We start from the raw sequence: 57466 nt of genomic DNA, 5'->3' as shown, positions 1-57466 counted from the left end.
GGCGGCGGCAGGAACGCGTCCGGGGCGTTCTGGTAGGCGATCGGGCGGAGCCAGCGGGTGATGGCGCGAGTGCCGACGCTGGTGTGCAGCGGGGAGGTGGTGGCGGGCCAGGGGCCGCCGTGGTGCATGGCGGCGGTGACGGCCACCCCGGTGGGCCAGCCGTTCCAGACCAGGCGGCCCGTGCGCAGGGCGGCGGTCAGGGCGTGGAAGAGTTCCTCGTCCTCACTTTCCTCGCCCTGGACGGTGGCGGTGAGACCGCCCGGGAGGGCGCGCAGGGTCTCCAGCAGGTCCTCGCGGGTGGGGTAGGTGACGACCAGGGCGGCCGGGCCGAAGCACTCCTCCAGGAGCGCAGGGGAGGTGCGTAGCGCGTCGGCTGTGGTGGCGAGCAGGGCTGGGGCGGCGTGGCGGGGGTCGGCAGGGTGGGGCGGGTGGTGCAGGGGCCGCACCGCGGGGTGGGCGGCGAGGGCGGTGAGCGTGCTGCGGTAGGCGTCCGCGATCCACTCGCCCAGCAGGGGGCCGGGGCCCTCGAGGCGAACTCCTCGCGCAGGGCGTCCTCCAGGCCGTTGCCGTCCGGCAGGAACAGCAGGCCCGGCTTGGTGCAGAACTGGCCCTGGCCCAGCGTCGCCGACGCCGCGAACTCGCGTGCGAGGTCGGCGCCGCGGGCCGCGTGGGCCGCCGGGGTCACCACCACCGGGTTGAGGGAGCCGAGTTCGCCGTAGAACGGGATCGGGTCCGGGCGGGCCGCCGCCAGGTCGAACAGGGCACGGCCGCCCGCCGTGGAGCCGGTGAAGCCGACCGCGCGGATCTCCGGGTCGGTGACCAGCGCGCGGCCCGCCTCCCGGCCGTGGACCACGCTCAGGACGCCTGCCGGTAGGACGTCCGCGGCGAGGCGGGCGGTCAGGTCGGAGAGGTGGGGGTGGCCCTCGTGGGCCTTGACCACCACCGGGCAGCCCGCCGCCAGTGCGCTCGCGGTGTCGCCGCCCAGCACCGAGAAGGCGAAGGGGAAGTTCGACGCCGAGAACACCGCGACCGGCCCCAGCGGCACCAGCATGCGGCGCAGGTCGGGGCGGGGCGCGGGCCGGGCCGCCGGGTCGGCGTGGTCGATCACCGCGTCCAGGAAGCCGCCGTCCTCGACCACGTCGGCGAACATCTCCAACTGCACCCGGGTGCGGTCGATCTCGCCCTTGAGGCGCTGCGTGCCGAGCCGGGTCTCCTCGTCGGCCACGGACGCCAGGTGGACGGCGTGGTCACCGAGTGCCTGCGAGAGGCCGTGCAGCAGCGCGGCCCGCCGGGGGAGGGGGAGCGTGGCGAGGGCCGGTGCGGCGGCGAGGGCCGCCTCCGCCGCCGACGCGGCGGAGGAGGAAGGGAGGGGGACATGTCGTACCTCTTCTGCGGGAGGGAGCGGGTCAGTGGGGGCGTCCTGCGACGCCCGGGCGAGGAGTTCCGCGATGTGCACGGCCTTGACGCGCGAGCGGGAGCGGCGCAGGCCGGTCCGGAGCTGGCGCAGGCAGCCCGGGTTGACCGCGACGACGTAGTCCACGCCGGCCGCCTCGATCTCGCGGACCTTGGCGTCGAGGATGCGGCGGGACTCGCGCGGCCTGAGCAGGGAGTAGGTGCCCGCCGCGCCGCAGCAGCCCGCGGCGGAGGGCAGTTCGACGTAGTCGGCGACCCGGTCGAGCAGGGCGCGGGGCTCCTTCCAGACGCCGAGGCCGTTGCGCAGGTGGCAGGAGTCCTGGAGGGTGACGCGGGCCTGGCGGCCGTCCACCCGGAGTTCGCCCAACTCCTTTGAAGGGAGAGGGAGTCGGTTCCCCGGCGGGTCCTCCGCCGCGCCCCCGTCGGCGAGCAGCTCGGAGATCTCCTTCACCCGGTCCCGGCCGAGGACCGAGGCGAGGTGGGCCGCGCAGCCGCCGGACGTGGTGACGATGGTGCCGGGCAGGTCCGCGCCGAGGCGGTGGGCGAGGCGCTCGCCGGCCGCCGTGTCGCCGTTGTGGGCGTGCAGGGCGCCGCAGCAGCCCTGGCCGGTGGGCACGGCGAGATTCGGCACCAGTTGCCGCGCGGCCCGGCTGACCTCGGGGAACAGCACCTGTTCGAAGCAGCCGAGCATCAGGGACGCCTCCGGCGCGCCGGCCCCGGCCGCCACACCGGGGCTCGGCCGCCGCACCTTCCGCAGCACGGCCCCCGGCAGCCGCCGCACCGCCCCCGCGAGGCGGAACGCCTCCCGCAGTCGCGTCACCAGCATCAGGGAGCGCGCGAGGAGGGGTTGGCGGCGGCCCTTCCACTGGTGGTCGCGCCACTGCTCCAGGAGCTGCCCGTACTCGACCCCGGCGGGGCAGACCGGTTCGCAGGCGCGGCAGCCCAGGCACTGGGAGGCCTGTTCGGTGAGGGTGGGGTCGTAGGGGTCGAGGTCGCCGTCCTGGAGGGCGCGCATCAGGTTGATCCGGCCGCGCGGGGAGGACGCCTCGTCGCCGGTCGCCGCGTACGTCGGGCAGGCGGGCAGGCAGAAGCCGCACGAGATGCAGCGGGAGAGCAGGTCGGGGTCGAAGACGGGCCCGGTCGGGTCCGCCGCCTTCCGGGAGGTGCCGTTCATGAACCCAGCTTTCCGGGGTTGAGGATTCCGGCCGGGTCGAAGGCGCCCTTGACCCGGCGCAGCAGGGACATCTGGTCGGGGCCGAGCTGCGCCGACAGGTGGGGGAACTTGGCCGCGCCGACGCCGTGTTCGCCGGTGATGGTGCCGCCGAGTTCCAGGGCGGCGGAGAAGATCTCCCCGAAGGCGTGCTCGGCGCGGGCGACGGCCCCGGTGTTCTCGCGGGACCCGATGACGCAGGTCGGGTGGAGGTTGCCGTCGCCCGCGTGGCCGAAGGTGGCGATGGTGAGGTCGTGGCGTTCGGCGATCCGGTCGATCCGCTCCACCATCTCGGCGATCCGCGGGCGGGGCACGGTCGCGTCCTCCAGGATGGTGAGCGCCCCCAGCCGGGACAGCGCGGGCAGCGTGCAGCGGCGGGCGGCGAGCAGCGCCTCGGCCTCGGCGATCCGGGCGGCGGTGGTGACCTCCAGGGCGCCCCGGGCGGAGCAGGAGTCGCTCATCCGGGCCATGGTCCGGGCCACGGAGTCGGGTTCGCCGTCGTCGCCGAAGAGCAGCAGCGCCCCGGCGTCGGTGCGCAGGTCCAGCCCGGCGAACTCCTCCACGGCGCGGATGCAGGACCGGTCCAGGAACTCCAGGGTGGCGGGCAGCACGCCGTCGGAGATGATCGCGTCGACGGCCCGGCCCGCCGTGGCCAGGTCGGCGAAGTAGGCGACGCCGGTGCCGGAGGTGCGGGGCGCGGGGCGCAGCGCGAGGGTGGCCTCGGTGATGACGGCGAGGGTGCCCTCGGAACCGGTCAGCAGCCGGGTCAGGTCGTACCCGGCGACGTCCTTGTGGAGTCGGCCGCCGGTGCGGATGACCTCCCCGGTGGGCAGGACGGCCTCCAGTCCGAGGACGTAGTCGCGGGTGACGCCGTACTTCAGGCCGCGCAGTCCGCCCGCGTTGGTGGCGATGGTGCCGCCGATGGTGGCGACGGTGCGGCTGCCCGGATCGGGCGCCCACAGCAGGTCCTCGCGGGCGGCGGCGTCGGCGAGCGCCGCGCTGGTGACGCCCGGCTGCACGCGGGCGAGGAGCTCGGACGGGGCGATCTCCAGGACGCGGTTCAGGCGGGTGAGCGCGAGGACGATGCCGCCGTGCAGCGCGACGGTCGCGGCGCACAGGTTGGAGCCGGCGCCGCGCGGGACGACCGGGACGGCGTGCCGGGTGGCGAGTTCCAGGACGGCCGCCACCTCGCGGGTGTCGGCGGGGAAGACCACGGCGTCGGGCCGGGCGGAGAACAGCGGGGTCGCGTCCCGGCTGAAGGGGACCAGGTCACCGTCGGTGTCCCGGTAGTGGGCGTCGCCGACGATCGACTTCAGCGCGGCTCGGACAGGGGCTTGCACGGTTGCCTCCCGGCCGGTCCCGTCCCGCCCAGGGGGCGCGGGACGGGACCGGCGCTGGTACTAGAACTTGACGGTGGAGCGGTCCGCGATCAGGACGGGCGAGTCGTACACCGGGACGCCCCGGAAGGTGTACGTGCCGTTCTGCGCCGACCAGCCGGCGTCCGGGACGTCGTAGATGGCGCCCGTGCGCAGGTCGACGTAGACCGGGTCAGCGAAGTCGCCGCCGGTGAAGGTGAGGTCCGTCGCGGTGCTGGTGGTGCTCTCGGTGGGCTTGCCGGTGGCGGCCCACACGGCGACGACCTGGCGGCCGCTGGTGCGGTTGGCGAACGCCTGCACGGTCAGTGCGGTGGCGGGCGCGGCGCTCCAGTGGTAGCCGGGCAGCGGCGCCAGGGTGCTGTCGAAGACCGACGCCAGGGCCTGCACGGCGTAGAACGACGGCTTCGCGTAGCGCACCGACTTGTCGGTGCCGGTCCGGAGCAGGCCCTTGGTGTTGACCTTCCCCGGGTAGTTCAGGTCAGAGATGCTGAAGACGGAGGTGCTGATGCCCCGGCCCAGGTCGTTGAGGACCCGGCGCAGGAGCCACTTGGACTGGCTCAGCTCCGTCCAGTCCGTGTCGCCCAGCGCGCCGAAGCTGCCGGCGGTGCTGGGCGCGCCGTTCTCGCCCTGCCGGACCACCGCGCCCGGCGCGTACTGGTCGACCAGCGCCCTCAGCTTCGCGACCTGCTGGTACGTCCAGGCGTCGTCGGGGTCGGCGTTGTACGGGTGGTAGCTGACGCCGCCCAGCAGGTCGGACTTGCCCTGCTGGGAGAGCAGCGTCAGGAAGTTCTGGGCGTAGGTGACGTCGATCCCGGCCTCCTGTCCGAAGACCACTGCGCCGGGCTCGGCCGCTCGCACCAGGGTGGCCGTGCGGACGTAGAAGTCGGTGTAGTCGGCGACCGGGATGCCGGCGAGGTTGGGCTCGTTCCAGACCTCCCACTCGGTGACCCGGTCCTTGTACCGGTTCACCATCGCCCGCACCCAGGCGTCCCAGGCCGCCAGCGCCTCGGCGGAGGACGGCAGTTGGCCGCCGAGCCCGCTGTCGCCGCCCCCGGTGTAGATCCCGTTGCCGTACGACAGCTGGATCCACGGCTTGAGGCCCTGGGCGCGGGCGTCGTCGACGATCTTGTCCAGCCAGGTCCAGTCATAGACGCCCTTGGTCTTCTCGGTCTTGGCCCAGCCGCCCTGCAGGCGCACCCCGGTTGCGCCGAGCTTGCCGAGGTACGGCGAGAACGCCGGGTAGCTGGTGTAGTCCCGGTCGAGGGTCTCGGCGCCGACGAGCAGCTGGGAGGTGCCGATCTGGAGGGCGGGCGCGGCCCGACCTGCCCGAGGTACGGCCAGCCCTGCGGCCCGGACTCGGTGCCGGTGCGCACGTCGTCCAGCCAGGCGGTGCCGGTGGAGGACGCGGAGACGTCGGCCTGGAGCGCGCCCAGGGACGCGGTGGCGGTGCGGAACGCCAGGCGCCGGGCCCGGCGGGAGCCGTCGACGTAGACGTCGGCGGTGTCGGTGGACGGGTCGGCGACGACGCGGATGTCGTACCAGCGGTCGGCCGTGTAGGCGCCGAGGTCGACGCGGGTGGCACCGTCGTAGGTGTAGAGCTGCCCGTCGGCGCCCAGGGCGACGGTGACGCTGTGGCCGGCCGTGCCGTCGAGGTGCACGCCGACCGTCGCGGAGGTCTGCGCGGCGCGCAGCCGGAAGCCCGCGACGACCGTCGCGGCCGTGCTGCCGAAGGAGGCGCGCGCGGTGACGGACGAGGTGCTGGAGGTGTCGCGCAGTTGCAGACCGCGGTCGACGGTGCCCGGCACGTCCTGCACGGTGACGTCGCCGCTCGCGCCGGTCACGGACCAGCCGGAGGGCACCGTGCCGACGGCGGTCGAGTCGAAGTCGCCGGCCAGGTCTGCCGCCGAGGCCGGGGGCGCCGTTGCGGCGGACATCAGCCCGCCGACCAGGGCGGTCACCAGCAGGGCCGCGGAGGGGCGTCGGGTGGGGGCGCGTCGGGCGGTGGGGCGTCCGGCGCGGGAGGGTGTGTCGGAGGAGGAGTTGATCATGGGGGATTCCTGCCTTCTTCCGTGGTGGCCGGTGTCCTGCGGCGGGCCCGCCCCGCCGCAGGACACCGGGAGAGGGACCGGGGGTCAGTCCCGGGACTACGGGGCGGTGCTCGCGAGGCGGCTCTCCCGGTACGCGCGCAGCGTGTCCTCGTCCGCCGGGTAGGTGCCGCGCAGCGGGGCGCCGGCCAGGACGCGCTCGGTGATGAACGCCTCCAGGTCCTCCTGCTCGCGCGCCTGACGGGCGATCACCGGCACCAGGTGGCGCGGCACGCAGACCACGCCGTCCCGGTCGCCGACCAGGACGTCGCCCGGGTACACGGCGACACCCGCGCAGCCGACCGGGACCTGCGTGTCGACCGCGTGGTGCAGGGCCAGGTTGGTCATCGCGGCGGCGCCGGCCGAGTACACCGGCAGCGGCAGCGCGCCGATCTCCTCGACGTCTCGCAGCGTGCCGTCCGTGACCAGGCCGGCCGCGCCGCGCACCGACAGCCGGGACAGCAGGATGTTGCCCGCCGAGGCGGCCCGGCCCTGGCCGCGGCAGTCCATGACCAGGACCTGGCCGGGGCCGACCTGCTCGATCGCGGCGCGCTGCGGGTGGTCGTAGTCGTTGAAGACGTCGAGGGTGTCGATGTCCTCGCGCGCCGGGATGTAGCGCAGCGTGAACGCCTCGCCGACCATGCGCGGCCGGTCACCGGTCACCCGGCCGAGCCCGGCGAGGAAGGTGTTGCGCAGGCCCAGCTTGAACAACTGGGTGGTGAGGGTGGCGGTGCTGCTCTCGCGGAGCGCGGCCAGGTCGTCGGGGTTCAGCGGGGCCTGGGGCGTCTCGGTCATGATGCGGTTCCTCGCGGTCGGTCGGCGCCGTTCGGCGTCGGGGAGGTGGTGTCGGTTCCGGCTTCGGCGGCGGTCCCGAGGGCGGGGGAGAGGGAGGGGTCGGTGCCCGGCGGCCGGATCTGGGCGGTCAGACCGCCGTCCACGGTGAGCACCTGGCCGGTGACGAAGGAGGCGTCGGCTGAGGCCAGGAAGGCGACCGCCGCCGCGACGTCGGCGCCGTCGCCCATCCGGCCGAGCGGCACCGGCCGGATGCGGGCGCTGCGCTGCGCCGCGTCCAGCAGCTCGTACCGGTCGTTGATGACCGGGCCGGGCGCCACGGCGTTGACGCGGATGCCGAGCGGGGCGAGTTCCAGGGCGGTCGCCCTGGTGGTGGCCTCCACCGCGCCCTTGGAGGCGTCGTAGGCGACGGCCGCGCGGTGGGCGCGGGTCGCGCCGACGGAGGAGATGTTGACGACGGCGCCCCCGCCCGCATCACCCGGGCGGCGGCGACCGTGCACAGGAAGGTGCCGCGCGCGTTCACCGCGAAGCTGCGGTCCCAGTCCGCCGGGTCCAGGTCGAGGAGGCTGCCGCGGCCGAGCATCGCGGCGGCGGCGTTGTTGACCAGCACGTCCAGGCCGCCGAGTTCCGCCACGGCGCGGGCGACGAACGCCTGGACCTGCGCCGGGTCCGACACGTCGCCGGGGCAGGCGACGGCGCGCGCCCCGCCGTCCCGCAGCGCGGCCGCCGCCGCCTCCGCCTCCTGCGGGTCGGGGCCGTTGACGGCGATCGCGGCGCCCTCCTCGGCCAGCCGGACGGCGATGGCGAGCCCGATGTTGCGGGCGCCGCCGGTGACGAGCGCCACCCGGCTGGCGAACCGGCCGCCCGGGGCGGCGGGGGCCGCACCGCCCGCCGCGCCCGTCATCGGGCCACCTGCTGCCGGTCCACCACGGCCGCCGCGCTGGTCGACGCCCAGGTCAGCGGGCCCGCCGACGCCTCGACCAGCTCCGGGTCGAGGGTCATGCCGAGGCCGGGGCCGGACGGCACGTGCAGCCGGCCGCCGATGTAGCGCACCGGGTCGGTGACCACGTCGCGGGTGTAGAGCAGCGGGCCCACCGGGTCGCTGGGCTCGGTGACCGGCACCATCGCCATGGCGACGTGGGCGGCGGCGGCCGTGCCGATGGACAGTTCCTGGGTGGTGCCGACCAGGCAGGACTTTCCGGCGGCCTCCGCGATGGCGAAGATCCGGCGGGCCGGGGTGATCCCGCCGATCGCGATGACGCTCACGTTGAACACGTCGACCGCGTCGGCGGCGACCAGGTCCAGCGCCCAGCGGAAGCCGTAGACGTGCTCGCTGATCGGCACGGGGAGCCGGCCGCGGGCGTACACCAGGCCGCGCACGTCGTGGTTGGGGGCCGGGGCCTCCACCAGGTCGAAGCCCACGTCGGCCACCCGCTCGGCGAAGTTGCAGGCCGACTTGGCGTCCAGCAGGTTCGAGAAGTCCAGGGACTTGATGCGTATCCGGTCGCCGAACCGCTCGCGGGCGGTGCGCAGGAACCGCTCGTCCAGGTCGAGGCGGCGGCCCACGTACACCCGGAAGAACTCGAAGCCCTCGCCGAGGCGGCGCTCCACCATGGCGAGGTTGCGCTCGACGTCCTCCTCGCTCTGCTGCCGGAAGATCGGGTAGGCGATCGGCACGGACTCGCGGACCGCGCCGCCCAGCAGGTCGCAGACGCGCACGCCGAGCTGCTTGGCCGCCAGGTCCCAGAAGGCGATGTCGACCCGCACTTGACGGCGCGGCTCTTGTCGTAGATGTAGCCGGCCTGCGGGAAGTTGGCCTCCAGGCGGCGTTCCACCTCGGTCAGTTGGAGGGCGTCCAGGCCGACGAGGATCTCGTTGAGGGTGGCCTCCAGTTCGGGGACGTCGAAGTGGAAGCGCGGCAGGTGCTGCAGGTCGGACATCTCGCCGACGCCCACCAGGGAGCCGTCGTCGGTGTGCAGTTCGACGAGGATGTGGCCGCAGGTGATGCTGTTGTGCCGGGGGTGTTGATCGGGGTCAGGACGACCCTGGTCACCTTTGCCACTGGGGGCTCCGTTCCTGGTGCGGGGAGTGCGGGGAGTCGGCCGTCGTACGGGCGTGCCGGCCGGGGGCGCTGGCCAGCAGTTCGCGGGTGTAGTCGTGGGCGGGGGCGGCGTAGATCTCCTCCGCCGGGCCCTCCTCGACGATCCGGCCGTGGCGCATCACCGCGATGCGGTGGGCGACCGAGCGGACCACGGCCAGGTCGTGGGTGATGAACAGGTAGGCCATGCCGTGCGCGGCCTGCAGGTCGGCGAGCAGGTTGAGGACCTGGGCCTGGATCGACACGTCCAGGGCGCTGACCGCCTCGTCGCAGACGATGATCCGGGGGCGCAGGGCGAGGGCGCGGGCGATGGCGACGCGCTGCCGCTGGCCGCCGGAGAACGCGGACGGGAAGCGGTCCAGGGCGAAGGAGTCCAGGCCCACGTCCCGCAGCAGCCCGGTGAGGACGTCCTCGCCGGACTCCAGACCGTGCACCCGCAGCGGCTCCTGGAGGATCTGCCGGATCGTCATCCGGGGGTCCAGGCTGGCGTACGGGTTCTGGAAGACGACCTGCACCTCCCGCTGGAGGCGGCGCAGCTCGGCGGGGCCCGGCCGGGTCACGTCGATGCCGTCGTAGCGGACGGTGCCGCCGGAGGGCTGCTCCAGCCGCAGCAGCAGCTTGGTCAGGCTGGTCTTGCCCGAACCGGACTCGCCGACCAGCGCCAGCGTCCGGCCCGCCTCCACCCGCAGGCTGACGTCCTGGACGGCGTGCAGCTGCCCGGTGACCCGGCGCAGCGCCCCGCCCCGGACGGGGTAGCGCAGGTCGACGCCGTCGAACTCGACGAGCGGCGCGGCCCCGTCGGGCACTGCCGCGGCGGGCTCGGGCCCGCGCACCGGCGCGGTCCGCCTGGCGGGCAGTTCCACCGGGGCGTCGGCGAAGAGGCAGGCGGCCGCGTGGTCGGAGCCGTAGACCTTCAGCTCCGGCACGGTCGTCCGGCAGTCGTCCACGGCGACCGGACAGCGCGGGGCGAAGGAGCAGCCGGTGGCGCGCTCCCGCAGCCGGGGCGGCTGCCCCTCCACGGAGAACAGCCGGGTGCGGGCGGCCGCGTCGATGCGGGGCGTGGCTGCGAGCAGCGCCTGCGTGTACGGCATGCGCGGGTCCTCCAGGACGCGGGCGGCGGGGCCGCTCTCCACGACCCGGCCCGCGTACATCACCGCGACCCGGTCGGCCTGTTCGGCGACCACCCCGAGGTCGTGGGTGATCAGGATCAGGCCCATGCCGAGGTCGGCGCAGAGTGAGCGCAGCATTGCCATGATCTCCGCCTGCACGGCGACGTCCAGGGCGGTGGTCGGCTCGTCCGCGATGAGCAGTTCGGGCTTGGACGCGATCGCCAGGGCGATGGCGGCGCGCTGGCGCATGCCGCCGGACAGCTCGTGCGGGTACTGCCGCAACCTGCTCTCCGGGTCCGGCATTTGGGCCTGTTCCAGTGCCTGGACGGCCCGGCCGCGGGCCTCCGCCCGGCTCATCCGCTCGTGGGCGCGCACCGCGTCGGTGATCTGGGTGCCGATGGTGAGCAGCGGGTTCAGCGCGGAGGAGGGGTCCTGGAAGACCATCGCCACCCGCCGCCCGCGGACCGACCGCCACCCCTTGGCGTCCAGGGCGCGCAGCTCCTCGCCGTTGAGCCGGATGGAGCCGGTGGTGGCGCAGACCGGCTCGGGCGGGTTCAGCCCGAGCAGGCTGAGCGCCGTGACCGTCTTGCCGGACCCGGACTCGCCGACGACGGCCAGCGTCTCGCCCGCCTCCAGGCTGAGGTTCACGCTGTCCACCGCGCGCACGGGCGGGCTCGCCGGGATGGCGTCGAAGGTGACGCTGAGGTCCTTGATGTCGAGGAGGGGCATGGCGTCAGGCCCCCAGCTCTGCTTCGGCGAGGCGCCACTGGCCGTCTACGTCCAGCTGAATGCCCTTGAGGCTGCTGCTGTGGATGAGCGGCGACTTCGCCTGGTGCAGGAACACCCAGTAGTTGTTGTCGATGATGCGGCGCTGCGCGTCCGCGTATGCCTTCTTCCGTTCGGACCGGTCGGTGGACGCGGCACCGTCGGCGAGGAGCGCGTCGAGGACGCTGTCGTTGAGGCCGGACCAGTTGTTGGAGCCGCTGCTGGTGAAGTAGGGGTTGAAGGAGAGCGACGGGTCCAGGCGCGGGATGTCGACGACCAGCAGGGCGGCGTCGAAGTCCCGCTTCTTCATCCGGTCCAGCTGGGTCTGGAACTCCAGCACCTCCGCTTTCGGCGTGAAGCCCACCGCGGTGAGCTGGCTCTGCAGCAGTTCCGCGATGGTCGGGTCGGGGGCGCGGCGGCGGGCGACGAGAGTGATCGGCACCCCGCTGGGCAGCCCCGCGTCCTTGAGCGCCGCGGCCGCCGCGGCCGGGTCGTACGGCAGGGGGGCGATGGAGCCGTCGTAGAACCAGTCGGAGCTGGTCGCGAAGGACGGGGCGATGTCGTACTCGTCGCCCGCGGCCGCCTTGCCCACCGCGTGGCGGTCGACGGCCCGGGCGAACGCCACGCGCACCTTCGCGTCCTTGAAGGGGCCCGCGGTGGTGTTGAGGGCGACGTAGTAGGAGCGGCGAACCCCGGTGTCCTTGATGACGATGTGCTTGTCGTCGGCGAGCTGCTCGTACTCCTCCGGAGGCAGGGAGCGCACCAACTGGACGCCGCCCGTGGAGAGTTCGGCGCGCAGCACCTTGGGCTCGGTGACGAAGCGCACGACGACCTTGCCGAGCTTGGGCAGGCTGCTGCCGTCGGCGGCCTTCGCCCAGTACGCGCTGTTGCGCTCGGCGGTCAGTTGCACCTTGGAGCGCCACACCGAGAAGGTGAAGGGGCCGGTGCCGACGGGGTGGCGGCCGAAGTCCTTGCCGTGCTTCTCCAGCGCGGCCGGGGAGGCGATCATGCCCGCCTCGTGCGCCAGGTGGGTGAGCAGCAGCGGGTCCGGTGCCTTCAGTCTCAGCTTGACGGTCCTGGCGTCGGGCGCCTCGACGGAGGCGACCTTGGCGAGCGCGGACGCCTTGGTAGAGAGCGTCTTGGGGTCCATCACGCGGCGCAGGTTGTGGACCACGGCCTCGGCGTTGCAGGTGGTGCCGTCGTGGAACTTCACCCCGTCGCGCAGCGTGAAGGTGACCTCCTTTTCGGTCTGCTGCCACTTTGTGGCGAGCGCCGCCTCGAAGGAGCCGTCGGGCCGCTGGCGCAGCAGCGCGTCGAAGAAGAGGTTCAGCACGTTGCGGTCGGAGGAGATGGCGGCGCTCAGCGCCGGGTCGAGGGTGACCGGCTCGTTGTCGAAGCCCGCGGTCAGGGTCCCGGACCCGCCGCTGGAGGAGGAGTCCGAGCTGCCGCACCCGGTGAGCGTGACCAGGGCGGCGCCGGCCGCGGTGGCGACGGCGCCGACCAGGACGGCGCGGCGCGGCAGCTCCGGGGCGGGGCCGGAGGGAGGCGTGGACCGGGAGGAACGGAAGGAGAGCGACATGGTGGAGCACTTCCTTGTGCGGATCGCGGGTGGGGGTGCGGAGTGCCGGGGGAGGGCCGGGTGCGCGCGAGGGAACGCGGTCACCCGGGAGGGCCGTGGCGCGGGGCCGGGCGGACGCGGCGGGGTGGGCGCCCGGCGGGCGACGGGGGCACGGGTCGGGCGGTGCCGGGCGGCGACCGAAAGGGGGACCGGAGGGACCTGCGGCCGGTCAGGGGCGCGCGGACGGGCGGTGTCCGTCGGCCGGGGAGGGGTACGCCGTCACCGGAGCCGTCGTCACCGGGGTTCGTACGGGAGGGGGTGCCGGGCGGTGCCGCCCGGCGATGTCACCGGGGCGCGGTCAGCTGCGGCCGGTGCGCGTCCAGCGCGTCCCGCAGCGCGTCGGCCAGCGTGTTGAACGCGGCCACGGTCAGCAGGATCGCCAGGCCGGGGAACACGCTCAGCGACCAGCTGGCGCTGAGGTGGTCGGTGCCGGAGGCGACCATCGCGCCCCAACTGGGCTGCGGCGGCTGCACGCTCAGACCCAGGAAGCTCAGCGCCGCCTCGGCCATGATCGCGGTGGAGACCTGGAGCGCGGCGAACACCAGCAGCGTGCCCGCCAGGTGCGGCAGCAGGTGGCGGCGCATGATCGCGCCCTGCGGGACGCCCACGATCCGGGCGGCCGACACCCATTCGCGGGTCCGCAGCGACAGCACCTCGCCCCGGGCCACCCGCGCGAAGCGGGGCGTGGTCACCACGGCGATGGCGATGAGCGCGTTGCGCAGACCCGGGCCGAGCGCGGCGACCACGGTGAGGGCGAGCACCAGCAGCGGGAAGGCGAGCAGTCCGTCGGACAGCCGCATGATCACGGAGTCCAGCCAGCCGCCCCGGTAGCCGGCGACCAGGCCGAGGACGGTACCGGCGGCCAGGGCCAGGCCGACGGTGATAGTGGCGACCTCGGTGGTCACCGCCGCGCCGGCGATGATCCGGGCGAGGACGTCCCGGCCGAGTTCGTCGGTGCCGAGCCAATGCGCGGGGCTCGGCCCGGCGAGGAGGTCGCCGGTGTCGGTGGCCCGCATCCGGCCGGTCATGAAGGGCCGGGCCGCGGTCGCCAGGACGAGCAGCAGCAGGACCGGCAGGGCGAGTCGGGCGCGGGGGTCGCGGCGCAGCCGGTCCAGGACCGGGCGGCGCGGGGCCGCAGTGAGGGTTTCGGTGGCCATCGTCGCTCCTGTCAGTACGTGATGCGCGGGTCGAGCCACGCGTAGACCAGGTCCGCCAGCAGGTTCACCAGGAGGACGAACACCACGACCATCAGGACCGCGCCCTGCACGAGGGGCAGGTCCCGGCTGAAGATGCCGTTGACGATCAGCGTGCCCATGCCGGGCACGGTGAAGACGGTCTCGGTGACCACGGTGGCGCTCATCAGCGCGCCGATCTGCAGCGCCACGACCGTCACGACGGGCACGATCGCGTTGCGCAGGGCGTAGACGCCGACGATCCGGCGGCGGGAGAGGCCGCTGGCCTCGGCGGTGCGGATGTAGTCCTCGTTGAACGAGGCCAGCAGGGCGGCCCGGGTCTGCCGCATGGTGACGGCCGCGATGGTGGAGCCGATCGTCACGGCGGGCAGCACCATGTGCCGCAGGTTCTCCACCGGGTCCTCCGTGAACGGCACGTAGCCGGACGGCGGCAGCACCTTCAGCCACAGCGCGAACACCAGGACGAGCAGCGCGGCCAGGTAGAAGTGCGGTGCCGACAGGGCCGCGAGCCCCGCGGAGTTCAGCGCGGTGCCGGTGGGCTTGCGGCGCTTGACGGCGGCCAGCACACCGGCCGGGACGCCGACCAGCAGCGCGAAGGCCAGCGAGATCACCCCGAGTTCGGCGGTCGCGGGGAGCCGGTCGCCGAGCACGGCGCCGATCTTCTCGCCGGTCAGCCAGGAGGTGCCGAGGTTGCCGTGGACGATGCCGCCGATCCAGTCGGTGAACTGCCGCCACAGGGGGGCGTCGAGACCGAGGTCGGTGCGCAGCGCCGCCCGGTCGGCGGCACTGGCCTCGTGGCCCAGGATGTCTAGGGTGGGATCGCCGGGCATCAGCCGCAGCAGGAGGAAGAGCACCAACGACACCACAAGCACGACGGGTATCAGTTGGAGCAGTCGGCGGATCAGGTATCCGGTCATCGAGCCGGCTCCGTTTGTCTGTGGGGTGGGGAGGGGTGGGGGGAGGAGTCCCCGCCCGTCGCGGCCCGCGGTAGACGGCGGAGCCAGTCGAGCCGGGGCGCGGGGGCGAGGTCGTAGGCGTAGAGGACCAGCGCGCTCGCGCCGTGGGCGCGGGCGAGGCGGGCGACGTCGGCCAGTTCCTCCTCGTCGCGCGTCTGCGCGGCGCCGAGGTTCCAGCCGGCGGCGAAGGGGGTGCCGGTGCGGCTCGCGGCGAGCAGGTCCCGCTGCAGGGCGGTGCGGTCCCCGCCCAGGTTGGTCACGGTGAGCCCGCCCGCCGCCGCGGCCAGCGCGGTCAGCGCGCCGGTGGACTTCCCGTCGCACGCGTACGGGTCGGTGGTGGCCCGCACGGACACCCGCAGCCCGCAATGGCCGTCCTCCTGGCGAGCGCGGCGATACCCCTTGGCCTCGTCGGCTCACCGCGGGCCGAGGCGGCGGCCCGGACGTACTACGTCAGCCCCGGCGGGGCCGACGGCAACCCGGGGACCTCACCGGACAAGCCGTTCCGCACGCTCCAGAAGGCCGCCGACAGCACGGCACCCGGCGACACCGTCTCGATCATGAACGGCACCTACACCGAGGCGCCGGGCGGATCGGACGTCCTGATGATCTCCCGCTCCGGCAGGCCCGGGGCGCCCATCACCTACCGCCCCTACCCCGGGCACCACCCCGTGATCAACCCGGTCACCGCGTGGAACGGCATCCGCGTCAGCGGCGCCGCGCACATCGTGATCCGCGACCTGGAGATCAAGGGCAACAGCGCGAACATCTCCCTGGCCGACGCCGAACGGGGCGCCAGCGACAAGAACGGCACGTACAACACCAACTGCCTGTCGATCGACAAGGACCGCAAGACGGGCGACCGGCCGCACCACATCGACGTCATCGGCAACACCGTCCACCACTGCCCCGGCGTGGGGATCGGTGCCGGCTACGCCGACTACGTGTCGATCGACCGCAATCACGTCTACGCCAACGCGTGGTACTCCGTCTTCGCCACCAGCGGCATCTCGATCCTGTCCGCGCAGGACGTCGATCGGGGCGACCCCCGCACGTACAAGATCCGCGTCACCGACAACACCGTCCACGACAACGAGAGCAAGGTGAAGTGGGGACACTGCAACTGCTACTCGGACGGCAACGGCATCATCATCGACACGCTCAAGGACAAGGCGAAGGCCGGAGGGAGCGGCCCCGACTACCAGGGGCGCGTCCTGGTCGCCAACAACGTCACCTACGACAACGGCGGCTCCGGCATCCACTCCTACAAGAGCCAGCACGTCGACATGGTGCACAACACGGCCTACCGTAACGGCCGCAGCACCCGGATGAACAGCTACGGCAACATCTACGCCCAGGAGAGCAACGACGTCCAACTGCTCGACAACGTGTCCTACAGCGGCCCGAACCAGCCGGTGAACCCCAACTACCTGAACACCGACGTCACCTACGACTACAACGTGCTCTTCGGCGGGCGCCCGCCCGAGACGAAGGGGCCGCACGACCTCTTCGCCGACCCGAAGTTCGTCGCCCCCGGCACCGACGGCACCCCCGACTTCCGGCTGGCCCAGGGCTCGCCCGGGGTCGGGTCTGGCAAGCCGCTGCCCGAGGTCACTACCGACATCACCGGCGCCCGCCGCGATGCCGGAGCGGCTGACCGGGGCGCGTACGCCTCCAACGCGGCGAAGGGCACGGTGGCGCCGACGGCCACGGCGAACGGTGGCGGGCCAGCGGGGGACCCCGAGGAGCAGTTCGCGGGACAGGGTACAGGCCCCGCCGCCTCCGGTACGGACAGCTCCTCCGGCACCGCCGGTGCGAGCAACTCGTCCCACGGCGACGGCGACGGCGGCGACAACGGGAAGGTGCCCGGCGCGGGCAAGGGCCTGGCCGCGACCGGCGCGAACGTGGCGCTGCCCCTCGGCCTGGGAATGGTGGCACTTGCGCTCGGCGGCGGCATCTTCCTCGTACTGCGCCGCAAGCGATCCTGAGACCCTGGCGCCACCACAGCCCCGCCGCCCGGGATCCCCCGCCCGGGCGGCGGATCCCGCTCGCCCCTTCGCCGTCCCGCCTGACCCCCGCCTTCGTGGCCGTGTGCCGTAGGTGACGGGCCCCGACCCCGGAAGCCGATCCGCCGGTCAGCGGCGCAGCAGGGTGCAGGAGTCGTGGCTCGCTCAGCCGGTCCGGCAGCGTCTCGTCCCTTCACGGCATCCCGTCGACTGGACGTCGTCAGCCGGAAAATGCGGATGCTCCACCCGAAACAGCAACCCCGGAGCCGGGCCCAGGGCGCGGGCAAGTCGAAACGGCCAGGTTCCCGCCGGCCTCACCCACCCACCTGGCCTGGGTGCGGGCGGGTTGGCCGGCGGTGCGGTGCGGGCCTGCCCCCGATCACTTACCCGGTGCCCGTCCGCGGTTCGCCGTCGCCCCCGCACGTGCCATACCGCGTAACGTCGGCCATGGAGCCAGGAGGCTACCTGCTCCTAACACTGTCCTCGCCACGACCGTGCAGCAGTGGGAGGTGTCCGTCACCAGCGGAGTTCCCCCGTATCAGGGCGCGCCATCGTTTGCGCGACTCTGCTGCCACTGGTCGACAACCTGCTGGAGGGTCTCGCTCATCAGGGTCAGGAAGTCGGCGGAGTCACTGAAGCGGGCGCCGGCCGGGGTGCAGGGTCCGAGGGCTCCGGCGGCGCTGCGCAGTTCGGTCACCAAACCCCTGTGGAGCTGGACTGCCGTCAGGATGGAGCGGAGCCAGATCTCGCCGTCGATGGCGTAGCGCTCGCGGCGCTCGCCGGGAGGTCGTTCCCGCCGGAGCAGGCCCTGCTGCTCGAGGAAGGCGACGGAGTGCGATACGGACGCCGGGCTGACCCGCAGCTGCTGGACCAGGTCGGCGGCAGTGAGGGTGCCGGAGTCGGTGACGAGCAGGCAGACCAGCACCTTACTGGGCGTTTCGTCCCCGGTTTCGAGGCTCAGGTTCCACGCCAGGTCGGGGTGGCCTCGCCGGCGAGTCGGCGGGTCATTAGGTTGATCATCGCGATGTGGACCATGGCTTCTGAGCGTTCGGGGAGGGCTTCGTAGTCGCGGGCGAGGCGGCGGTGGTTCATGAGCCAGCCGAACGTTCGCTCGACGACCCAGCGGCGGGGCTGGACGACGAATCCCCTGGTCGCGGGGTCTCGGCGGACGATCTCGACGTCGATGCCGAGCGTGGCGCCGTGTTCGACGACGGCGGTCTTGTAGCCCATGTCGACCCAGGCCTTGCGGACGGCCGGGTGGTCGGCCGCGACCGCGGTCAACAGCTGTCGGCCGGCAGAGTTGTCCTGAACACTCGCGGCGGTGACCAGCACCACGAGCAGCAGGCCGATCGTGTCGGTGACGATGTTCCGTTTCCTGCCTGCGATCTTCTTCCCGGCGTCGATGCCCTGTGAGGTGGCGGGGACGTTGGTGGAGGTCTTCACGCTCTGCGAGTCGACGATGCAGGCCGTCGGCTCCGGTTCTCGCCCTTCGGCGGCGCGGACCAGGCGTCGGAGAAGTCCGTTGAGCTGCTCGAACACTCCTCCTTCTGCCAGCGGGCGAAGTAGGCGTAAGCGGTTTCCCAGGGCGGGTAGTCGTGTGGGAGGTAGCGCCAGGGGATGCCGGTGCGGTCGACATAGAGGATCGCGTCCAGCAGATCGCGAAGCTCGTGCTCCGGCGGCCGGCCGAACGCGAGGGCACGTTCGGTCCGAGCCCGGCGCCAGGCGGTCAGGGTGGGTTCGACCAGGGCCCAGCGGGCATCGGACAGGTCACTCGGATACGGTCGACGATCCGTCATGATGACGGCATACTGCGGAATCCTTGCTCTGCCCAGGGGGCGAGACCTTCGCCGGACAGATCCGCTTATCCCTGACTTCCAGGGATGAGACAGGAGGAAGCGCACAGTTCCGGCGGACATTCGCGGAACAGTGGCACTCCTGTCACCAGGGCCTCAAGCGCCACCGACCACGAGCAGCCTGGGTACCCTGAAAACCGGGATCAACAGCCCATTCACGAGCTAAACGCCCAGTTACTGGGTGTTTCGCCCATGAAAGCGCTGGTTTATGCTGGTTTTCGAGCTGTCCGGTCGGAGTCTGTAGGACGTCTTCTGAGGTTGGCGCGACCGGTGTGGCGTGTGCACACGAAAGTTCGCCGGAGATGCGTACTCCGTCCTGTCTCATTCCAAGAAGCCGGCCTCGATGGCATCTGTCCCCGCAGTTGCGAGGTCCATGGCCAAGGCGGTGATCCCGCGGTATGCCGTCATCATGACGGTCCGTCGACCGTATCCGAGCGACCTGTCCGACGCCCGCTGGGCCCTGATCGAACCCGCCCTGACCGCCTGGCGCCAGGAACGCACCACACGCGCCCTGGCCTTCGGCCGGCCACCCGAACACGACCTGCGCGACCTCCTCGACGCAATCCTCCACGTCGACCGCACCGGCATCCCCTGGCGCTACCTGCCACACGACTACCCGCCCTGGGAAACCGTCTACGCCTACTTCGCCCGCTGGCAGAAGGAAGGAGTGTTCGAGCAGCTCAACGGCCTGTTACGACGCCTGGTCCGTGCTGCCGAAGGCCGGGCTTTGCGGTTTCCTCGCGCGTCGTATCGGGGCGCTACGACCCGATCACGCACATCGACGTGCGAGGAACGAATTCGACGCGCGAGGAATTGACGCACCACCAGGGGCCTGGCCGTCCGTCCACCGGCCCGGGCCACGGCTGGTGGGTCAGGTGGGTGTGGTGGCGATGACGCCGGCGGCGCGGGTCGCGGTGAGGATGCCCAGGAGGTAGCCGTCGTCGTCGGTGACGGCCACAGCCCTCCGGCATACCGGCCGCGTGGCCGGCACCGGTACGCTCGACGTGCACTCGGCTGCGCCACGCAGCCATGGCCGGCGACAGGAGCCCGCGCATCGCCATCACCGACCCGACCGTCCACGGGAGTGGTCACGACAGCGCAGGCGGGCTCCCGGCCGCGGCAGGGCGCCGCCCGTTGCCACAGCGCCCGGCCGTTTCCACTCCGACGCTCTGGCAGGCAGCCGGCGTCCTGATGGAGCGCTATCGGCTTGCCAACGGTGCCGACACGGTGGACCTGATCGAGGCCGCCGCGCGACTCCATCACCTGCCGCCTCAGGTTGTGGCCGAGGCCGTGATCGCCGCACCGCGCCCCGCCGACCGCCACCGGCTGTGGTTCCCCCGTCAGAACCGGCCGGGCGCGCCCGACTCCTCGTACTGGGAGAGGTCGGGCGCCGACACCACCGACCGGGGAACCGTCCTGCGGGTCGCCCTCGCCCGCACGGTGGACATCAGTGGCTGCGCGCGGGCCGACCTGCAGGTCCTCGACCCACTGCACGACACGCTCGTGATCGAGGAACAGCAGGGCTTCGACCAGCCGTTCCTAGACTTCTTCGCCCGGGTCTCCCCCGCCACCAAGAGCGCCTGCTCCGCGGCCCGGGTCCGCGGCCGACGGGTCACCGTCGCCGACACGGCGACCGACCCCCTGTTCTCGTACGCCCCCACCCGGGAGGCACTGCTCGCAGCGGGCAGCCGCGCCGTGCAGAGCACCCTCTCCTCATCCTCGGCCGCTGCCTCGGGATCGTGTCGACGCACCACACCCGCCCCGGACACACCCCCAGCAGTATCGAGGAGACCGCCCTCGACGTCCTGGCCCGCCACACTGCGGTCTGGCTGAACTGGCACCTGCGTGACACCCTGCTGAACGCGCTGGAGCACCTCCACCGTGCGGCGGGCGAACGCTGATGCGCACCAGCCTGGGCTGACCGGTCGTCCAGGGGCGGGTCCCGGGTCGATCCTTCGGGGACGGGCAAACGGCGACCAGCCGGCCGGTGCGCAGGCGTGTGCCGAGTGCGCGATCGCTGCGGTGCGCGAGGAAGTCGCTCGCCCCCACCGCGCGCACGGCGACGGTCAGCAGCAGGACGGGGTCCAGCAGTCCGGCACGGGTACGCGCCGGCCGTCAGCATCAGGGGGAGGGTAAAGCCGAAGACTCCGACGAGCAGGACCGACTCGGCGAGGTGTGGATGGTCGCGGCCACGATGGGGTAGACGGCGGTGGCGGGCACGTGTCCGCGAACGGCTGTCGGGGGGGCATTGGCCGGCTCCGGCGGTGGCGTCCCGCCGCCCGCGGAAAGCGGGTGCCGGCTTGGTGGCCAGACTCCGGCGGGCGGAAGGTCGGCCACACCCTCCGGTAGCCGTTCCGGTCGCCGGCCATCACCTCGTCCACCTCCCGCTGGCGACGCAGCCGGGCCCGGGAAGCCAGCAAGCTCCGGGCCGTGCCGCGTCCCGTGGTAGGCGCAGTAGCTCAGAACGCCGCCCTCCGTGACGGTCTCGACTCGTCACGACCTGGTGCTCCTCTGCCGCGTGCGAATTGAGGCCGGCATCCGCATCACTCGGCTGGCCGGGACAGACTCGTCAGCCGGTGCGCGTGAGTCGTCCTCGCTCCCGGGCACCGCCCCGGCCTGGCGTGGCGGTTCTTGCATTGCGGATCTTGAGTGCCTGGACTGTGCGGTGTCGGCGCACATTCGTTCAGGTGCACGGTGCCGTTGTCGAGCCGGCTGGGGTGCGGCGCTGGGTTGGGGTGGCCGGGTCGGGCGTGCCCGGCCACCCCAACCACGCCCCGGCGCCAGCCCTACAGGTTCTTCTCGTTACGTCTTGCGCAGGAGCTCGTCATCCGGGCAGAAGGTGCCCGGATCGTCGAAGAGGCACAGGACATAGCCATGGACCCGGTTGACGGTCGCGTCCACGGAGCACACGGCGCCCCCCGGTTGCTCCCCCGGGCGGTGCGCCGGCCGGGGCCGCTGGACGACGGGGAGATGTACGAGCGGGTGGCCGCGATGACCGGCCTCGGCGAGGAGCAGCTGAGCAGAGCGGTTGCCTGGCAGCAGAGCCGACACTCGTAGGAGCGCGTCCCACGCGCGGACGAATCGGGGCCCGTCGGTGCGCTTCGACTGTCCCGTTCGTAGTGGCGTTTCGGGGGCCGCCCGGAGGTGGGTTGGTGGTCCCGCGTGGCGGAAGTCGGACTGTGAGGGCCGGTCGGCTTTGCGTGGTCTGCGGGCGCGGAGCCGTGCGCCGGGGGCGGGGTCAGAGGGTGGCGTAGACGATGGTGTTGGCGGTGTAGGTGTGCTCGGCGGGGTTCCAGTTGCTGCAGGTGATGAGGCGGAGCTGGGGTGTGGTAGTGGGGCCGTAGACGTCTTCGGTGGGGAAGGCGTCTTTGGGGTAGGTGCGCACCGCGTTGATGGTGTAGGTGCGGGTGTGGTGGTCGGTGGTGGTGAGGGTGATGTGCTGGCCGGGGCGGAGGTCGCCGAGGCGGTAGAAGACGGCGGGACCGATGTTCGTGTAGTCGACGTGGCCGGTGATGACGATCGGGTTGGTCCAGGCGGGGGTGGTGGTGTACCAGCCGGCGTGGTCGGGGCGGTCGGGTGGTGCGAGGGCGCCCTGGTCGTCGAGGGTGAGTGGGTCGAGCGGGGTGTGGACGTCGATGTCGGGGATGTCGAGGGTGGTGGGGGTCGGGGGCGGGCCGTCGGGCAGCGCGGGGGCGGTCCTGGTGGGGGTGAGGGTGCCGGCGGCGGTGGCGGGAGGCACGGGTGGCGGTGCGTTTTGATGAGTGGCGGCGACGGTGAGGGCGGTTGTGCCGGCGAGGGCGAGGACGGCGGCGAGCGCCACGGCGGTAGTGCCGCCGCGGCGCTCGCCGGACCGGGGTTTCCGGTGTGCCATGCGGGATGGCCGTTCAGATGAGGTCGGCGGCCGGGGCCGTGGGCGCGGCGTCGTCGGTGTGCTTGCGGCGCCTTGCCCACAGCAGGGTGCCGGCCGCTGCGGCGAGGGCGGTGGCTCCGCCGGCGGCGAGGGCGGTGTGGGCGGGCTGCTGGGTGGCGCCGGTGCCGGCCGCGATCGCGCCCATGGGCATGACGGGGTGGGGCTCGTCGGTTCCGGCGAGGGTCTGGAACCACAGGAAGACGTTGGTGGGGATCGGCGCGGTCACGCCCGCGTTGGGGTCGGCGGCGAGTTTGGTGACGGTGGCCAGGTCCTTGCCCTCTTCGATCTTCTTGAACGATTCGGGGTTGGTGACGCCGATGACGTAGACCGGCCACCATTCGGGGCGGTCCATGTTGCGGTCGGTGATGATGTGGTCGTGCCCGGGCAGGGGGACGTCCTTCAGCGCGTCGGCGGGCTTGCCCAGGGCCGAGGCCAGGCGGGACAGGTCGATGTTGTCCGGGTGGTCGATGCACGGCCCGGTCGGGCACTGGACGGTGGGTGCGGGGCTGAACAGCGGCACCGGGATGTAGAGCGGGTCGGTGAACTTGTCCGACGTGGTGCCGGGCGGCACGTTCTTGTATTTCTCCCCGACCTCGCAGCCGTTGGACGCGCCGGAGGTGACGGCGGTGTCGCAGAAGAAGTTCTGGGTGTAGAGGAACTTGACGTCCTTGCCCTCGTACCAGCCGTCGGTGACGCCGATGTTGCGGCACACGTCCTGCGGCTCGCCGGTCATGCACGGGTTGTTCAGCGGCTGGACGGTGCGGGTGCCCTGCGGGCCGGGCCCGAACCCGCCGGCCCCGGCCCCGGCCCCGGCGCCGCCGCCCATGCCGTCGGCCAGGGCGGGGGCGCCGGCGGTGGCTATGGTCACGAGAACGGTGGCGGTGCAGGCCGCGGCGCGGGCCAGACGGCGGTGGACGAGGGTGTTCATGCGGTCCTCTTCTCTCCCGGGGGCCGAGCGGGCCGGGCTGGCGCCGCATCCACGGGTCCCGGGTGCTGCCGCACGATCCCCGAGGGAATCGCCTGCGGCCTCTTCTGACTACTGGCAGTGCCCTGGTGATCGCCTGTGGTGCTGGGCCGGTGGGGTGAGCAGGTTCGCCCGTGCGGCGCATCCCCGGCAGGATCGGATGTGGCGATGGTCGGCCGCGGGCTACGGTCGAGCGCAGGCCGCACATCGCGCGGACGGGCCACCGTCACCGGGAGAGGGACGAGTGCTAGCCCTCTCGGTGCGGTCCTTGCCACCGAATCCTGCCGGTCCAGGGCGGCCACTGCCGAGCCGGAGTGAGGGCAACCGATCAGCTGATCGACGGAGGTTCTGTGCGCCTGACCCGCCGTGGTATCCAGGTCGTGCTGGGCCTGTTGTGGCTGCTGGACGGGGCGTTGCAGTTCCAGCCCTTCATGCTGACCACCGGATTCGCTGATCAGATCATCGCTCCCACCGCGGACGGCCAGCCCGCCTTCGTGGCGGGGCCGGTGCACTGGGCCGCCGACCTGAGCGTGGCCGCGCCGGCCCTGTGGGACGTGCTGTTCGCGCTCACGCAGCTGCTGCTCGGCGCCGCACTGCTTGTGCCGCGCACCGCACGGCTCGCGCTGGTCGCCTCCGTCGGATGGGCCCTGTCCGTGTGGTGGCTCGGGGAAGGACTCGGCGGACTGGCCGGCGGACACGCGCTGATGCTCACCGGCGCGCCCGGGGCCGTCCTCCCTCCTGTATGCGGTTCTCGCCGCCGTCGCCTGGCCCGCCCGGGACGATGACGGGCCGTCCCAGTCCAGCGAGCCCCCGCCGGCCTGGACCGCGCAGGCCTGGGCCGTGCTGTGGGTGGGCAGCGCCGTACTGCAGGCCCTTCCGGGCAACAGCACCGTCGGCGCCCTGACCGCCGGCACCGACGACTTCAACGGCTGGATCGGGCACCTCGACCACACCGTCGCCCTGAACCTCGGCCACGCGGAAACCGCCGTCAACGTGGCCGTCGCCGCGCTGCAGGCCGCCATCGGCCTGGCCGCCCTCCGCCCGGGCAGGTTGCGCACCGCCGCGGCATGGACCGGCGCCGGCCTCTCACTCATCTACTGGGTCGCCGGGCAGGGACTGGGGCAACTGTCCACCGGCCAGGCCACCGACCCGAACACCGCGCCCCTGATCGTCCTTTTCGCCTGCGCGCTGGCAAGCACCACCCCCGCTGCCGCCCTGAGCGACGCGGACCGGCCATCCGTGCCCGGCCGGACCGCGCCCTCCTGACCCACCGCCTTGTCCGGACCGGCGTGGGGAACGCTCCGCCACCGAGCGGCCGGACAGTGACAGGGGCGATGGCTGACGGGCCGCCGCCGGTGGACACGGTCCGGCCCGAAAGTGCTCTCATGTGCCGGGCCTCGGCCGTCGTCCGGCCGTCCGGCGCGCCGAGGAGATGGAGGCCGCGCCGGACCGTAGGGTCGGTGACAGGAGTGCGATGTCCATCCAGCTCCGCTCCGGGCCCGGTCCCTGTCGTCGCAGCGGCCGGGCCAGGGGCAGCTGCGAGGTGACCCCTGAGATGTGGACACACCTGACAATGGATCTTGTTGGTCCAGGAAGGTGAATCTGCATGGCACGGCCCTCGAAGTACAGTGCGGAGTTCCGGTCGGACGCGGTGGCGTTGTGGCGGGCCTCGGCCGGGCGGCGGACGTTCAAGGACGTCGCGGCCGATCTGAACGTCAACCCCGGGACGCTGCGGACCTGGGTTCGCGCCGCCGACGTCGATGGTCTCCAGGCCGGACGGAGCGGGGGTTCCTCGGATGATCTCCGGGTGGAGAACGCCCGGCTGCGGGCGGAGAACGCGCGGCCGGCGAAAGCGGAGAAGGAGTGGGAGCTCGAGCGGGAGATCCTGCGGCGGGCGGCCCAGTATTTCGCGAGGGAGATGAAGTGAGAGCCCGCCGCTGGGACTTCATCTCCGCCAACGCCGAGGACTTCGGCGTCCAGCGGCTGTGCCGGATACTCGGGGCCTCCCGGTCCGGCTACTACCGGTGGCTCGCCGGCGCCCGGGCCCGTGCCGCGCGCCAGACCGCCGACCATGCCCTGGCGGAGGAGATCCGGGAAATCCACTCCGAGCACCGCGAGGCCTATGGGGCCCGGCGGGTCCACGCCGAGTTGCGGGGCCGTGGCCGGGCGGTGAACCGCAAGCGGGTGGCGAGGCTGATGCGCGAGCGGCGGATCACCGGCCGGCACCTGCGGCGCCGCAAGCGCACCACGGTCCCGGAGCCGGTCGCACCGCCTGTGCCGGACTTGATCGAGCGGGACTTCACCGCCGAGCGCCTGGACGAGCGCTGGTGCGGCGACATCACGTACATCCGGGCCGACAGTCGTGGCTGTTCCTGGCCTGTGTGATCGACATCCGCTCGCGCCGGGTGGTCGGCTGGTCGATGGCCACGCACATGCGGGCCTCACTGGTCATCGACGCGATCGAGGCCGCGGTCGCCGCGAGGGGCGGCGACGTCACCGGAGTGATCTTCCACGCGGACCGCGGATCGCAATATACGTCCGTCGCGTTCGCCGAGGTCTGCGACCGCCACGGGATCCGCCGCTCGATGGGCCGCGTCGGCTCGTCCTATGACAACGCCCTGGCGGAGAGCCTGTGGCAGAGCCTCAAGCGCGAGGCCCTGCACGGGATCCCGCTCACAACGGTGGCCCGGACCAGGCTCGAGGTGTTCCGCTGGCTCACCTACTACAACACCCGACGGCGCCACAGCGCCCTCGGCTACCTCTCACCACTCGAGTTCGAACAGCGACACCACGCCCCGGCTAAACTCTCCCTCGCGGCATGAAACCCCTGTGTCCACACTCCGGGGGCCACCTCACCCCTCACCCACCCCCGCCGCAAGTACACCCTCGCCGTGTGCGCTCCCGACCACGACGCCATGCTCGGCACCGTCGGCCTCCTGGTCGAGGACTACGGCCGCAACGCCATGCTGACCTCCGTCGTCCTGCTGCCCGGCTCGCCCGCCAGAGGCCACGTCCACGAAGCCGCCCGCCTCCAGATCGCCTACAGCTTCGGCCCGCTCGGCCTGCACCGCATCTGGGCCGGACACCGCACCGACCACCAACACATGCCCCCACTCATGCTGGCCGCAGGACTGCACCCCGAAGCAACCCTGCGCCAACTGTTCCGCACCCAGGGCTGCTGGCACGACGTGGCTACCTACGCCGCCCTCGCCCCCGACTGGAAACGCCAGGCCACACCCGCAGAACTCGCTGTCCTCGACACGCCCACCCCCGTGGCCGGGTAGCGACCACGCCGGTACAGCCCCGCTCCAGACGTCTGCAGCGGACGGACCGCGCCTGAGCGGACCGGCGGGATGGCCGCAGTGCGCACGGGCTGACGCCCTTGATCTCTCTGGCTGTTGCTCTATCGATCTTGGTGGGCGTGAGTTCGAGTCTGCCGACTCGGTCGGGTGATCTTCTGGTCGGCAGGGCATGAAAGTGGGACCTCCTGCACAGCTCGTGGGTGTCGAATCCAGTCGAGCAACAGGAGGCCCCTGGTGCTGCAGTCTTCCGTGTCCGCGTCGTTGTCGTCCAACTCCGATGCCCTGTCGTGTGATTGTCTCGCTCACCGGTTCGGAAACGCCGGGGATCGGCCGCACAGGCGTCCGAGGTATCCCTCGGACATGACCGACGCGGAGTGGGCCGTCGTGCGCGACGCGATGCCCGTGCCGGCCTGGCTGGAAGGCCGCGGCGGGCAGCCGGAGGGCTACTGCCACCGGCAGCTGGTCGATGCGGTGCGCTACCTGGTCGCGGGCGGCATCGCCTGGAGGGCGGTGCCCGCGGACTTCCCCGCCTGGGACCGCGTCTACGCGTTCTTCCGGCGCTGGCGGGACAACGGCCTGGTCGTGGAGTTCCACGACCGGTTGCGGGACCGGGTGAGGCGGGCCGTGGGCCGTGATCCGGAGCCGACCGCGGGGATCATCGACGCGCAGTCGGTGAAGGGGGCCGCGTCGGTGCCGGCTGCCAGCCGGGGGTTCGACGGCGGGAAGAAGGTGAACGGCCGCAAGAGGAACATCGTGGTGGACACCCTCGGGCTGCTGCTGGCGGTGATGGTCACCGCGGCATCCGTCACCGACCGCGAGGCCGGCTGGACGCTGCTGGAGCGACTGCGTGAGCGGCACTGGCGCATCACGCCGGTGTGGGCGGACGGTGGCTACACCGGGCGCCTGGTCGACCTCGCCCGCGATGTCCTGCGGATCGCGCTGACCGTGGTCAAACGAAGCGACGACGCCACGGGCTTCGTGGTGCTGCCGAAAAGGTGGCTGGTGGAACGGACGTTCGCCTGGCTGATGCACTCACGCCGCCTCGCCCGCGACTACGAGATGCGCACCGACACCTCCGAGGCGATGATCCGGTGGTCGATGACCATGGTCATGAGCCGCCGCCTCGCCCGGCCACCGGCCTGAACATCCCCGGACGGTCCTCGGCCAGCCAGCCCCGCGCGGCCAGGCGCTTCACCTTCGACCGCACTCTCTCCACCTTCGCCGCGACCACCTCCAGACCCAGGGCCGCCGCGAGCTGCCGACAGTCCATCTCCGCTCCGCTCCCCGCCAGGACCTCCACGAGCCGCTGGTAGTCCGGCGCCAGCGCACCCGGATCGAGACCTTCCCTCCAGAGCGGCACCACCGATCCCGGCACCGCCCCGGTGACCCGTGCAGGCCGTTCACCGGCCACCCCGGCCGACGGCGTCTCCTCGCCCACAGGAGGTTCCGCCAGGACTTCGGCCACCGTCTGACGGGCGATCACGAACCGCTCCCATGCTGCCTCGGCCTCCCGCAGCTCGGCCTGCAAGACCTCTACCCGCTGCCGGGCAGCACGCTCGCGCTCCTCCAGCAGCCCCATCACCGACGGCATCCGACACCCCCACCGAAGAGACGACACGACACCCCGTCTCTGCCACCGAGGCACCAGCACTATGCCTGACCAGCGGAAACGCACCCGTCACTATCGGAAAGACAACGGCTTCTCTGACCAGCTCAAATGGAACAACCCGCAGGAACGGCTGCTGCCGGAACTGGTGAACATCCGTCGGAACTCGTGAACAAGGCCAGTCCGGCCGTTGAATCCCCTCGCGGCGGCCGGACTCGCTGAGGTCACCGCTGCTCGGGGTTGTGTTCAGTCGATCAAGGGGGCGCAACGTGGGCATGCCCATCACCACCCGGGCTGGCGGCCGGCCGGGCCGAGAGTGTGGTGGGCGATCAGGCGGGTGGGGTCGAGGCGGGCTCGGGGTTGGGGGAGTGGGTTCGGGCGTGGGTGACGGCGTCGTCGAGGACGGCACAGAGCCGGGCGAGGTCGGTGGGGTCGAACATGGCGGCGGCGGGCAGCGCGAGGGCGAGGGCGCCGATGGTGCCCAGGGTGAGGGTCTCGGTGGGGGTGAGGGTGATCGGCTGCTGCGTTCGGCGGGCTCCGAGCAGGACGTAGCCATCAAGGCGGTAGCGGGTCTCCCAGCCGACGCCGCCGAGGTAGCCGTCGGTGGGGTCGAGGTCGGCGCCCGCGCGGGAGACGGCGCAGGCGAACCGTTCCAGGACGGCCGCGTGTTCGGGCTCGCTCTGCCGCTCGGCGACCCGGCGTACCCAGGCTGCGGCGCGTTCGGTGCTTGCGGCGGCCTCGGCGAGGATCCCGCCGCGCGGGCCGCGGCCGGAGGGACCGCTGGCCACATCAGGATCGCTTTCGCCCGCCCCGTTCGGCGGCGCAACCCAGGACAGAGCAGAACGTCTCATACGGACAACAACCACTGAAGCCCCCGGCCGGTCACGGCTCGTTCCATCCGGCCAGCGCATCCCGAAGACCGCGCGCCGCCACAGCCCGACCCCGGGCGCGGACCACCGCCGTCATCACCACGGGCGATCCGCACCTGCCAGGGCCCCGCGCCTTGGCTCGCGACCGCCATCCCCCTGGCCGCAACCGGACTGGCTGAGAGCCCCGACACCTCGTGCCCGCTCGTCCAGATCGCCGTCGGCCGCGACGGGCCTGGCCGGCCTGCTGCACCAAGCCGCTGCGACCCCCAGGGCTGGCCAGGGAGGGCAGTTGACGTGGGGCCTGTACGGCGACCGGTGCGCAGCGAGAGCAGTGGACCGGTGCGCCGCAGCGGCACCTTCACCCCGAGGGTGGGCAACCGGTGGCTGCCTGGATCCGGCCGCCGCCGGTCACGTCCGGGCGACTGTACCGCCGGCCGCGGCCCGGGGCAGGACCGCCGTCGCCGGGAGCCCGTGGCGCAGAGCGTCTTCGTTGACCAGGGGCCACGGGTTTTGCGGGTCGGTGGTGAGGACGGCGTGGGTGCCGCGGCGGGCCTGCTCGCTGCGCCGGTAGTCGGCGGCCAGCGGGATGCCGAAGTACAGGGCTGCCGACCCGTCGGGAAGGGACGGGTTGGCGACCGCGCCGTCGCGCAGGCACCAGGCGTGCTCGAAGACCGGCCATGCCGTCAGGCCGGGTACCAGGACGAAGCCCTCGACGTAGGTGGCGTCGGTGGCCTCGGCGTAGTCGGTGGCGGCGGCGAAGCACCGGCCGGGCGCCCAATGCTCCCGGTCTCCGGGCCACGGCGCGGGCGGCAGCATGATGCCGAGCTCGCGGACGGCCTGCGCGAACGACCGGTAGCGCCAGCCCTCCACGCCGGCCTGCAGCTGCGCGAGGATGTCCACCCAGCGGAGCATGGTGCCCTCGGCGTCCGATTCCTGTGCCATGTGCGTCCCTCTGGTCCTTCCTGTGCGTTCGCGGTGACTGGGCTGCCCATGGCCGCGGCCGCCGGACCGGGCCCCACTGCCGGAGGGCCTGTCTCGGCGCGGCGTCGGGCCGGTGCCGTCCAACCCCTTCGGGGTCAGGCGATGCGGCCGAGGTTCAGGACGACGATGGTCACGGTGTCGTCGGTGATCTCGTACAGGACGCGGTAGCGGCCGACGTGCAGGCGGCGCAGGCCGGGGATCCGTACTCGGCGGTGCCGGTGGGGCGGGGATTGTCGGCGAGGAGATCGACGGCGTCGATGACCTGGCGCAGCCCGTCGTGGTCGTCCTTGAGGAAGCGGGCGGCCGCGTTGATCGCGTGCTCGTCCCAGACGATCCGGTGGGTCACCCGCGCTCCAGCCCCAGCATCGCGCGCACCTCGTCATGGGCGACATTGCGCTGGGTGCCGGCCGCTTGGCGGTTGCGGTACTCGGCGAGGGCGAGGGCCTCTTCGATCTCGGCGAGCTCGACCGGGTTGATGAGTACGGCGGCGGGCTGGCCGTGGTCGGTGATGACGATCCGCTCGCGGCCGTGGGAGGCCCGGCGGACCAGCGAGCCGAACTTGGCCCGCGCCTCGGTGATCGGCAACATGTCGCTCATGGCAGAAGTGTACGCTTTACGCTGCTTTCGCGTGCGTGGCTCTCCGGCGCGACCAGCCCCGCCTGCAGAGGAGCACGGACCACCGGCCGGAGGCCGAGAGAGGCCTTCCGGTGTGCTTCCGGGTGCCCCCTGTGGCCCGGCATGGGGGCGGCCTGTGTTGAGAGAGCTGTCGGAGGTTGTCCGGCCGGACAGCGAGGAGATCCTGATGAGCCGTCCGAAGCCGCCGCTCCCCACCCCGGTCCAGTTCCTGGTCGCACCCCGCATGATGCGCCGGATGGGACTGTGGATGGGCGACCACGGCCTGACCTTCGAGGAGGCCCGGCGCTGGCACGTCGCCTGGACGATGCTGCGCATCTGTCGACCACCTACAGGCGCAGGTGGCGGCGCACCGCGCCCGCGGAGCTCCGGGTGCAGGCGAACCCGGTCTACTTCGACCCTCGGAAGTTGCCCGAGGGCACGCCCGGCCGCACCGTTCCCGAGGTCCTCGCGCGGATGGCGGCCGACAAGGACCGGACGCCGTGAAGCGCCAGTGGCCGCGCGTGACGACGCGCGCGGCCGCCGCAGCGCGCACCTGTCCCCGGGAAGATCAGCTCTCGGCCGGGGCGGCACCGGGGTGCTGCTCGGCGAAGACGTCCAGCTTCTTCCCGAACAATGCGTCCGCCTCGCCTGTGGGGAAGACAGTCTTCGCGCAGGCGTGCCGGCAGATCGGCGACGGGCCGGTCATCGGCAACGCCGGCTCCCGCCGGTCTGCCGCCGGCGGGGGTTCAGGGGCGGGTGGCGGTGACCACCCATGCCGCGGTGCGGAGTTCGACGCCGGTGGGCCGCTCGTACGGGGCCAGGGCGGTGGTCAACGCGTCCCGCACCAGGTCGGCGCCGGCCCGGCCGTCGGTGGCCGCGGGATCGAGGAGGCCTGTCAGGTGTCGGAGGGGACCGGAGGCCAGGAGGTGTTCGGCGGCGTCCTGGACGTCCCGGCCGAACCGTCCGGGGGCCTCGGCGGGTTCGATGCGCACGTCGGTGAAGGCGGCCGCGCCGAGAATTCGGCGGATCTCGGCGGGGTCGGAGAGCGAGAACATGCCGCGGCCCGCGGGCGTGCCGTCGGCCTGCGGCGGGAGCGGCAGCGCGGCCCGGACGGCTGCGAACGCCTGCACCCATTCGGTGCGGGCGGGGTCGGACATGGAGACGAAGGCGATCCGGCCGCCCGGGCGCAGGGCCCGGCCGATGTTGCCGAACGCGGCAGCCGGATCGTCGAAGAACATGATGCCGAAGCGGCTGATCGCCACGTCGAAACCGGCGGTCGGCAGCGGGTGGACCTGGGCGTCGACCTGTTCGAACGTGATCCGATGCAGGCCCTCCCCGGCGGCCAGGGTGCGGGCCCGGTCGAGCATCGGGCCGGAGAGGTCGAGGCCCAGGACGGAGCCGTTGCCGGCGGCCCGGGCGGCGAGCCGGGTGGTCTGGCCGGCGCCGCAGCCGACGTCGAGCACGCGCTCCGTTCCAGCGGTCGTGGTGATCGCTCCAGTGTTGGCCCTCCTCGCCGTTCCAGGCCTCCAACTGCTGGGTGTTGACGAGCTCGCGCATGGTCCCGCTCCTGCCGGAGAGCTAGTATGGGCATCTGCCCATTCGACGGTATGGGCAAATGCCCATCAGTGCAAGCCCTGAGCGGAGAACCGATGTCACCACGCGGCGTAGCCATCCCTGACGCACGGGAACGACTCTTCGCGGCGGCCGAACGCGTCCTCGCCCGGGAGGGGACGGCCGGGTTGACCAACCGTGCCGTCACCGAGGAGGCCGACTGCGCGAAGGGCCTGCTGTACAACCACTTCACCGACCTGGACGACTTCGTCGCCCAGCTCGTCCTGGACCGCTTCGAGCGGATCGCCGCCGAAGTCCGTCCACTGCCGGAGCGAGCCGGTCACGGCACGGTGCAGGACAACCTGACCCGTGCCGCGCTCGCGATGCTCGGTGCGAACGGGCCGGTCATCACCGCGGCGGCGATGTCCCGGCAGGAGGTCGTGCACCGGGTGCGGGAGGCCTGGAGCACCGGCGCCCCCGGCCCGGGCGCGGTCGAGGACGCGCTCGCCCGCTACCTGGAGGCCGAGCAGCGACTCGGCCGGGTGCCCGCGGGCGCCGACTGCCCGATGCTGGCGCTCGCCCTCGCGGGCACGATCCACCACCTGCTCATGCACGGCAGTACGCAGGCGCACGACAACCCCCGCCTCGTCGCCCGCCTCGTCGCCGCGCTCGTCGTCGCACCCAGCGGCCCCGGCCGCTCCGCTTGAACGGCATGCGACCTGCGCAGCTGACACCCGGCTGGCGGGGCCGCGTGCCCGGTACGGACTCCCGTGCCGGGCACGCAGTGTTCACGGGCCCGGCCCGCAAACCCGGCCGACGGCGGAAGAACCGTCGCGGAGCACCGCTTGGCAAATTCAACCGTTCCCATTCGCCGGCCCGTACCTGCTGGGATGCCGGCACGTTCGGGTGACGGATGTTCTGCGGCCGGCATGCCGTCGCCCACCTCGGCGTCCAGGATCCGCCGCCGCTTCGGGCGTCCGGGCCTCAGCGTGGCCCGCGCCCGCCGCGGGAGAGGTCGGCATGGGCCTCGATCACCAGCCGGCGCAGCGCGGGCGCAGCGTGCGGATGGTCGGTGAGCCACTGCTCCGCCAGGGCGAGGGCGTCAGGCTGAAACACAGGGAAGAGGTGGGTCACGACCGGCACCGCAGTCTCGATGGGCAGTTTGGCCCACAGGTCGGTGAGCTCTTTGAAGTACCGGTTGGCGTAGGGCGCGATGAGGTGCTGCTGCCCGGGCTTGTGGAAGGCGGCAGCGACGGCCTGCGTCGTGGCGTTGCCGAGGATGGCCGACTTTGTCACCGCGGCCCAGGCCTCGGCCTTGGCCGCCGCCGTCGGACGCGCGGTGCGGCACCGTGCGAAGCAGCGGTGGCCCGCCGCGCTGTCGTCGTGGGCGGCCTCTAGCTCCAACTCTTCGTCGTCGGTGCGGCCGTGGGCGGCCAAGGCCTCCAGCAGGGCCCAGCGCAGCTCCTGGTTGTCGGTTTCGGCGAGGAGTCCCTGCAGCAGAGTGAGATCTGCATCGCGGGCGGCAATCGAAGCGAGGAAGCGGGTCCAGGCTTGGTGCCGGTCTGCGCCGGGCTCGGCCAGACGAATCTCGGCAACGGCGGCATCGGCGAGGCGAGCGCCCGCTGCTTGTCGGCGTTCCGGGTCGACGAAGAAGAGCAGGGCTTCGCGGGACCAGGTGTGCAGAGTCTGAAGCAGCCCGATCTCGGACTCACGTCCGGCGAATCCGGCCACCAGGTCGAGGAATTCCTCTGCAGCGAAGGCGCCGTCGCACGTCAGGTCCCACAAGCCGGTCCAGCCCAGGGCACGCGCCAGCGGGTCGGCCAGGTCGCCCAGGTGGCGGCGAAGGGTTGCCAGGGATCGGGCGTCGAAGCGGAGCTTGGCGTAACTGAGGTCGTCGTCGTTGGCGAGGACCAGGTCCGGACGCTCGGCGCCCACGAGTCCGTTAATCGGGGTGAGTCTGCCGTGAAGGTCGGTTTCGGCACGGGCGTAGCGGATCAGTGCGCCTTCGGCGTTGAGGCGATAGAGGCCGACCGCGACGCGGTGCGGGCGCAGCGGCTCGCCCTGCTGTTCAATGACAACTTCGCGAATCCGGCCGTCCGCGCCGCAACGAATGTGCGGGGTGAACGCGTTGACGCCGCTGCTCTGCAGCCAGGCCTGGGCCCAGTCGGTGAGGTCGCGGCCGGAGGACTCCTCCAGGGCGGACAGCAGGTCGTGCATGGTGGCATTGCCGAAAGCGTGGCGTTCGAAGTAGCGACGGACTCCTTGCGGAATGCGTCCTGTCCGACGTAGGCGACGAGCTGCTTGAGCACCGCTGCGCCTTTGGCGTAGGTGATGCCGTCGAAATGGAGCTTGGCGTCCTGCAGGTCGTGGATGTCCGCGGTGACCGGGTGGGTGCTGGGGCGCTGGTCGACGCGGTGGGCCCAGCCCTTACGGCGATTGGCGAAGGTGGTCCACGCCTCGGTGTACCGGGTGGCCTCCGCCGATGCGAAAGCTCCCATGAATTCGGCGAAGGATTCCTTGAGCCACAGGTCGTCCCACCAACGGGGGTGACGAGGTTGCCGAACCACATATGCGCCATTTCGTGCAGCAGGATGTTGGCACGGTACTCGTAGGCGGAGCGGGTCGCCCTGCTCCGGAACAGGAAGTCCTCGCGGAAGGTGACCAGCCCGGGGTTTTCCATGGCGCCGATGTTGTGCTCGGGAACGAATACCTGGTCGTATTTACCGAAAGGGTAGGGGAATTCGAACTGCTTGGTGTAGAAGTCCAGGCCCTGGCGGGTGAGGGTGAGGATCTCGTCGGTGTCGAGGTACGGCGCGAGGGAAGCCCGGCAGAGGACGGCGAGGGGTATGTGCTGCACGCCTCCGTTCGGCAGGACGCGCCGGTAGTGGTCGCGTACCACGTGGTACGGGCCGGCGGCGACGGCGGTGAGGTAGCTGGGGAGCGGCAGGGTCGGGGTGAAGTGCCAGGTTGCGAGGGGGGCTCGTTGTCACCGGGCTCGGGGAGCGGGGCTGCGGGTACGGTGTTGCCCAGCACCGTCCATGCTTCGGGGGCGGTAACGTGGAAGGTGAATGCGCCCTTGAGGTCGGGCTGTTCGAAGACGGCGAAGACTCGGCGGGCGTCCGCGGGTTCGAGGTGGGTGTGCAGGTAGACCTGCCCGTCTTCGGGGTCGGTGAAGCGGTGCAGGCCCTGCCCGGTGCTGGAGAATGCGCAGCGGGCGATCACCGTCAGGTCGTTTTCCTCCTCCAGTCCGTCGAGGAGGATGCGCGTGCCGTCGAAGACGACTTCGGGGTCGAGGCTGCGGCCGTTGAGGACGACCGCGTCGACAGTCGAGGCGAGCAGGTCGGCGAAGGTGGATGCGCCGGGCTCGGCGCAGCGGAAGCGAATCCGGGTGACCGAGCGGAAAGTGTCCCGATCCGGATGGACCGCGTTGCGCAGGTCCAGGGACACGTCGTAGGCGTCGGTGGCGAGCAGTCGGGCCCGTTCGCGGGCCTCGCTGCGCGTCAGGGTCTCGCCGGGCAACTCTTTCTCCTCGTGGGGTGCAGATGGTGGTGGGCGGCGCGCAGGGGGAGGGTCTCCGGCCCCGAGGGCATGGGGCGGGTGGGTCACTCCGCCGCCGACCGTGCTGCTAGGAGCTTGCGGACCTGATCGCGGGGGAGGGCGGGGGAGCGGTGGCCGTCACGGCCGACCATGTCCTCATTGGCGGTGAGGGAGTTGAGCACGGCCTCCTCGACGGCTTGGACGGTGGCGGCGTAGAAGGGGTCGATCCGGCCCCAAGGTATGAAGCGGAGGGTGTCGAACTCGTCGGGACCGGGGGGCCGTCCGGGAAGTCGCTGCGCAGCGCGCCCTCGTTGGCTGTGGAGAAGGCGAGGAAGACGTCCCCGGAGAAGTGCCCCCGCTGGTGCCGGTGCGGCCGAGGCCGATCGACACCCGGCGGGCCATGGCCTTGCACTGGGCGGGCAGCAGCGGGGCGTCGGTGGCGACGACGACGATGACCGAACCGGAGCCGCCGGGCAGCGGGGCATCGGCTGCCCGGACGGAGGACATCGGGTTGTCGTCGCGCAGAGCGTCGCCCAGGTGGACGCCGGCAATGGTGAGTTCGGTGCGAACACCGAAGTTGGCCTGGACGAAGGCCCCGACCGTGTACTGGTGCGGGCCGTAGGCGACAACACGGGAGGCGGTGCCGGACCCGCCCTTGTACTGGTAGCAGTTCATGCCGGTACCGCCGCCGACCGAGCCCTCCTCGATCGGTCCCCGGGCCGCCGCGTCGAGGGCGTGCGCCGCGTGCAGCGGCTGGATGTGCGGGCCGTTGATGTCGTTGAGGTAGCCCGACCAGGTCTCGCCGACCACCGGCAGCAGCCACTTCTCGGCCAGTGCCGGGTAGTTGGCGCCGATCCAGTCGATCAGGCCACGGTGTACCAAGCCGACGCCGTGAGTGTCGGTGATGCCGACGGGCAGCGCCAGGGAACCGGTCTCCTCGATCCAGTGGGTGCCGGTCAGCTCTCCATTGCCGTTGAGCGAGTAGAAGCCGGCCGCGCAGGGAGAGCCGACGCCCTCCCGGCCGCGGGGCAGGATCGCGGTCACACCGGTGCGGACCGCCTCGCCCTTGATCAGTGTCGCGTAGCCGACCGCGACGCCCGGCACGTCGGTGATCGCGTTGTACGGCCCCGGCTCCCCGGCGAAGGGGATGCCGAGGGCCCGGGCGCGCTCCTTGCCTGAGGGGGTGCGCAGGTGGGGGGCGTGGCTCATGGGGCAGGGTCCTCCTCGGTGGGGTCGGGGATGCGATCAGGGGTGAGGCCGGGGCAGCCGGTCACTGCGCGGGCGTAGCCGAGGATCAGCGCCATGGCGCGGTCCAACATGCCGGGCGCGCGCCGGTAGATGATCCGGCTGGCGTAGGTGTCCTCCAGGGCGACCAGATTGGCGGCGACATCCTGGACCGGCTCTGCGATCCGGAAGTGGCCCTGAGCGCGGCCGACCTCCAGGACGCCGACGTAGACCCCGACCTGCCTGTCCGTCAGCCCCTCGGCGAGTGCGGCGCGCAGCGGGTTGTACGGCAGTTCGACACCCGTGCGGTAGAGCAGGCCGGTCAGCTGGTCCTCCGGTCCGTCCGGCAGGCCCATCCGGATGCAGGCGATCAGCTTGTCGCGTGCGTCGGCGTGGCGGGTGACCTCGTCGAGGCGCTGGGTGAAGTAGCGCTCGCCGGCCTCCCGGTAGACCTGCTCCAGCAGATCGTCGAGGTCCTTGAAGTAGTAGTGCACGGACCCCTTGGCCACCCCGGCGGCCTCGGCGATGTCCGCGACGCGGACCTTGCCAGGACCGTGCTCGCTGATCGCCTTCGCGGCGGCGGCGAGCAGCTCGGCCCGGCGGGCCGCCTGGTTCTTCTGTCGTGCCATGGTCACCAATCTTTGGCTAGTCGTCCAAATTAATCAATAGTTACCGCCAAATTCTTGACGGCTAGGTCCATGAAGCACTTGGCTGGGCGTCCAAAGAACCATGCCTCGCGCTCCTCCCCCGGGCTGCACCTTCAGCTAGGAGACCACTCAACATGATGCGCAACACCCGTGCGGTCAGCCTCACGGCCCTTGCAGCCTCCGCTGCCCTCGGTCTTACCGCCTGCGGCGGGGGCCCGGCTCCGCATCCGGCCGCTCGACCGACCGCGTCAAGGGCGGCACACTCACCTACTACGCGTCCTACGACTTCGACCACCTCGACCCGCAGCGGAACTACACGATCGCGGCGATGAACCTGGGCCACATCCTGTACCGGTCGCTGACCTACTGGGAGAAGCAGACCGACGGGTCGACCAAGCTCGTGGGCGACCTGTCCACGGACGCCGGCACGCCCTCGGACGACGCGAAGACCTGGACGTTCCATCTCAACAAGGGCATCAAGTGGCAGGACGGCACTGAGGTCACCAGCGCTGACGTCAAGTACGGCGTGGAGCGGTCCTTCGACCCGGACCTGGCGGGCGGCGCCACCTACGGCCAGCAATGGCTGGTCGGCGGCAACGGCTACAAGGGGCCCAAGCAGGGCGAGCTGGCCTCGATCCGGACGCCCGACCCCTACACGATCGTCTTCAAGCTGAACAGGTCCGTCTCCGACTTCAACCAGGCCACCGCCATCGGTACCTTCGCGGCTGTGCCCAAGGCCCACGACACCGGTGCCACCTACGACACCCACGTCTGGTCCGACGGCCCGTACATGATCGGGACCTATACCCGCGGCAAGGAGCTGACCCTGGTGCGCAACCCGCACTGGAGTGCCGGCACGGACAGGCTGCGCGAGCAGAATGTCGACAGGATCAACGTCAAGATCGGACTGGACGGCTCCGCCATCGACCAGCTGATGAAGACGGACGGTAGCGATGCGCACACCGCCGTCTCCGGCCAGACCGTGGCCAGCACCGACCTCCAGACCTTCTCCAGCGACCCCCAGCTCAGGTCGCGCTTCCACTCCATCGCTTCCTCTCCATCAACTACCTGGCGATCAACACCGCCACCGTCACCGATCTCAAGGTTCGCCAGGCGATCGGGTACGCGATCAACAAGCAGACCGTGCGCGGCGGCTTCGGCGGCTCGGCCTACGGCGACTACGCCACCACCTTCCTCAACCCGAAGATCCCTGGCCGCCTCGCCGCCGCCCCCTACGGTTCCGACCCCGCAGGCAACCAGGCCAAGGCCAAGCAGCTGCTCGCCGAGTCCGGCCAGAAGAACGTCACCCTCTCCCTTGCCGTCATGTCGGAGAAGGTCGGCGACGCCATCCACGACGCGCTGGCTCAGGTGGGCATCACGGTCAACGTGAAGAGGATCGACGCATCCACCTACTTCAGCAACATCGGCAACGTGTCCAACCACTACGACCTGATGTGGGCCGACTGGTTCGCCGACTACCCCTCCGGCTCGGCGGTGATCACCCCGCTGCTGTCCGCCCGTGTCATCACGCAGACCGGCAACTGGAACTTCGCGCAGCTCAACGACGCCGCTACGGAGAAGGAGATCGACCGTATCTCCACCCTCACCGACCCCGGCGCCGTCAGCGCCGCCTGGGGCAAGCTCGACGTCGACATCCTGACCCGCACTGCGGCCGTGGTCCCCCTGATCTACACGAAGATGAACTATCTCGAGGGTTCCAAGGTCGGCGGCCTGCAAGAGGACAACGTCATCGGCACGATGAACCTCGCCAAGGTCTATCTCAAGAAGTAACTCCTTTGCGCATCAGCGTAGTTGCCTGACCCGGCCGGAGCCCCGCCGGGCCCGGCCCGCCCCGCCCCACTCTGTCTGCGAAGGGCAGCACCGAACCATGACCCAGACCCAGCTCGCCTTCGAGGCGCAGGCGGAACCCGCCACGGCCGTCACCGGCCGCTCGCCGGCCCGACAGGCCTGGCTGCGGCTGAGGCGCGACCGCGCCTCGGCGGCCTCCTTCGTCGTGGCACTGCTCTTCATCCTCGCCGCGATGCTCGCCCCGGTCCTCTCCGCCGTCGAGGGCTGGGGTCCGGTGAGGGCCGACCTGCACGCCATCAACCCCGACCAGGGCAACTTCCCCGTCGGCGCTCTCGGCGGCATCAGCGGCTCGCACTGGCTCGGCGTCGAGCCCGGCACCGGCTACGACGTCTTCGCACGGCTGCTCTACGGCCTGCGTACCTCGCTGGTGGTGTCGCTGACCGCCGCCGTGTTCGCCACCGCACTCGGCGTTCTGGTCGGCCTGGCCGCCGGCTACTTCGGCGGCTGGGCGGACTCACTGCTCAACTGGGTGATGAACGTGATGCTGGCATTCCCGCAGCTCCTCTTCATCATCGCGCTGACCCCCGTGATCGCCAACGCCATCACCACCGACAGCCACGGATCGGTCAGCGAGTCCGCGCAGCTGGGCACCATCGTTGCAGTCATCGCCCTGTTCTCCTGGGCCTACCCGGCCCGGCTGGTCCGCGGTCAGGTGATCTCGCTGCGGCAGCGCGAGTTCGTCGACGCCGCCCAGGTGATGGGCGCCCGCTCCGGCCACATCCTGTTCAAGCAGCTGCTGCCCAACCTGTGGGCGCCGGTCCTGATCTCCTTCGCGCTGGCAGTGCCGGGCAACATCGCCACCGAGGCGGCGCTGTCCTTCCTCGGCGTCGGCGTCGTGCCGCCCAATCCGGACCTCGGCGGGATGCTCAACACGGCCACTCACTATTACCTCTACGACCTCACCTACATGGTGGTGCCGGGCGTTGCCCTGCTCGCGGTCGTGCTCTCCCTGAACCTGCTCGGTGACGGGGTGCGCGACGCGCTCGACCCGCGCGCGAACCGTGGCTGATCCCCGCCGATCCCGAGGCTGAACCATGACAAGCTACCTGATACGACGTCTGCTGAGCGCCCTTACCGTCATCGCGGTGGTCAGCGCCATCACCTTATTCATCTTCTTCGCCGTGCCCAGCGATCCCGCGGTCTTGGCCTGCGGCAAAGGCTGCACCCCCGACCGGATCGCGGAGATCCGCCACTCTCTCGGCCTGGACCGGGGCCTGCTCGTTCAGTTTGGCGAGTTCGCCAAGGGCCTGGTGGCCGGCCGGACCTTCGGCGACGGTTCCACCGCTGTCCACTGTTCCGCCCCCTGCCTCGGCATCAGCTACCACGACAACACCGACGTCTGGGACACGGTCTGGAGCCGTTTCCCGGTGGACCTCTCCCTCGCCCTCGGCTCCGCCCTCGCCTTCCTGCTGCTCGGCGTGGCCCTGGGCTTGGCTGCCGCCGTCCGCAAGGGAAAGCCCTTGGACAAGTTCGCCGTCGGACTCGCCCTCTTCGGTATCTCGACGCCCATCTACTTCATCGCGCTCGTCCTCCAGTACGTCTTCGTGGACAAGTGGCAGCTACTGCCCGCCGCCGGCTACACCCCCGTCACCGAAGACCCCGCCAGCTGGTTCACCGGCCTGCTGCTGCCCTGGGTTGCGTTGGTTGTGATCAACCTCGCCGCCTACGCCCGCTTCACGCGCTCCACCGCGTTGGAGGTTATGGGCGAGGACTACATCCGTACCGCCCGCGCCAAGGGCCTGCCCCGCCGCACGGTGACCCTCAAGCACACCCTGCGCGGGGCGATCACGCCGGTGGTCACCATCATCGGCATGGACTTCGGAGCGCTGCTCGGCGGCGCCGCCATCATCACCGAGTCCGCCTTCGGCCTGCCCGGCATCGGACAGCTCGCCGTGCAGTCCGTGCAGAACGTGGACCTGCCCGTGATCATGGGCACCACCCTGTTCGCCGCCACAGCGGTGGTGCTCGCCAACGTCGTCGTGGACGTGGTCTACGGCCTGATCGACCCGCGCGTCCGCCGAGCCTGACTGGCCGAAAGGCATCGAGAGGAAGTCCCCGTGTACCCCAACGCCTTTCTGGACGTGCGCGACCTGCGCGTGCACTTCCCCACCGACGACGGGGTGGTCAAATCCGTCGACGGCGTCTCCTTCACCCTTCAGAAGGGCCGTACCCTCGGCATCGTCGGCGAGTCGGGCTCCGGCAAGTCCGTCACCTCCTCGCCCTGCTCGGCCTGCACAAGGGCACGCGCGCCCTGGTCTCCGGCGAAGTCTGGCTCGGTGGCGATGAGATCGTCGCCCTGCCGGAGGCGCGGATGCGCGCACTGCGCGGCAGCCGTGTCGCCATGGTCTTCCAGGACCCGCTTTCGGCCCTGCACCCCTTCTTCACCGTCGGCGCCCAAATCGCCGAGGCCTATCGGGTGCATCACCCCGAGACCTCGAAGCGCCGGGCCCGGGAGCGTGCCGTGGAACTTCTCCAGCGGGTCGGCATTCCCCAGCCGCGCGGCGCGCCGCCGGCTACCCGCACGAGTTTTCCGGCGGCATGCGGCAGCGCGCTATGATCGCCATGGCGCTGGTCAACGACCCCGAACTGCTCATCGCCGACGAGCCCACCACCGCCCTTGACGTCACCGTGCAGGCGCAAATTCTCGACCTGATCGCGGACCTCCAGCAGGAGTTCGGCTCTGCCGTCGTCATCATCACCCACGACCTCGGAGTCGTCGCCGAGACCGCCGACGACATTCTGGTGATGTACGGCGGGCGCCGCGTCGAGTACGGACCGGCCCGCGAGGTACTCAAGAACTCGCAGCACCCCTATACCAGCGGCCTGCTGGCATCCATGCCACACCTGTCCGGCAACGTGGACGAGCCGCTGCACCCGATCGAGGGAACCCCGCCCAGCCTGATCCGCCTGCCTTCCGGGTGCGCCTTCCACCCGCGCTGCCCAGTGCGCGAGCAGGTCCCCCAGAACCTGTGCCGCAGTGACCGCCCTGAGCTTGTGCCGTTCGCCGAAGACCCTCGCCACCTGGCCGCCTGCCACCTCACGGCCCGCATCTCCCGGAGGACCGCATGAGCGACCTGCTCGAGGTCAGCAACCTGCACATGCACTTCCCGGTTCGTAGGAATCTGCTGATCCAGCGTCATTCCGAGGTCATACGGGCCGTGGACGGGGTGGACCTCCGCGTCGCCGCGGGGGAGTCCCTCGGCCTGGTCGGCGAGTCCGGCTGCGGCAAGTCCACCACGGGACGCCTCGTTACCCGACTGCTGGAGCCCACCGGCGGCAGCATCCGCTTCGACGGCGTGGACATCACCCACGCGTCGAAGTCCAAGCTGCGGGCCACCCGGCAGCACCTGCAGATGATCTTCCAGGATCCCTACAACTCGCTCAACCCCCGGCACACCGTCGGCACCCTGGTGGAGACCCCCATGGCGCTCAACGGCATCAACCCGCCGCAGGGGCGCAGGAAGCGCGTCCAGGAGCTGCTGGAGACCGTGGGCCTCAACCCCGAGCACTACAACCGCTACCCCAACGAGTTCTCCGGCGGCCAGCGCCAGCGGATCGGCATCGCTCGGGCGCTTGCCCTCCGGCCCAAGCTGATCGTCGCCGACGAGCCGGTCTCCGCCCTGGACGTCTCGATCCAGGCTCAGGTGGTCAACCTGCTTCAGCAACTGCAGCGCGACTTCGGCATCGCGTTCCTCTTCATCGCCCACGACCTCGCCGTCGTCCGGCACTTCTCACAACGGATCGCCGTCATGTACCTGGGCAAGGTTGTGGAGACCGGCGACCGCGAGGCTGTCCACTCCCGGCCCACGCACCCCTACACCCAGGCCCTCCTGTCCGCGGTCCCCGAACCGGATCCCGACGCGGCCCGCGGCCGCGAGCGCATCCGCCTCACCGGAGAGGTCCCCAGCCCCCTCGACCCACCCTCGGGCTGCCACTTTCGCACCCGATGCTGGAAGGCCACCGAGTTGTGCGCCGAGCAGGAACCGCCCCTGGTCCGGGTCGGAGGCGGCGACCCGGACCACCGCACCGCCTGCCACTTCCCCGACATCGGCAGCCGCCCGCTCGTCTGAAGACCGGGCAGTGGGACATCCCGGGCGCTGTGCAACGGGAACGGCCCCGCCTTCGCCCGCCGCACCATGGAACGGAGTAGGGCTTCCACGCCAACCCGCGGTCGCGCTGCCGCGCGTCGTGCGCCTGGACGCCGCCGGCACCGTACCGCAGCTGCTGCAACGGGGCCTTCGAACGTGCAGAGCCCGGCAACCCGCCACGACCTGACGCGCCGATGCTCCGGCCGGTCGCGCCGAGCAGACACGGTCAGGCCGAGGGTGACAACCCCTCGTTTCCGGTGACCACCTGGGCGAAGGTGAGCAGCCGCCGCTCCTCCTCCTCAGCGGTGATGCCGCCGACCAGCACCTCCATGGCGTAGCCGTCCTCAAGCGCGAGAAACGTGCGCGCGAGCTGGGGCGCGGGCACCGCGAGAGTGAACTCCCCGGTGTGCGCGCCCTGCTCCAGAGTTTCCTCATACAGGGCGGCCTGCCGGTCGAAGAAGTCCCGCTGGATGGAGTGCGCCGTCTCGTCGCGCAACGCCACCGGGAACAATTCGTACAGCAGCCGGCTGGTCTCCTCCGCGGTGCCCGGCCACACCACCCCCGAGGCCACACACGCCCTCAGCCTGGCGACGGCACCCTCCGCCTCACCGATTCGCCGCTCCCGCTCGGCGCAGTAGCGGTTGGCGCCGCGGGCGAAGACCTCGACGAAGAGGTCCTGCACGTCCGGGTAGTAGTAGAGGACCGACGCCGGGGTAACCTCCGCCTCCTGCGCGATGTCGCGGAGCTTGACCCGCGCCGCACCGCTCTCACGCAGTTGCTTGGCCGCCGCGGTGATCAGCTGGCTGCGGCGGGCTTCCTGGTTCTTGGGTCGGGACATGCCGACGATCGTGCCACACGGCACCTGTTCCCACGGGTACAGGGCATTGACGCTTCCCTCATCTATTAACTAAATTTGATTTAGCTTAAACGAGGCCGAGCGCAGGCTCCTCTCTACGGAAGCCCCTCCTGCCTCTTCCACTCTTCTTGCCTGTTCCTGCTCGATTGGCTGTGATCCCTCGTGTCCCGCCCCCTGCCGCTGATCCTTGCCCAGGCGCCCGGCCGCCTGGCCGACGACCTGGCGGGCTTCGCCGCCGACGTGGAGCGCCGCGTCAAACTGCGCACGCCCGGCGCGCTCGTTGTCTACCCCGAACTGCACCTTGCCGAGCGCTCGGCCGGTGTCGCTGCCGCACCCGAGGATGCCGCCGAGCCCGTCGACGGGCCCCGTGACGCCCTGTTCTCGCGGCTCGCCGGCGACCTCGGCATCTGGCTGGTGCCCGGCAGCGTCTACGAGCTCGGGGACGACGGCCTTGTGTACAACACCGCCCCGGTCTACTCGCCCGAAGGGAAGCGCCTGGCCGTATACCGCAAGGTCTTCCCTTGGCGTCCGTACGAGACGACGGTGCCCGGCGTCGAGTTCAAGGTCGTCGACCTGCCCGGCGTGGGCCGGATCGGTCTGTCGATCTGCTACGACACCTGGTTCCCGGAGGTCTCCCGGCATCTGGCCTGGATGGGTGCCGAGCTGATCGTCAACGTCGTCCGTACGTCGACCAGCGACCGCGCCCAGGAGGTCGTCCTCAATCGCGCGAACGCCATCGCCAACCAGGTCTTCGTCGCCAGCGTCAATGCCGCCGCCCCCTCGGGCGTCGGCCGCAGCCTGCTCGTCGACCCGCAGGGCACCGTCCGCTCCGAGGCCCCGGCCGACGGCGACCTCACCCTCACCGACGTGATCGACCTCGACGAGGTCGGCACCGTACGCCGCTACGGCACCGCCGGCCTGAACCGGATGTGGCAGCAGTGGCGCCCCGGCGACCAGAGCGTCTCGCTGCCGCTGTACGGCGGCAGCATCGACCCGAACACGTGGACCCCCGCCTCCCTCCGACAGGACACCAGCGATGAGTGAAGCCCAGACTTCCGCCCGCCTCAAGGGCGACCTGAGCCTGGGCTCGGTCATCCTGTTCGGCTTGGCGTATATATCGCCCGGAATCGTGGTCACGACGTTCGGTGTCATCGCCGCGACCAGCAACGGCGCGTCCCCGACTGCGTACGCCGTCGCCACCGTCGCGATGCTGCTGACGGGCCTGTCGTACGCGAAGATGTCGCGCATCGTGCCGGGCGCGGGGTCTGTCTACTCCTACGCCCGTAAGATGCTCGACAGCCGCATCGGGTTTCTCGCCGGATGGGCGATGCTGCTCGACTACTTCTTCATCCCCATGGTCGGCTGGCTGATCCAGGCGATCTACTTCCAGGCGCAGTTTCCGGCCGTGCCCAAGTGGGTCTGGCTGATTGTCGTCGTCGCCCTGACCACCGGCATCAACGCCTTCGGCATGAAACTTGCCAACCGCGTCAACAGGGTCCTGATGGCCGTCGCCATCGGTTCGCTGATCCTCTTCGCCGCGCTGTGCCTCGTCTATCTCGCAAGGCATGACACGGGCCCGGTCACCGACTCGCTCTGGAACTCGCACACCTCCATCGGCGCGATCACTTCGGCCGCCGCCATCGCCGCCTACTCCTTCCTCGGCTTCGACGCAGTGTCCACGCTCGGCGAGGAGACCAAAGACGGCGCCAAGACCGTCGGCCGCGGCATCATCGGCTGCGTCGTGGCTGCGGGCGCGATCTTCCTGGTCCTGTCCTTCTTGCTCCAACTCGTTCATCCTGGAGGAGAGTTCAAGAACGAGGACGCAGCCGCCTGGGACATCAAGCGGCTCATCGGCGGCGAGACGTACGCCAACATCGTCAACTTCATCTCCCTCGCGGGCGGCATCGCCAGCTGTATCGCCCTGCAGGCCTCCACGGCCCGCCTGATGTATGCGATGGGTCGCGACGGCGTGCTGCCGCGCCGAGTGTTCGGCAAGCTCTCCTTCGAGCTCGGCACGCCGGTCATGCCGCTCGTGCTCACCGCGGCGGGCGGTGTCATCGCGATGAAGCTGGACCTGGCCACGGCCACCTCCTTCATCAACTTCGGCGCCTTCCTCGGCTTCGCCTTGGTCAATATCTCCGTCATCGGCTACCTGGTGCGGGAGTGGAAGCAGAACAGGCGGCACAACCTGTTCACATTCCTCGTGTTGCCACTGGCCGGCGCTGCGGTCTCCGTCTATCTGCTCACGCAGCTCGGCCGCACGGCGCTGGAAATCGGTGGTGTGTGGCTGGCGATCGGCGTCGTCTACCTGGCCTTCCTCACGAAGGGCTTCCGGCGCCCCGCGCCCGAACTGATGATGGACACGCACGCAGACGCTCGGGCCGAGGACGCCGCGAAGGAGCCGACTTCGGTGGCGTGACCGTAGCCTCTCGTACGGCGCGGGGCCGGGGCCCTCTCACTTTGAGGCCCCGGTCCCCGCGCACCCCGGCAGGAGAGATCCCCGCGCTGTGGGTGACGTTCTCCCGGGCCAGGGCAGCCGATGGCCCGACAGTCCCGCACGCGTTCAGCCACGTGATCATCCTGACCGCCCAGCGCCACCCGACAGGGCGAGATCGATGACGGTGCTGTGGTCCGCGCAGGGCGTGCCCTTGGCGAAGATCGCGGAGGTGACGTTCACCAGCCCGGACCGGGTCCGGGGCGTGATCCACACCTTTGTGGAACAGGACGGGTGCGATGAACGACAGGCCCCAGGCGATGCGTGGGGCGCACAGCATCGGGGCGCTGCCCGGGTGTTGTTCGGGGCGGTGGGCGGTCGGGGGCCGAGGGCGGTGCCGACGCCGGTGGTGCGCGGCCGGCGTCCTTGTGAGGTAGGGCCAGTTGGAGCATCGAGCCGGGGTGGCCGGCGCCGGCGCTCAGGAAGGTGAGGGGCATGGCGATGGCGGTCGGCCAGCCGGCGAGGGTGGGGCGATGAACCGGCCGGTCACCCTCGTGGGGGTGTTGAACTGTCCGTTCGCCTTGGTGAGGGCTTCGGGTTGGACGATGGCGGGGAGCACCGTCTCGCTGCTGGTGGTGAACACGCTCTCGGACGGATGCGCCGAGGACCGCCCGGAAAGGCTGTGGGGAGAACCGCATCCGGCGGGCAGAAGGCCGCTGGTCGGTCTCGCGGCGTTGCTGTTGCGACCGATTGACCCGCAGACGGTGAAAGACATGGCCACGTGGACACCGGCCGTGAGGGGGATGGTGCTCCACCGCTGACCTTGGCGACGGGCAGGGGCTCGCCGGTGATCGTGGCCTGGCCGACGTCGCTCGCGCCGTCCAGGACACGGCCGTCGGCGCCGATCCGCTCGCCCGGGCGGACCAGTACGGTGTCGCCAACCTCGAGGGCCTCGGTCGGCACGGTCTCCTCGGCGCCGTCGTCGAGCAACCGGGTGGCGGTGGCGGGGGCGAGGTCGAGCAGGCCGTGCACCGAGTCCGCGGTGCGGGCGGTGGCGATCGCCTCCAGGGCGCCGGAGGTGGCGAAGATGACGATCAGCAGGGCGCCGTCCATCACCTGCCCGACCGCGGCGGCGCCCAAGGCGGCGACGATCATCAGCAGGTCGACGTCCAGCGTCTTCTCCCGCAGCGACTGCAGCCCGGCCCAGGCAGGCTCCCAGCCACCCGTGGCGTACGCGAGGGCGTACAGCGGCCCCCAGACCCAGGCCGGGGCGCCGGTCAGCTGGAGCGGCAGCGCGATCAGGAACAGCGCCGTCGAGGCCGCCGCCCAGCGGGCCTCGGGCAGCGCCACGATCCGCGTGCGCCGCCGCGGGGCGGCGCCGGCGGACGCGGCGGCCATCTCGGGCGCGGGCCGCTCGATCAGGGCGGAGGAAGGCATGGCAAGCGGACCCTTCGCTCAGGTCAGGGCAGAACGGACGACTCCGTCCAACATACAGGAACGTATGAACAGTCCTTCATGCGTCATCTGTAGTATTGGCCCATGGGTCATGGAGCCGCCTCCGAGAAGAACACCGCCCCGCGCATCCGCCTCGACGCGGACAATGCCGCCCGCGTGGCGACCACCCTGCAGGCTCTCGCGACGCCGTCCCGGCTGCTGATCCTCGCCCGCCTGCGCGAAGGGCCCTGCGCAGCCACCGAACTCGCCTACGCCGTCGGCATGGAACAGTCCGCCTGCTCCCACCAGCTGCGGCTCCTGCGCAACCTCGGCCTGGTCGTCGGCACCCGCCAGGGCCGCTCGGTGGTCTACGCGCTGTACGACAACCACGTCGCCGAACTCCTCGACCAGGCCGTCTACCACACCGAGCACCTGCGGCTCGGACTCAGCGACGCCGCCGGCGCCGAGGGCGCCGACCTCGCGGACGACCTGGCGGCTCAGCCGGCGCCCTGACCGGCCACCCGGGGCCGTCGGTCGTCCCACCAGTGGTCGCCGTGAGCGCCGGAGGTCCGGGTCCTCGACGTTGACGCGAGACGGCGGTGGCCACCCCGTCACGCCGGGGCGGCCACCGTTGCGGAGCGGGGCAAGGATCAGTGGCTGCCGGCGAGGTCGCCGCTGAGCCTGCCGTGGAGGCCGGCGCTGGGGTCGTTGAGCCCCGTGATCTCCACCGTCTTGCCGCGCTGGGCGTACTTGGTCTCGACGGCGTCGAGCTCCGTTCGCTTGCCAAGCCGCCCTGGCAGCCGCCCTCCTGGGCGTTCGGCGTCGTGCGGACTCTGCTGTACGCCTCCATCGCCTGGGCCGCGGGCCGGGCCCTGACCGCCGCGTCCGGCCGCGATCGGCGCGCTCTGGCGGTCTCCTCGGTGTCGACCTCTCGCTCAACGCTGCCTGGAACTGGCTGTGCTTCCAGTGCCGCAGCCCGGCGGCCGCTCTGGCGGGCAGTGCCCTGCTCGACCTCAGCAACGCCGACCTTGTCCGGCGCGCCGCCCGTACCAACCCCACCGCCGCCGCTCTGACTCCCTACGCCGCCTGGTGCGCCTTCGCCACCGCACTCAATGCCGACATCGCCCGCCGCAACTTGGGCTGATCGCACCTCCGGTGCGCCGTGGAGCCCACGTGGTGCGGCCAGATCGCTCACTGCCGTGCCCGGTCACCCGGACGGCCGGTACGAGCAGGATTGCCGCGGTCGGCTGCTGCGCCCGCACGGCCCCATCGGTGCAGCAACGCTGCGAGGGGTGGTCCCCATTCTGCCCGCCAACAATAAGGGCAAATCGTCCGATAAGGCGGCAAGTGCTCCGTGTGGAGACGGCCTTGCTCAGCCGTTGTGACTCCGGAGGGTCTCGTGGATCTCGACCTCTTCCGTCCGCTCTACACCGCGTCCGATCTCGTTGTGTCGGTGCATCTGGACACCAGTCGGGAGGACCAGGACGCGGATCACCGGGTGGCGACCGGTTGGCGTGCCCTGCGCCGGGATCTGGAGCAGCAGGGCGCGGACGAGCCCACCCTGCTGGTGCTGGACGGTGCGGTCGGGGGATCGCCGCACTTGGTGGGTCCGCAGGGCGAGTCTCTGTTCGCTGCCGACGGCCGGATGCTCGGTGCGTTCACACTCGCGCGTCCGCCGGCCCGCGACCGGGCTGTCGTGGGTCCGGTCGCCGATCCGCTGGAAACAGCGTTCGACCTCGATCACCAGCTTCCCTACGTGATGGTTGCCCTCGATCGGGAGGGCGCGGACGTCGACGCCTTCCCGGCAGGCGCCCTCGATCCGGCCACCAGCCGCACCTTCAGTGGCAGCACGCTGCACATCACCCGGGTGCGGGCCGGCGGCGCGAACATGGCCTCCTACCACCGCCGGACCGTCAACGTGTGGACCAGGAACGCCGCCGGTGTCGCCACCGAGATCGCCGAGGCGTGCGAGGCGGTCGGTGCCGCCTTGGTCTTCGTGGGCGGTGACCCGAAGGCGACCGCGATCCTGCGCGAGGAACTCGCCGGCTGGCGGGGCCACGCCGAGGTGGTCGAGGTGCCGGGCGGCCGCGGGGAGAGGACGCCCTCGCCGTCCTGCGCGAGGCGGTCGACAAGGCACTCCGAGCGGCGTCCGAGCGCAGCCACGCCGCCGCGGCGGCCGAGTTCGAGAGCGCCCGGGCCCAGGGCATGGCGGTGCACGGCATGCCGGCCGTCAGCACGGCCCTGGCCGAAGGGCGGGTGGCCACGCTGCTGCTGAGTGAGGACCGCACCGCCGACCCGCTCAAGTGGTCGGCCGGCGCCAACCCCTGCTGGTCGACAGCGCACCCGAGGCCCTCGACAATGCTGCGGCCGCCGTCCAGGCCCTGGCCGCACCCCTACTGCTGCGGGCCGCGACGATGGGCGGCGCCTCCTTCTCGGAGATTCCCGAGGGCATGGCCGACGACGGCTGCGCGGCCGTTCTGCGTTTCGCCCCGGCATGAGCGCAGAACCCGCTCCCCGAGTCAGCCGGCACACCGTCTTGGAGACTGAGGATGATCATGACTGATGCGACAACAGTGCCGTTCGGTGTCCACTCGGAGGTCGGCCGGCTGCGCAAGGTCCTGGTGTGCGCGCCGGGCCTGGCCCATCGCCGGCTCACCCCGACCAACTCCGACGACCTGCTGTTCGACGACGTGATGTGGGTGGAGAACGCCCAGCGCGACCACGCCGACTTCGTCAACAAGCTCCGCACCCGCGGCGTCGAGGTGGTCGAACTGCACGACCTCCTCGCGCAGACCGTCGCCCTCCCCGAGGCCCGCGGCTGGCTGCTCGACCGGAAGATCACCGCCAACGAGGTCGGCCTCGGTCTGATCGACGGCACCCGGGCGTACCTGGAGACGCTGGCCCCGCGCGAACTCGCGGAGTACCTGATCGGCGGCCTGGCCACCACGGACCTGCCCGAGGACTTCCGCACCGGCCACCTGGCCCTCGCCAGGAGGCGACCGGCACCCGCGAGTACCTGATGCCGCCGCTGCCGAACACCCTCTACACCCGCGACACCACCTGCTGGCTCTACGGCGGACTCACCCTCAACCCGCTCTACTGGCCGGCCCGCCACGACGAGACCCTGCTGATGAAGGCGGTCTACTCCTTCCACCCCGACTACCGCACCTCCACCGTCTGGTGGGGCGACCCCGAGCGGGAGTGGGGCCAGGCCACCTTCGAGGGCGGCGACATCATGCCGGTCGGAAACGGCGTCGTCCTGATGGGCATGAGCGAGCGCACCTCCCGGCAGGCGATCACCCAGGTCGCCGCCGCACTCTTCGCCCGGGGCGCCGCCCGGCAGGTGGTGGTGGCCGGAATGCCCCGGCTGCGCGCCGCCATGCACCTCGACACGGTGTTCACCTTCGCCGACCGCGACATCGTCACCCAGCACCCGGCCATCATGAACGCGGTGCACACCTTCTCGCTGCGCCCCGTGGATAAGGCACCAGGCGTGGAGGTGACCGACGAGGGCGACCGGGCGTTCACCGACATCGTCGCCGAGGCCCTGGGCATCAGCGGCGGTCTGCGCGTGATCGAGACCGGCGGCGACGTCTATGCCTCCGAGCGCCAGCAGTGGGACAGCGGCAACAACGCCGTCGCCGTCGAACCCGGCGTCGTCTTCACCTACGACCGCAACACCCAGACCAACACCCTGCTGCGCAAGGCCGGCGTCGAGGTGATCACCATCGTCGGCGCCGAGCTCGGGCGCGGCCGCGGCGGCGGACACTGCATGACCTGCCCCCTCACCCGCGACCCCGTCGACTACTGACGCGCACCCTCACACCCGGGAGGCACCCGTGTCGGAGTTCCACTGGGGCCACGCCCTACTGCTGTTCCTGGCCCTGTTCGCGCTCTACAGCCCGATCGCCGCCCTCTCCTCCTACCTGCCCTACATGGAGGGCTACACCCCGAAGGAACAGCGCCAACTGTCGTTCGGCCTGTTCCGCAACGTCACCATCCTCATGCTGCTGGCGCTGTGGGTGGGGGAGCCACTGCTGGAACTGCTCGGAATCAGCACCGCCGCGCTCTCGGCCACGGGTGGCATCGCGCTGATCCTGGCCGCCGTGCCGATGATGACCGGCTCCGGATCCTCCCCGCGGGCCCCCGACGACACGGCGGCGGCCAGAGGCCCGAAAGCGCCGTGGCGGTCCATCGTGTTCACCCCGCTCACGTTCCCGCTCACCTTCGGCGGCACCACCTTCGGCTTCTTCGTCGCCTACCGCGCGGATGTGTCCGGCTGGAAGGCCGGCATCGCCATGACCGTCGCGGGCCTGGCCTACGCCGCGGTCACCGGCATCACCCTCTACCTCTCCGGCCACCTCGTGCGCCGCGTCTCCCCGAGCACCGCGGCCATCCTGGACCGGGTCGCCGGGATCCTGCTCACCGCCATCGCGGTCACCCTGATCGCCAGCGGCGGCACCCGCCTGGTCGACGACGTCCTGAACTCCCTGTGACCGTGCCCTCAACAACCCTCCACCCCGGCAGGCACCGCCGCCTGCACATGCTTCGCAACCGGTCCCATGCCGCCGGTCGGCACGCGACCGAGCCGGACCGGCAGCGGCGGTCAGCCCGCGTCCTGGGCCTGGCCCTGGACGCGGGCGAGCTGCTGCTCGCCGACGGCCAGGGCACCGAGGACGTCGAGGCCGCGATGCGCACAGTCGCCCGCACCTACGGCCTGGACGGCGAGCCGCAGGTCACGTTCACCATGATCTCCATCAGCCACCGCCCTTCGGCGGACCACGGCGCGATGATCCTGGACCGCACCGTGTGGCGGCGCGCTCCCAACTACACGCGACTGTCGGCGACCTACACATTCGTGACGCAGGTTGCCGAAGGCCGCCTCGGCCTGGAGCAGGCCCGCCGGCGGCTGGCCGCGATCCGCCGCCGCAGCCCTCCGTACCCCGGCTGGCTGATCTCCCTGGTCGCGGGTTCGCTCGCGGCCAGCGCCACCGTCCTGGTCGGCGGCAGCGCCGACACCAAGGCCGCGCTCACCTTCTCGGCTGCCTTCGTCGCCTCCTTCATCGGCGACCGCCTCGCCGGCATGTTCTACGACCGCGGCGTGCCGGAGTTCTACCAGTACGCCGTCGCGGCCGCCCCCGCCTCCGTCGTCGGTGTCGTCCTCGCCCTGGCCGGCGCCGGCCTGCGCGGATCCCAGGTCATCACCGGCGGCCTCTTCGCCCTCCTGCCCGGCCGCGCCCTGGTTGCTGCCGTCCAGGACGGCCTCACCGGCTTCTATCTCACCGCGGCCGCCCGCCTGGTCGAACTCCTCTACCTCATCACCGGCGTCATCCTCGGTGTCCTCGCCGTCCTGCCCATCGGCCAACTCCTCGGCGCACACCTGCGCCCCGAAGACCCCTGGTACGCAGCTCCGCGCCCGCGCTGCAGCTGCTCGCCGCCGCGGGTCTCACCATCTCCCTCGCCGTTCTCCTGCAGACCCCCCGCCACACGCTGCTGTTCGTCACACTCAACGGTGCCGTCGCCTGGACCGTGTTCGGCGTCCTCACCCGCCAAGTGGACATGAGCCCGATCGCCGCGACCGGCATCGCCGCAGCCACCGCCGCCCTCTTCGCCCACACCGTCTCCCGCCAGCAGAAACTGCAACCCCTGCCGCACATCAGTGCGGCCCTCGGCCCCCTCCTGCCCGGCTCCCTCACGTACACCGGCGTCCTCGCCTTCATCCAAGGACGCCCCGCCGACGGCCTCGGCGACCTCAGCCGTGCCGCAGCCATCGCCCTGGCGCTGGCCATCGGCGTCAGCATCGGCGGTGAAATCACCCGTCAACTACGCCGCGTCCCCTCCCTGCACCGCCTCGCCGCCGAACGCACCCGCGGATACTGACGGGCAGGCGTGGCAGGCCAGTTGGCTCCGCTGATCTGCTCCAGGAGACCTGAAAGCGCCGCGCATCTCCACGACCACGCTGCCGCCCTCCCGAACCCCGAGGCCTGGAACGACTGATCAGCAGCGCGCGGGCGTTGCCACGGTGCCTTCCCTGGTCCTCCACGGCCTTCGAGCGGGCTGAGCCGGGCGTGACAGCTGACCCGGTGCGGCTCCGTGCACGGCTGCGACGGCGGCCGCGACGCACGAACGCGCCGGCGCTGTGCCCGCTCCCCGCCTGCTCATGCCTGCCCGGTTGCCCATCAATGGACGGGCACACTCTGCCGTCACGCTGAGGGTTCGATCCGACGCTCGGCTTCGGCGAGAAGGTTGCGTAGCCGCACTGCGTCCCGGGCGTGGTCCGGTTCGCGTCGGTTGGTGGGCATCGTCAGGGAGACCACTGGGTGGGGCCGCGCGGTGCGCAGGTCCCGCAGGAGGTCGGCGGTCAACGCGTCGTGCTGATCGACGCGACCCGTCCCGGATGGATGGGGACGGACCTCCAGCCGGGCGGTCTGGCCGAGAAGCCCGGCCGGCGACCCGCCGGGCCGGCGAACTGGCCCGAGAGTCCTTCACGACGGCCACCTCGGTGGTGTCGATGTGTGCCGTTGCCCCCGCGGTCGCCTCCAGTGAGCTCCGGCAGTTGGCGCGTCGGCGACTTCGCCGAGCAGCTGCCTGGGCGGCGGCGCGCTCACGGGTGTCCGCGCGAGTTTCCGGCCCAGGGCTACCCCGGTTGTGGTGCGGCGTTCTCGCGCCATGGTTCGTTTGTGGGCCGGCGCAACTGTGGGCACCTGCCTCTTCGCTGCGTAAGCAGTGCAACCGGCGCCACCCGCCGGACGCGCAAAGAGTGGGAGCACAGTCCCCTCCACGAGGAGTTGCAATCATGATGATCGTCCGCAAGCTGCACGACGCCGGAGTGGCCAGCGAGCACGCGTACGCGGCTGCTTTTGGGTCGATCGGCCTTTCGCTGCTCAGTTGGATGACTTCGCTGAAGGCCGAACAGGCTGGGCTCGAGCGCGCCGACCGTTGGGGCATCTTCATCGGCGAGTGGGCGCCGACCTTCTTCGCGCTGGGCCTGGCCCTTGCCACCTACGAGGAACGTTCGCCCAACTCTTCGAGCCCGTCGGATCAGATTCCCGGCTCGGCAAGCGCACCCAAGCCGTTCCGGACGTCGTCCTAGCGCGTCGGATTGCACGCGTTCCGTCCGGCCGAGCTGAAGACGGGGGCCTTCCGGTGCCGAGAGGAGAGCCCCCGTCGGCCGAGCGGTCATGCCGCACCCGCTTCGCCCTCAGGGCCTCGCAGGAGAGGGTGAAGAAGTCGGTGCCGGTGAGCCGATGGGAGAGGGCGCGGCTCTCGGTGTGGGTGTCCGCGGTGGGGGTGCGGTGTTGCTCGGCGGGGAGCTTGTTCGCCTTTCGCGGTGGCGTGACGGCCTGGCCCGGGTGATCCCGATGAAGAGCAAAGCAGCCCTCATCAAGGAGGACTTGGATGCCGGAGAACTGGCGGAAGAGGGCGTCGCTGCCCTCGGCGCCGGGGCATCGTGCTGCGCCCCGGTCCGCAGGGTCCGGCCTTCCTCGTCCCCCATGGGCGTTCTGCTTGTTCATACCGGACACGAACGCCCGTCACCCGCCACGGTGGGCGGCCGGGCCACGGACCGGGACCTCGGTGGCGCGCAGCCGCAGGACGAGGCCTTCGGCTGCGCGCAGGCGATCGGGTCCGCCGGGGTCCGCAGCCGGATCCCGGGCCGGTCGGGGACCGAGAAGCGGTGGCGCGCGAGCAGGGCGTGTATCTCGGCTCAGCACCCGACAGCTCTCCGGATGCGTGCCGGCTCACGCTTCGACCCGTGCGTTGGATCAGTCCAGGGCGCCGTTGATCGTCGCCTGCGCGATCGCGATGCCGGGCAGATGCCGGGCGGCCAAGATCTTGCCGTATGTGCCGTCGTCCATCAGGGACTGCAAGGCGCCCTGGACGGCCTCCTTGAGGCCGGAGGCACTCTTCGAGACGCCGATTCCGATGGGGGAGGCGCTGGTCTCGCCGACCGCCTCCCGGCCGGTCACGGCGTCGAAGACGGTGCCTCCCTCCGCGGTCTCGGAAACGTAGACCGCCGTCACCTCGTCGAGGAAGTCCGCCACCACCTTCCCGCTGCGCAGGGCGAGCTGCGCCTCGGAGTCCTTCGGGAAGGCCATCACGGTGATCGGAGGCTTGCCCTGGGACTTGCAGAGCTCCTGGCGCTGGTCGAGGATCTTCTGGTGGTTGGTGCCGGTCTGCACCGAGACGGCCTTGCCGCACACGTCGGTGACGACCTTGATCCCGTCCGGGTTGCCCTTCTTGACGAGCCATCCAGGGCCGGCGTTGATGTAGTCGACGAAGTCCACGGCCTTCTCGCGTTCCTTCTTGTCGGTCATGGCCGACATGACAGCGTCGAATTTCCCGGCCTGGATCGCCGGGAGGATCCCGTCGAACTTCTGGGCCTGGAAGTCGAACCTGATGCCGAGGCGGGCTCCGACGGCGGCGCCGAGATCGACGTCGATGCCGACGATCTTCTTGCTGCCCTCGCTCTCGTACATCTCGAACGGCGGGTAGGGGATGTCCGAGGCCACCCGGATGACGGCCGCCTTCCTGATGTCGGCCGGCAGCTTGGCGGCGAGCTCGGGCGAGGCGCTGATCGCGATGCCCTGGACGGACACGGGGGCAGATGATGCGGGAGCTGGGTCCGAGCCGGTTCTCGCAGTGCTTTCGCATGCGCTGAGGAGCGGGCTGCAGAGGGCTGCGGTGGCCGTGATCACGGCGATTCTGGTCATGGTCGAGCGGTTCGCGGGCATGGGGGCCTTCCAGAGCTGCAGGAGGTGAGCGGCGAGCGCGACGAGCCGGCGTGAACAGAAATTACAGGCAGTCCAAGTCGGACGTGAATGTATTGAAGATTACATTCCGGCAACGTGCGGTCGGCGTCGGTACGGAGGGGCCCTGCGGAGGCGATGCCCGTGCCGCCCATGTCCCGGGAAGCGTTCAACGCAGGGATGAACACGATCCGCTGCGGCGCCCCACTCTCGCCAAGGGCGGCTAGGTGCGCTCCTGCGCGCAGCGTGCCGGTTCTGGCGATCGGTCACGTCAAGGCCATCGAGTAGCCGAAGCGGCGATCCTCGGCAGGGGCGCAGGCCGGGGGCTGTCGGTCGGGCTTCGAGATCCTCTCCGATCTCGG

Annotated in this window: 45 protein-coding genes and 12 pseudogenes (1 of these 57 running past the window's edge); 27 read left to right on the top strand and 30 right to left on the bottom strand. The window is 71.4% G+C overall.

What is annotated here, in order from left to right; translation table 11 throughout:
- From ABEB13_RS40110 to ABEB13_RS00485, 12 genes and pseudogenes are all read right to left on the bottom strand, one after another.
- Nucleotides 1-1456 (bottom strand): annotated as a pseudogene (locus tag ABEB13_RS40110) (aldehyde dehydrogenase (NADP(+))); it reaches 76 nt to the left of the window's first position.
- Between the two features lie 48 nt (nucleotides 1457-1504).
- A pseudogene (locus tag ABEB13_RS40105) lies at nucleotides 1505-2587 on the bottom strand ((Fe-S)-binding protein); the annotation flags it as partial.
- Entirely contained in the window at nucleotides 2584-3963 is a 1380-nt protein-coding gene (locus ABEB13_RS00530; RefSeq protein WP_345703744.1) for an FAD-binding oxidoreductase, read from the bottom strand. The gene ABEB13_RS00530 and the pseudogene ABEB13_RS40105, both read right to left, overlap by 4 nt.
- A gap of 60 nt (nucleotides 3964-4023) precedes the next feature.
- On the bottom strand, nucleotides 4024-5196 hold the full coding sequence (locus tag ABEB13_RS00525) for a GH39 family glycosyl hydrolase (RefSeq protein ID WP_345703743.1): 1173 nt from the start codon (nucleotides 5194-5196) through the stop codon (nucleotides 4024-4026).
- A gap of 947 nt (nucleotides 5197-6143) precedes the next feature.
- Nucleotides 6144-6878 carry a ribonuclease activity regulator RraA gene (locus tag ABEB13_RS00520; RefSeq protein ID WP_345703742.1) on the bottom strand — a complete coding sequence of 245 codons (735 nt, stop codon included), beginning with the start codon at nucleotides 6876-6878 and terminating at the stop codon, nucleotides 6144-6146.
- A pseudogene (locus ABEB13_RS00515) lies at nucleotides 6875-7779 on the bottom strand (SDR family NAD(P)-dependent oxidoreductase). The gene ABEB13_RS00520 and the pseudogene ABEB13_RS00515 overlap by 4 nt, the downstream one beginning before the upstream one ends.
- On the bottom strand, nucleotides 7776-8642 hold the full coding sequence (locus ABEB13_RS00510) for a mandelate racemase/muconate lactonizing enzyme family protein (RefSeq protein WP_345703741.1): 867 nt from the start codon (nucleotides 8640-8642) through the stop codon (nucleotides 7776-7778). The pseudogene ABEB13_RS00515 and the gene ABEB13_RS00510 overlap by 4 nt, the downstream one beginning before the upstream one ends.
- A gap of 282 nt (nucleotides 8643-8924) precedes the next feature.
- Nucleotides 8925-10811, bottom strand: a complete 1887-nt coding sequence (locus ABEB13_RS00505) for an ABC transporter ATP-binding protein (RefSeq protein WP_345703740.1) — start codon at nucleotides 10809-10811, stop codon at nucleotides 8925-8927.
- Between the two features lie 4 nt (nucleotides 10812-10815).
- Nucleotides 10816-12426 carry an ABC transporter substrate-binding protein gene (locus ABEB13_RS00500; RefSeq protein WP_345703739.1) on the bottom strand — a complete coding sequence of 537 codons (1611 nt, stop codon included), beginning with the start codon at nucleotides 12424-12426 and terminating at the stop codon, nucleotides 10816-10818.
- A gap of 323 nt (nucleotides 12427-12749) precedes the next feature.
- Nucleotides 12750-13622: an ABC transporter permease gene (locus ABEB13_RS00495; RefSeq protein ID WP_345703738.1), complete on the bottom strand. Its 873-nt coding sequence runs from the start codon at nucleotides 13620-13622 to the stop codon at nucleotides 12750-12752.
- Nucleotides 13623-13633: 11 nt separating this feature from the next.
- Nucleotides 13634-14575: an ABC transporter permease gene (locus ABEB13_RS00490; protein ID WP_345703737.1), complete on the bottom strand. Its 942-nt coding sequence runs from the start codon at nucleotides 14573-14575 to the stop codon at nucleotides 13634-13636.
- A complete protein-coding gene (locus ABEB13_RS00485; RefSeq protein WP_345703736.1) occupies nucleotides 14572-14961 on the bottom strand; it encodes a hypothetical protein in 390 nt (129 codons plus the stop codon). Before ABEB13_RS00485 ends, ABEB13_RS00490 begins: the two co-directional genes overlap by 4 nt.
- 18 nt (nucleotides 14962-14979) lie before the next feature.
- On the opposite strand from ABEB13_RS00485, the gene ABEB13_RS00480 reads away from it, so the two are divergent.
- Nucleotides 14980-16599 (top strand): right-handed parallel beta-helix repeat-containing protein, encoded by a 1620-nt coding sequence (locus ABEB13_RS00480; RefSeq protein WP_345703735.1) that lies wholly within the window; start codon nucleotides 14980-14982, stop codon nucleotides 16597-16599.
- A gap of 556 nt (nucleotides 16600-17155) precedes the next feature.
- On the opposite strand, the gene ABEB13_RS00475 is transcribed toward ABEB13_RS00480, so the two are convergent.
- Entirely contained in the window at nucleotides 17156-17542 is a 387-nt protein-coding gene (locus tag ABEB13_RS00475; RefSeq protein ID WP_345703734.1) for a MarR family transcriptional regulator, read from the bottom strand.
- Nucleotides 17543-17574: 32 nt separating this feature from the next.
- Nucleotides 17575-18413 (bottom strand): annotated as a pseudogene (locus ABEB13_RS00470) (IS5 family transposase).
- A gap of 466 nt (nucleotides 18414-18879) precedes the next feature.
- On the opposite strand from ABEB13_RS00470, the pseudogene ABEB13_RS00465 reads away from it, so the two are divergent.
- From ABEB13_RS00465 to ABEB13_RS00455, 3 genes and pseudogenes are all read left to right on the top strand, one after another.
- Nucleotides 18880-19194 (top strand): annotated as a pseudogene (locus ABEB13_RS00465) (transposase); the annotation flags it as partial.
- Nucleotides 19195-19661: 467 nt separating this feature from the next.
- A complete protein-coding gene (locus ABEB13_RS00460) occupies nucleotides 19662-20303 on the top strand; it encodes a hypothetical protein (protein WP_345703733.1) in 642 nt (213 codons plus the stop codon).
- Nucleotides 20304-21344: 1041 nt separating this feature from the next.
- Nucleotides 21345-21527, top strand: a complete 183-nt coding sequence (locus tag ABEB13_RS00455; protein ID WP_345703732.1) for a hypothetical protein — start codon at nucleotides 21345-21347, stop codon at nucleotides 21525-21527.
- A 181-nt stretch (nucleotides 21528-21708) separates the two neighbouring features.
- Here ABEB13_RS00455 and ABEB13_RS00450 read toward each other — a convergent pair whose 3' ends face one another.
- Both ABEB13_RS00450 and ABEB13_RS00445 read right to left on the bottom strand, forming a co-directional pair.
- A complete protein-coding gene (locus tag ABEB13_RS00450; protein ID WP_345703731.1) occupies nucleotides 21709-22290 on the bottom strand; it encodes a sortase domain-containing protein in 582 nt (193 codons plus the stop codon).
- Between the two features lie 64 nt (nucleotides 22291-22354).
- Nucleotides 22355-23308 (bottom strand): hypothetical protein, encoded by a 954-nt coding sequence (locus tag ABEB13_RS00445; protein ID WP_345703730.1) that lies wholly within the window; start codon nucleotides 23306-23308, stop codon nucleotides 22355-22357.
- 386 nt (nucleotides 23309-23694) lie between these two features.
- Here ABEB13_RS00445 and ABEB13_RS00440 point away from each other — a divergent pair, with 386 nt between their 5' ends.
- From ABEB13_RS00440 to ABEB13_RS00420, 5 genes and pseudogenes are all read left to right on the top strand, one after another.
- Nucleotides 23695-24129 carry a hypothetical protein gene (locus tag ABEB13_RS00440; protein WP_345703729.1) on the top strand — a complete coding sequence of 145 codons (435 nt, stop codon included), beginning with the start codon at nucleotides 23695-23697 and terminating at the stop codon, nucleotides 24127-24129.
- A gap of 64 nt (nucleotides 24130-24193) precedes the next feature.
- Nucleotides 24194-24610, top strand: coding sequence for a hypothetical protein (locus tag ABEB13_RS00435; RefSeq protein ID WP_345703728.1), 417 nt, complete (start codon nucleotides 24194-24196; stop codon nucleotides 24608-24610).
- A gap of 340 nt (nucleotides 24611-24950) precedes the next feature.
- A pseudogene (locus tag ABEB13_RS00430) lies at nucleotides 24951-26166 on the top strand (IS3 family transposase).
- A 69-nt stretch (nucleotides 26167-26235) separates the two neighbouring features.
- Entirely contained in the window at nucleotides 26236-26628 is a 393-nt protein-coding gene (locus tag ABEB13_RS00425; RefSeq protein ID WP_345703727.1) for a GNAT family N-acetyltransferase, read from the top strand.
- A gap of 378 nt (nucleotides 26629-27006) precedes the next feature.
- Nucleotides 27007-27789, top strand: coding sequence for an IS5 family transposase (locus tag ABEB13_RS00420; protein WP_345703726.1), 783 nt, complete (start codon nucleotides 27007-27009; stop codon nucleotides 27787-27789).
- Here the strand turns inward: ABEB13_RS00420 and ABEB13_RS00415 are convergent.
- The 7 genes and pseudogenes from ABEB13_RS00415 to ABEB13_RS00385 all read right to left on the bottom strand — a co-directional run bounded on the left by ABEB13_RS00415 (nucleotide 27755) and on the right by ABEB13_RS00385 (nucleotide 32180).
- The gene (locus ABEB13_RS00415; RefSeq protein ID WP_345703725.1) at nucleotides 27755-28237 is read right to left on the bottom strand and encodes a hypothetical protein; all 483 of its coding nucleotides are present in this window, start codon (nucleotides 28235-28237) and stop codon (nucleotides 27755-27757) included. The two genes, ABEB13_RS00420 and ABEB13_RS00415, sit on opposite strands and share 35 nt — an antisense overlap.
- A gap of 344 nt (nucleotides 28238-28581) precedes the next feature.
- On the bottom strand, nucleotides 28582-29040 hold the full coding sequence (locus ABEB13_RS00410; protein WP_345703724.1) for a hypothetical protein: 459 nt from the start codon (nucleotides 29038-29040) through the stop codon (nucleotides 28582-28584).
- A gap of 489 nt (nucleotides 29041-29529) precedes the next feature.
- Nucleotides 29530-30063, bottom strand: a complete 534-nt coding sequence (locus tag ABEB13_RS00405) for a hypothetical protein (RefSeq protein WP_345703723.1) — start codon at nucleotides 30061-30063, stop codon at nucleotides 29530-29532.
- 134 nt (nucleotides 30064-30197) lie between these two features.
- A pseudogene (locus tag ABEB13_RS00400) lies at nucleotides 30198-30448 on the bottom strand (type II toxin-antitoxin system RelE family toxin).
- On the bottom strand, nucleotides 30445-30699 hold the full coding sequence (locus ABEB13_RS00395; protein WP_345703722.1) for a type II toxin-antitoxin system Phd/YefM family antitoxin: 255 nt from the start codon (nucleotides 30697-30699) through the stop codon (nucleotides 30445-30447). Before ABEB13_RS00395 ends, ABEB13_RS00400 begins: the two are co-directional and overlap by 4 nt.
- A 586-nt stretch (nucleotides 30700-31285) precedes the next feature.
- A complete protein-coding gene (locus ABEB13_RS00390) occupies nucleotides 31286-31423 on the bottom strand; it encodes a hypothetical protein (RefSeq protein WP_345703721.1) in 138 nt (45 codons plus the stop codon).
- A gap of 40 nt (nucleotides 31424-31463) precedes the next feature.
- Nucleotides 31464-32180 carry a class I SAM-dependent methyltransferase gene (locus tag ABEB13_RS00385; protein WP_345703720.1) on the bottom strand — a complete coding sequence of 239 codons (717 nt, stop codon included), beginning with the start codon at nucleotides 32178-32180 and terminating at the stop codon, nucleotides 31464-31466.
- 144 nt (nucleotides 32181-32324) lie between these two features.
- Here ABEB13_RS00385 and ABEB13_RS00380 point away from each other — a divergent pair, with 144 nt between their 5' ends.
- Nucleotides 32325-32975, top strand: coding sequence for a TetR/AcrR family transcriptional regulator (locus ABEB13_RS00380; RefSeq protein ID WP_345703719.1), 651 nt, complete (start codon nucleotides 32325-32327; stop codon nucleotides 32973-32975).
- Nucleotides 32976-33252: 277 nt separating this feature from the next.
- Here the strand turns inward: ABEB13_RS00380 and pepN are convergent.
- The 4 genes and pseudogenes from pepN to ABEB13_RS00360 all read right to left on the bottom strand — a co-directional run bounded on the left by pepN (nucleotide 33253) and on the right by ABEB13_RS00360 (nucleotide 37658).
- Nucleotides 33253-35787, bottom strand: a pseudogene (pepN, locus tag ABEB13_RS00375) (aminopeptidase N).
- A gap of 83 nt (nucleotides 35788-35870) precedes the next feature.
- Nucleotides 35871-36032, bottom strand: a complete 162-nt coding sequence (locus ABEB13_RS00370) for a P1 family peptidase (RefSeq protein ID WP_345709489.1) — start codon at nucleotides 36030-36032, stop codon at nucleotides 35871-35873.
- A complete protein-coding gene (locus tag ABEB13_RS00365; protein WP_345703718.1) occupies nucleotides 35962-37014 on the bottom strand; it encodes a P1 family peptidase in 1053 nt (350 codons plus the stop codon). The genes ABEB13_RS00370 and ABEB13_RS00365 overlap by 71 nt, the downstream gene beginning before the upstream one ends.
- The gene (locus tag ABEB13_RS00360) at nucleotides 37011-37658 is read right to left on the bottom strand and encodes a TetR/AcrR family transcriptional regulator (RefSeq protein WP_345703717.1); all 648 of its coding nucleotides are present in this window, start codon (nucleotides 37656-37658) and stop codon (nucleotides 37011-37013) included. Before ABEB13_RS00360 ends, ABEB13_RS00365 begins: the two co-directional genes overlap by 4 nt.
- A gap of 346 nt (nucleotides 37659-38004) precedes the next feature.
- Between ABEB13_RS00360 and ABEB13_RS00355 the strand changes: the two are divergent.
- The 6 genes and pseudogenes from ABEB13_RS00355 to ABEB13_RS00330 all read left to right on the top strand — a co-directional run.
- A pseudogene (locus tag ABEB13_RS00355) lies at nucleotides 38005-38610 on the top strand (ABC transporter substrate-binding protein); the annotation flags it as partial.
- Nucleotides 38611-38735: 125 nt separating this feature from the next.
- Nucleotides 38736-39467: an ABC transporter substrate-binding protein gene (locus ABEB13_RS00350; RefSeq protein ID WP_345709488.1), complete on the top strand. Its 732-nt coding sequence runs from the start codon at nucleotides 38736-38738 to the stop codon at nucleotides 39465-39467.
- A 97-nt stretch (nucleotides 39468-39564) separates the two neighbouring features.
- On the top strand, nucleotides 39565-40554 hold the full coding sequence (locus ABEB13_RS00345) for an ABC transporter permease (RefSeq protein ID WP_345703716.1): 990 nt from the start codon (nucleotides 39565-39567) through the stop codon (nucleotides 40552-40554).
- Between the two features lie 25 nt (nucleotides 40555-40579).
- Nucleotides 40580-41572 carry an ABC transporter permease gene (locus ABEB13_RS00340; protein WP_345703715.1) on the top strand — a complete coding sequence of 331 codons (993 nt, stop codon included), beginning with the start codon at nucleotides 40580-40582 and terminating at the stop codon, nucleotides 41570-41572.
- Nucleotides 41573-42614: pseudogene (locus ABEB13_RS00335) on the top strand (ABC transporter ATP-binding protein).
- Entirely contained in the window at nucleotides 42611-43615 is a 1005-nt protein-coding gene (locus tag ABEB13_RS00330; RefSeq protein WP_380231725.1) for an ABC transporter ATP-binding protein, read from the top strand. The pseudogene ABEB13_RS00335 and the gene ABEB13_RS00330 overlap by 4 nt, the downstream one beginning before the upstream one ends.
- Before the next feature lie 244 nt (nucleotides 43616-43859).
- Here the strand turns inward: ABEB13_RS00330 and ABEB13_RS00325 are convergent, their stop codons facing one another.
- Nucleotides 43860-44471 carry a TetR/AcrR family transcriptional regulator gene (locus ABEB13_RS00325; protein WP_345703714.1) on the bottom strand — a complete coding sequence of 204 codons (612 nt, stop codon included), beginning with the start codon at nucleotides 44469-44471 and terminating at the stop codon, nucleotides 43860-43862.
- Nucleotides 44472-44651: 180 nt separating this feature from the next.
- Between ABEB13_RS00325 and ABEB13_RS00320 the strand changes: the two genes are divergently transcribed.
- Together ABEB13_RS00320 and ABEB13_RS00315 are read left to right on the top strand one after the other, a co-directional pair.
- Nucleotides 44652-45533, top strand: coding sequence for a carbon-nitrogen hydrolase family protein (locus ABEB13_RS00320; RefSeq protein ID WP_345703713.1), 882 nt, complete (start codon nucleotides 44652-44654; stop codon nucleotides 45531-45533).
- Nucleotides 45526-46908, top strand: coding sequence for an APC family permease (locus ABEB13_RS00315; protein ID WP_345703712.1), 1383 nt, complete (start codon nucleotides 45526-45528; stop codon nucleotides 46906-46908). Before ABEB13_RS00320 ends, ABEB13_RS00315 begins: the two co-directional genes overlap by 8 nt.
- Nucleotides 46909-47736: 828 nt before the next feature.
- Here ABEB13_RS00315 and ABEB13_RS00305 read toward each other — a convergent pair.
- A pseudogene (locus ABEB13_RS00305) lies at nucleotides 47737-48321 on the bottom strand (P-type ATPase actuator domain-containing protein); the annotation flags it as partial.
- 141 nt (nucleotides 48322-48462) lie between these two features.
- Here ABEB13_RS00305 and ABEB13_RS00300 point away from each other — a divergent pair.
- The 9 genes and pseudogenes from ABEB13_RS00300 to ABEB13_RS00255 all read left to right on the top strand — a co-directional run bounded on the left by ABEB13_RS00300 (nucleotide 48463) and on the right by ABEB13_RS00255 (nucleotide 55450).
- Nucleotides 48463-48870 carry an ArsR/SmtB family transcription factor gene (locus ABEB13_RS00300; protein WP_345703711.1) on the top strand — a complete coding sequence of 136 codons (408 nt, stop codon included), beginning with the start codon at nucleotides 48463-48465 and terminating at the stop codon, nucleotides 48868-48870.
- Between the two features lie 340 nt (nucleotides 48871-49210).
- Nucleotides 49211-49501: a tryptophan-rich sensory protein gene (locus tag ABEB13_RS00295; RefSeq protein WP_345709486.1), complete on the top strand. Its 291-nt coding sequence runs from the start codon at nucleotides 49211-49213 to the stop codon at nucleotides 49499-49501.
- Nucleotides 49502-49756: 255 nt separating this feature from the next.
- The gene (locus ABEB13_RS00290; protein WP_345703710.1) at nucleotides 49757-50632 is read left to right on the top strand and encodes a baeRF2 domain-containing protein; all 876 of its coding nucleotides are present in this window, start codon (nucleotides 49757-49759) and stop codon (nucleotides 50630-50632) included.
- A gap of 28 nt (nucleotides 50633-50660) precedes the next feature.
- Nucleotides 50661-50855, top strand: coding sequence for a hypothetical protein (locus ABEB13_RS00285; protein WP_345703709.1), 195 nt, complete (start codon nucleotides 50661-50663; stop codon nucleotides 50853-50855).
- Between the two features lie 57 nt (nucleotides 50856-50912).
- Nucleotides 50913-52168, top strand: a pseudogene (locus tag ABEB13_RS00280) (arginine deiminase).
- 28 nt (nucleotides 52169-52196) lie between these two features.
- Nucleotides 52197-52853, top strand: a complete 657-nt coding sequence (locus tag ABEB13_RS00275) for a MarC family protein (protein ID WP_345703708.1) — start codon at nucleotides 52197-52199, stop codon at nucleotides 52851-52853.
- 47 nt (nucleotides 52854-52900) lie between these two features.
- The gene (locus ABEB13_RS00270) at nucleotides 52901-53920 is read left to right on the top strand and encodes a threonine/serine exporter family protein (RefSeq protein WP_345703707.1); all 1020 of its coding nucleotides are present in this window, start codon (nucleotides 52901-52903) and stop codon (nucleotides 53918-53920) included.
- Entirely contained in the window at nucleotides 53809-54237 is a 429-nt protein-coding gene (locus ABEB13_RS00265) for a threonine/serine exporter family protein (protein WP_345709485.1), read from the top strand. Before ABEB13_RS00270 ends, ABEB13_RS00265 begins: the two co-directional genes overlap by 112 nt.
- Before the next feature lie 919 nt (nucleotides 54238-55156).
- Nucleotides 55157-55450, top strand: a complete 294-nt coding sequence (locus tag ABEB13_RS00255; RefSeq protein WP_345709484.1) for a hypothetical protein — start codon at nucleotides 55157-55159, stop codon at nucleotides 55448-55450.
- Nucleotides 55451-56120: 670 nt separating this feature from the next.
- Here ABEB13_RS00255 and ABEB13_RS00250 read toward each other — a convergent pair.
- On the bottom strand, nucleotides 56121-56954 hold the full coding sequence (locus ABEB13_RS00250) for an ABC transporter substrate-binding protein (protein ID WP_345703706.1): 834 nt from the start codon (nucleotides 56952-56954) through the stop codon (nucleotides 56121-56123).
- Between the last annotated feature and the right edge of the window lie 512 nt (nucleotides 56955-57466).

Source organism: Kitasatospora paranensis, from assembly GCF_039544005.1.
Taxonomy (GTDB): Bacteria; Actinomycetota; Actinomycetes; order Streptomycetales; family Streptomycetaceae; genus Kitasatospora; species Kitasatospora paranensis.
This window is presented reverse-complemented; position numbering and strand designations above follow the sequence as displayed.

Bases quoted from the DNA above. Each gene is read 5' to 3' on its own strand.
- ABEB13_RS00340 (WP_345703715.1), top strand. From the start codon at position 40,580: ATGACAAGCTACCTGATACGACGTCTGCTGAGCGCCCTTACCGTCATC.
- ABEB13_RS00490 (WP_345703737.1), bottom strand. From the start codon at position 14,575: ATGACCGGATACCTGATCCGCCGACTGCTCCAACTGATACCCGTCGTG.
- ABEB13_RS00300 (WP_345703711.1), top strand. From the start codon at position 48,463: ATGGGTCATGGAGCCGCCTCCGAGAAGAACACCGCCCCGCGCATCCGC.
- ABEB13_RS00480 (WP_345703735.1), top strand. From the start codon at position 14,980: ATGGCCGTCCTCCTGGCGAGCGCGGCGATACCCCTTGGCCTCGTCGGC.
- ABEB13_RS00420 (WP_345703726.1), top strand. From the start codon at position 27,007: ATGACCGACGCGGAGTGGGCCGTCGTGCGCGACGCGATGCCCGTGCCG.
- ABEB13_RS00460 (WP_345703733.1), top strand. From the start codon at position 19,662: ATGGAGCGCTATCGGCTTGCCAACGGTGCCGACACGGTGGACCTGATC.
- ABEB13_RS00315 (WP_345703712.1), top strand. From the start codon at position 45,526: ATGAGTGAAGCCCAGACTTCCGCCCGCCTCAAGGGCGACCTGAGCCTG.
- ABEB13_RS00455 (WP_345703732.1), top strand. From the start codon at position 21,345: ATGGACCCGGTTGACGGTCGCGTCCACGGAGCACACGGCGCCCCCCGG.
- ABEB13_RS00270 (WP_345703707.1), top strand. From the start codon at position 52,901: ATGCTTCGCAACCGGTCCCATGCCGCCGGTCGGCACGCGACCGAGCCG.
- ABEB13_RS00380 (WP_345703719.1), top strand. From the start codon at position 32,325: ATGGGCAAATGCCCATCAGTGCAAGCCCTGAGCGGAGAACCGATGTCA.
- ABEB13_RS00345 (WP_345703716.1), top strand. From the start codon at position 39,565: ATGACCCAGACCCAGCTCGCCTTCGAGGCGCAGGCGGAACCCGCCACG.
- ABEB13_RS00360 (WP_345703717.1), bottom strand. From the start codon at position 37,658: ATGGCACGACAGAAGAACCAGGCGGCCCGCCGGGCCGAGCTGCTCGCC.
- ABEB13_RS00520 (WP_345703742.1), bottom strand. From the start codon at position 6,878: ATGACCGAGACGCCCCAGGCCCCGCTGAACCCCGACGACCTGGCCGCG.
- ABEB13_RS00445 (WP_345703730.1), bottom strand. From the start codon at position 23,308: ATGAACACCCTCGTCCACCGCCGTCTGGCCCGCGCCGCGGCCTGCACC.
- ABEB13_RS00390 (WP_345703721.1), bottom strand. From the start codon at position 31,423: ATGACCGGCCCGTCGCCGATCTGCCGGCACGCCTGCGCGAAGACTGTC.
- ABEB13_RS00255 (WP_345709484.1), top strand. From the start codon at position 55,157: ATGATCGTCCGCAAGCTGCACGACGCCGGAGTGGCCAGCGAGCACGCG.
- ABEB13_RS00500 (WP_345703739.1), bottom strand. From the start codon at position 12,426: ATGTCGCTCTCCTTCCGTTCCTCCCGGTCCACGCCTCCCTCCGGCCCC.
- ABEB13_RS00405 (WP_345703723.1), bottom strand. From the start codon at position 30,063: ATGGCACAGGAATCGGACGCCGAGGGCACCATGCTCCGCTGGGTGGAC.
- ABEB13_RS00505 (WP_345703740.1), bottom strand. From the start codon at position 10,811: ATGCCCCTCCTCGACATCAAGGACCTCAGCGTCACCTTCGACGCCATC.
- ABEB13_RS00495 (WP_345703738.1), bottom strand. From the start codon at position 13,622: ATGGCCACCGAAACCCTCACTGCGGCCCCGCGCCGCCCGGTCCTGGAC.
- ABEB13_RS00325 (WP_345703714.1), bottom strand. From the start codon at position 44,471: ATGTCCCGACCCAAGAACCAGGAAGCCCGCCGCAGCCAGCTGATCACC.
- ABEB13_RS00365 (WP_345703718.1), bottom strand. From the start codon at position 37,014: ATGAGCCACGCCCCCCACCTGCGCACCCCCTCAGGCAAGGAGCGCGCC.
- ABEB13_RS00415 (WP_345703725.1), bottom strand. From the start codon at position 28,237: ATGCCGTCGGTGATGGGGCTGCTGGAGGAGCGCGAGCGTGCTGCCCGG.
- ABEB13_RS00395 (WP_345703722.1), bottom strand. From the start codon at position 30,699: ATGAGCGACATGTTGCCGATCACCGAGGCGCGGGCCAAGTTCGGCTCG.
- ABEB13_RS00330 (WP_380231725.1), top strand. From the start codon at position 42,611: ATGAGCGACCTGCTCGAGGTCAGCAACCTGCACATGCACTTCCCGGTT.